Annotated in this window: 53 protein-coding genes and 1 pseudogene (1 of these 54 only partly in view); 35 read left to right on the forward strand and 19 right to left on the reverse strand. The window is 71.0% G+C overall.

What is annotated here, in order from left to right; all coding sequences use genetic code 11:
- From ABZS54_RS11765 to ABZS54_RS11780, 4 genes are all read right to left on the reverse strand, one after another.
- Positions 1-967 (reverse strand): FUSC family membrane protein (locus ABZS54_RS11765; protein ID WP_355533722.1); only part of this gene is annotated, 967 nt, incomplete at its 3' end.
- 162 nt (positions 968-1,129) lie between these two features.
- The gene (locus ABZS54_RS11770) at positions 1,130-1,801 is read right to left on the reverse strand and encodes a class I SAM-dependent methyltransferase (protein WP_355533724.1); all 672 of its coding nucleotides are present in this window, start codon (positions 1,799-1,801) and stop codon (positions 1,130-1,132) included.
- A gap of 271 nt (positions 1,802-2,072) precedes the next feature.
- Positions 2,073-2,582 carry a DUF664 domain-containing protein gene (locus ABZS54_RS11775; RefSeq protein WP_355533726.1) on the reverse strand — a complete coding sequence of 170 codons (510 nt, stop codon included), beginning with the start codon at positions 2,580-2,582 and terminating at the stop codon, positions 2,073-2,075.
- An 85-nt stretch (positions 2,583-2,667) separates the two neighbouring features.
- A complete protein-coding gene (locus ABZS54_RS11780) occupies positions 2,668-3,003 on the reverse strand; it encodes a helix-turn-helix domain-containing protein (protein WP_355533838.1) in 336 nt (111 codons plus the stop codon).
- A 222-nt stretch (positions 3,004-3,225) separates the two neighbouring features.
- On the opposite strand from ABZS54_RS11780, the gene ABZS54_RS11785 reads away from it, so the two are divergent.
- On the forward strand, positions 3,226-3,762 hold the full coding sequence (locus tag ABZS54_RS11785) for a TIGR03618 family F420-dependent PPOX class oxidoreductase (RefSeq protein ID WP_355533728.1): 537 nt from the start codon (positions 3,226-3,228) through the stop codon (positions 3,760-3,762).
- A 28-nt stretch (positions 3,763-3,790) separates the two neighbouring features.
- On the opposite strand, the gene ABZS54_RS11790 is transcribed toward ABZS54_RS11785, so the two are convergent.
- Both ABZS54_RS11790 and ABZS54_RS11795 read right to left on the reverse strand, forming a co-directional pair.
- The gene (locus tag ABZS54_RS11790; RefSeq protein ID WP_355533730.1) at positions 3,791-4,735 is read right to left on the reverse strand and encodes a helix-turn-helix domain-containing protein; all 945 of its coding nucleotides are present in this window, start codon (positions 4,733-4,735) and stop codon (positions 3,791-3,793) included.
- A gap of 191 nt (positions 4,736-4,926) precedes the next feature.
- Positions 4,927-5,760, reverse strand: a complete 834-nt coding sequence (locus ABZS54_RS11795) for a serine protease (protein ID WP_355533732.1) — start codon at positions 5,758-5,760, stop codon at positions 4,927-4,929.
- Between the two features lie 139 nt (positions 5,761-5,899).
- On the opposite strand from ABZS54_RS11795, the gene ABZS54_RS11800 reads away from it, so the two are divergent.
- Entirely contained in the window at positions 5,900-6,898 is a 999-nt protein-coding gene (locus ABZS54_RS11800; RefSeq protein ID WP_355533734.1) for a helix-turn-helix domain-containing protein, read from the forward strand.
- A gap of 233 nt (positions 6,899-7,131) precedes the next feature.
- Here ABZS54_RS11800 and ABZS54_RS11805 read toward each other — a convergent pair whose 3' ends face one another.
- From ABZS54_RS11805 to ABZS54_RS11815, 3 genes are all read right to left on the reverse strand, one after another.
- Complete coding sequence (locus tag ABZS54_RS11805) at positions 7,132-8,829, reverse strand: bifunctional 3'-5' exonuclease/DNA polymerase (RefSeq protein ID WP_355533736.1); 1,698 nt, start codon at positions 8,827-8,829, stop codon at positions 7,132-7,134.
- 567 nt (positions 8,830-9,396) lie between these two features.
- A complete protein-coding gene (locus ABZS54_RS11810) occupies positions 9,397-9,990 on the reverse strand; it encodes a sigma-70 family RNA polymerase sigma factor (protein WP_355533738.1) in 594 nt (197 codons plus the stop codon).
- 843 nt (positions 9,991-10,833) lie between these two features.
- Complete coding sequence (locus tag ABZS54_RS11815; RefSeq protein WP_355533740.1) at positions 10,834-11,613, reverse strand: hypothetical protein; 780 nt, start codon at positions 11,611-11,613, stop codon at positions 10,834-10,836.
- Between the two features lie 326 nt (positions 11,614-11,939).
- Between ABZS54_RS11815 and ABZS54_RS11820 the strand changes: the two genes are divergently transcribed.
- From ABZS54_RS11820 to ABZS54_RS11835, 4 genes are all read left to right on the forward strand, one after another.
- Entirely contained in the window at positions 11,940-12,320 is a 381-nt protein-coding gene (locus tag ABZS54_RS11820) for a hypothetical protein (protein ID WP_355533742.1), read from the forward strand.
- A complete protein-coding gene (locus tag ABZS54_RS11825) occupies positions 12,317-14,656 on the forward strand; it encodes a heavy metal translocating P-type ATPase (RefSeq protein ID WP_355533744.1) in 2,340 nt (779 codons plus the stop codon). The genes ABZS54_RS11820 and ABZS54_RS11825 overlap by 4 nt, the downstream gene beginning before the upstream one ends.
- Positions 14,653-15,144 (forward strand): copper chaperone PCu(A)C, encoded by a 492-nt coding sequence (locus tag ABZS54_RS11830; RefSeq protein WP_355533746.1) that lies wholly within the window; start codon positions 14,653-14,655, stop codon positions 15,142-15,144. Before ABZS54_RS11825 ends, ABZS54_RS11830 begins: the two co-directional genes overlap by 4 nt.
- Before the next feature lie 200 nt (positions 15,145-15,344).
- A complete protein-coding gene (locus tag ABZS54_RS11835) occupies positions 15,345-16,205 on the forward strand; it encodes a pentapeptide repeat-containing protein (protein ID WP_355533748.1) in 861 nt (286 codons plus the stop codon).
- Here ABZS54_RS11835 and ABZS54_RS11840 read toward each other — a convergent pair.
- Positions 16,115-16,777 (reverse strand): hypothetical protein, encoded by a 663-nt coding sequence (locus ABZS54_RS11840; RefSeq protein WP_355533750.1) that lies wholly within the window; start codon positions 16,775-16,777, stop codon positions 16,115-16,117. The two genes, ABZS54_RS11835 and ABZS54_RS11840, sit on opposite strands and share 91 nt — an antisense overlap.
- A gap of 271 nt (positions 16,778-17,048) precedes the next feature.
- Positions 17,049-18,461, reverse strand: coding sequence for an oxygenase MpaB family protein (locus tag ABZS54_RS11845; protein ID WP_355533752.1), 1,413 nt, complete (start codon positions 18,459-18,461; stop codon positions 17,049-17,051).
- 213 nt (positions 18,462-18,674) lie between these two features.
- Between ABZS54_RS11845 and ABZS54_RS11850 the strand changes: the two genes are divergently transcribed.
- Entirely contained in the window at positions 18,675-19,277 is a 603-nt protein-coding gene (locus ABZS54_RS11850; protein ID WP_355533754.1) for a dihydrofolate reductase family protein, read from the forward strand.
- 33 nt (positions 19,278-19,310) lie between these two features.
- Here ABZS54_RS11850 and ABZS54_RS11855 read toward each other — a convergent pair whose 3' ends face one another.
- Positions 19,311-20,729: a PLP-dependent aminotransferase family protein gene (locus ABZS54_RS11855; protein WP_355533756.1), complete on the reverse strand. Its 1,419-nt coding sequence runs from the start codon at positions 20,727-20,729 to the stop codon at positions 19,311-19,313.
- 102 nt (positions 20,730-20,831) lie between these two features.
- On the opposite strand from ABZS54_RS11855, the gene ABZS54_RS11860 reads away from it, so the two are divergent.
- A complete protein-coding gene (locus ABZS54_RS11860) occupies positions 20,832-21,587 on the forward strand; it encodes a metallophosphoesterase (RefSeq protein ID WP_355533758.1) in 756 nt (251 codons plus the stop codon).
- A gap of 50 nt (positions 21,588-21,637) precedes the next feature.
- On the forward strand, positions 21,638-21,883 hold the full coding sequence (locus tag ABZS54_RS11865; RefSeq protein WP_355533760.1) for a hypothetical protein: 246 nt from the start codon (positions 21,638-21,640) through the stop codon (positions 21,881-21,883).
- Here ABZS54_RS11865 and ABZS54_RS11870 read toward each other — a convergent pair.
- Complete coding sequence (locus ABZS54_RS11870) at positions 21,856-22,662, reverse strand: alpha/beta hydrolase (protein ID WP_355533761.1); 807 nt, start codon at positions 22,660-22,662, stop codon at positions 21,856-21,858. The two genes, ABZS54_RS11865 and ABZS54_RS11870, sit on opposite strands and share 28 nt — an antisense overlap.
- 160 nt (positions 22,663-22,822) lie before the next feature.
- Here ABZS54_RS11870 and ABZS54_RS11875 point away from each other — a divergent pair, with 160 nt between their 5' ends.
- From ABZS54_RS11875 to ABZS54_RS11900, 6 genes and pseudogenes are all read left to right on the forward strand, one after another.
- Positions 22,823-23,443, forward strand: coding sequence for a cyclodeaminase/cyclohydrolase family protein (locus ABZS54_RS11875; protein ID WP_355533763.1), 621 nt, complete (start codon positions 22,823-22,825; stop codon positions 23,441-23,443).
- A complete protein-coding gene (locus ABZS54_RS11880; protein ID WP_355533765.1) occupies positions 23,440-24,285 on the forward strand; it encodes a bifunctional 5,10-methylenetetrahydrofolate dehydrogenase/5,10-methenyltetrahydrofolate cyclohydrolase in 846 nt (281 codons plus the stop codon). Before ABZS54_RS11875 ends, ABZS54_RS11880 begins: the two co-directional genes overlap by 4 nt.
- A 273-nt stretch (positions 24,286-24,558) precedes the next feature.
- A pseudogene (locus ABZS54_RS11885) lies at positions 24,559-24,744 on the forward strand (DUF3099 domain-containing protein); the annotation flags it as partial.
- 157 nt (positions 24,745-24,901) lie between these two features.
- Positions 24,902-25,171 carry a hypothetical protein gene (locus ABZS54_RS11890; protein ID WP_355533767.1) on the forward strand — a complete coding sequence of 90 codons (270 nt, stop codon included), beginning with the start codon at positions 24,902-24,904 and terminating at the stop codon, positions 25,169-25,171.
- Between the two features lie 168 nt (positions 25,172-25,339).
- On the forward strand, positions 25,340-26,209 hold the full coding sequence (locus tag ABZS54_RS11895) for an NAD(P)H-binding protein (RefSeq protein WP_355533769.1): 870 nt from the start codon (positions 25,340-25,342) through the stop codon (positions 26,207-26,209).
- A gap of 93 nt (positions 26,210-26,302) precedes the next feature.
- The gene (locus ABZS54_RS11900; protein WP_355533771.1) at positions 26,303-26,500 is read left to right on the forward strand and encodes a hypothetical protein; all 198 of its coding nucleotides are present in this window, start codon (positions 26,303-26,305) and stop codon (positions 26,498-26,500) included.
- Positions 26,501-26,600: 100 nt separating this feature from the next.
- Here ABZS54_RS11900 and ABZS54_RS11905 read toward each other — a convergent pair whose 3' ends face one another.
- Entirely contained in the window at positions 26,601-26,789 is a 189-nt protein-coding gene (locus tag ABZS54_RS11905) for a hypothetical protein (protein WP_355533773.1), read from the reverse strand.
- Between the two features lie 172 nt (positions 26,790-26,961).
- Between ABZS54_RS11905 and ABZS54_RS11910 the strand changes: the two genes are divergently transcribed.
- Entirely contained in the window at positions 26,962-27,768 is an 807-nt protein-coding gene (locus ABZS54_RS11910) for a hypothetical protein (protein ID WP_355533775.1), read from the forward strand.
- Between the two features lie 369 nt (positions 27,769-28,137).
- Here the strand turns inward: ABZS54_RS11910 and ABZS54_RS11915 are convergent, their stop codons facing one another.
- The 3 genes from ABZS54_RS11915 to ABZS54_RS11925 all read right to left on the reverse strand — a co-directional run bounded on the left by ABZS54_RS11915 (position 28,138) and on the right by ABZS54_RS11925 (position 32,077).
- Entirely contained in the window at positions 28,138-29,940 is a 1,803-nt protein-coding gene (locus tag ABZS54_RS11915; protein WP_355533777.1) for a SpoIIE family protein phosphatase, read from the reverse strand.
- Between the two features lie 112 nt (positions 29,941-30,052).
- Positions 30,053-31,408: a pyridoxal-dependent decarboxylase gene (locus ABZS54_RS11920; protein WP_355533779.1), complete on the reverse strand. Its 1,356-nt coding sequence runs from the start codon at positions 31,406-31,408 to the stop codon at positions 30,053-30,055.
- A gap of 201 nt (positions 31,409-31,609) precedes the next feature.
- The gene (locus ABZS54_RS11925) at positions 31,610-32,077 is read right to left on the reverse strand and encodes an Lrp/AsnC family transcriptional regulator (RefSeq protein WP_355533781.1); all 468 of its coding nucleotides are present in this window, start codon (positions 32,075-32,077) and stop codon (positions 31,610-31,612) included.
- A gap of 329 nt (positions 32,078-32,406) precedes the next feature.
- Between ABZS54_RS11925 and ABZS54_RS11930 the strand changes: the two genes are divergently transcribed.
- The 3 genes from ABZS54_RS11930 (at position 32,407) to ABZS54_RS11940 (ending at position 35,067) form a co-directional block, all read left to right on the forward strand.
- Complete coding sequence (locus tag ABZS54_RS11930; protein ID WP_355533783.1) at positions 32,407-32,550, forward strand: hypothetical protein; 144 nt, start codon at positions 32,407-32,409, stop codon at positions 32,548-32,550.
- A 477-nt stretch (positions 32,551-33,027) separates the two neighbouring features.
- Positions 33,028-33,630, forward strand: coding sequence for a hypothetical protein (locus tag ABZS54_RS11935; protein ID WP_355533785.1), 603 nt, complete (start codon positions 33,028-33,030; stop codon positions 33,628-33,630).
- A gap of 654 nt (positions 33,631-34,284) precedes the next feature.
- Positions 34,285-35,067, forward strand: a complete 783-nt coding sequence (locus tag ABZS54_RS11940; RefSeq protein WP_355533787.1) for a hypothetical protein — start codon at positions 34,285-34,287, stop codon at positions 35,065-35,067.
- 251 nt (positions 35,068-35,318) lie between these two features.
- Here the strand turns inward: ABZS54_RS11940 and ABZS54_RS11945 are convergent, their stop codons facing one another.
- Positions 35,319-37,151, reverse strand: a complete 1,833-nt coding sequence (locus tag ABZS54_RS11945; protein ID WP_355533789.1) for a glutamate--cysteine ligase — start codon at positions 37,149-37,151, stop codon at positions 35,319-35,321.
- 71 nt (positions 37,152-37,222) lie between these two features.
- Between ABZS54_RS11945 and ABZS54_RS11950 the strand changes: the two genes are divergently transcribed.
- The 4 genes from ABZS54_RS11950 to ABZS54_RS11965 all read left to right on the forward strand — a co-directional run bounded on the left by ABZS54_RS11950 (position 37,223) and on the right by ABZS54_RS11965 (position 42,306).
- Positions 37,223-38,620, forward strand: a complete 1,398-nt coding sequence (locus ABZS54_RS11950) for a VWA domain-containing protein (protein ID WP_355533790.1) — start codon at positions 37,223-37,225, stop codon at positions 38,618-38,620.
- The gene (locus tag ABZS54_RS11955) at positions 38,617-39,750 is read left to right on the forward strand and encodes a hypothetical protein (RefSeq protein WP_355533792.1); all 1,134 of its coding nucleotides are present in this window, start codon (positions 38,617-38,619) and stop codon (positions 39,748-39,750) included. The genes ABZS54_RS11950 and ABZS54_RS11955 overlap by 4 nt, the downstream gene beginning before the upstream one ends.
- Before the next feature lie 369 nt (positions 39,751-40,119).
- Complete coding sequence (locus tag ABZS54_RS11960; protein ID WP_355533840.1) at positions 40,120-41,052, forward strand: SAM-dependent methyltransferase; 933 nt, start codon at positions 40,120-40,122, stop codon at positions 41,050-41,052.
- 624 nt (positions 41,053-41,676) lie between these two features.
- Positions 41,677-42,306: a hypothetical protein gene (locus tag ABZS54_RS11965; protein ID WP_355533794.1), complete on the forward strand. Its 630-nt coding sequence runs from the start codon at positions 41,677-41,679 to the stop codon at positions 42,304-42,306.
- Positions 42,307-42,614: 308 nt separating this feature from the next.
- Here ABZS54_RS11965 and ABZS54_RS11970 read toward each other — a convergent pair whose 3' ends face one another.
- Complete coding sequence (locus ABZS54_RS11970) at positions 42,615-43,973, reverse strand: hypothetical protein (protein ID WP_355533796.1); 1,359 nt, start codon at positions 43,971-43,973, stop codon at positions 42,615-42,617.
- A 546-nt stretch (positions 43,974-44,519) separates the two neighbouring features.
- Between ABZS54_RS11970 and ABZS54_RS11975 the strand changes: the two genes are divergently transcribed.
- The 12 genes from ABZS54_RS11975 to ABZS54_RS12030 all read left to right on the forward strand — a co-directional run.
- Positions 44,520-45,140 carry a DUF6668 family protein gene (locus tag ABZS54_RS11975; protein ID WP_355533798.1) on the forward strand — a complete coding sequence of 207 codons (621 nt, stop codon included), beginning with the start codon at positions 44,520-44,522 and terminating at the stop codon, positions 45,138-45,140.
- Complete coding sequence (locus tag ABZS54_RS11980; protein ID WP_355533800.1) at positions 45,137-45,472, forward strand: hypothetical protein; 336 nt, start codon at positions 45,137-45,139, stop codon at positions 45,470-45,472. The genes ABZS54_RS11975 and ABZS54_RS11980 overlap by 4 nt, the downstream gene beginning before the upstream one ends.
- A 58-nt stretch (positions 45,473-45,530) precedes the next feature.
- The gene (locus ABZS54_RS11985) at positions 45,531-46,325 is read left to right on the forward strand and encodes a hypothetical protein (RefSeq protein ID WP_355533802.1); all 795 of its coding nucleotides are present in this window, start codon (positions 45,531-45,533) and stop codon (positions 46,323-46,325) included.
- A 75-nt stretch (positions 46,326-46,400) separates the two neighbouring features.
- Positions 46,401-48,029 carry a hypothetical protein gene (locus ABZS54_RS11990; RefSeq protein ID WP_355533804.1) on the forward strand — a complete coding sequence of 543 codons (1,629 nt, stop codon included), beginning with the start codon at positions 46,401-46,403 and terminating at the stop codon, positions 48,027-48,029.
- Complete coding sequence (locus ABZS54_RS11995; protein WP_355533806.1) at positions 48,029-49,528, forward strand: SCO6880 family protein; 1,500 nt, start codon at positions 48,029-48,031, stop codon at positions 49,526-49,528. Before ABZS54_RS11990 ends, ABZS54_RS11995 begins: the two co-directional genes overlap by 1 nt.
- 289 nt (positions 49,529-49,817) lie before the next feature.
- On the forward strand, positions 49,818-51,155 hold the full coding sequence (locus tag ABZS54_RS12000) for an ATP/GTP-binding protein (RefSeq protein ID WP_355533808.1): 1,338 nt from the start codon (positions 49,818-49,820) through the stop codon (positions 51,153-51,155).
- A gap of 1 nt (position 51,156) precedes the next feature.
- Positions 51,157-52,005, forward strand: a complete 849-nt coding sequence (locus ABZS54_RS12005) for a hypothetical protein (protein WP_355533810.1) — start codon at positions 51,157-51,159, stop codon at positions 52,003-52,005.
- 52 nt (positions 52,006-52,057) lie between these two features.
- A complete protein-coding gene (locus ABZS54_RS12010) occupies positions 52,058-53,809 on the forward strand; it encodes a TraM recognition domain-containing protein (RefSeq protein WP_355533811.1) in 1,752 nt (583 codons plus the stop codon).
- The gene (locus tag ABZS54_RS12015; RefSeq protein ID WP_355533813.1) at positions 53,806-54,363 is read left to right on the forward strand and encodes a DUF4913 domain-containing protein; all 558 of its coding nucleotides are present in this window, start codon (positions 53,806-53,808) and stop codon (positions 54,361-54,363) included. The genes ABZS54_RS12010 and ABZS54_RS12015 overlap by 4 nt, the downstream gene beginning before the upstream one ends.
- Before the next feature lie 22 nt (positions 54,364-54,385).
- The gene (locus ABZS54_RS12020) at positions 54,386-54,565 is read left to right on the forward strand and encodes a hypothetical protein (RefSeq protein ID WP_355533815.1); all 180 of its coding nucleotides are present in this window, start codon (positions 54,386-54,388) and stop codon (positions 54,563-54,565) included.
- A 36-nt stretch (positions 54,566-54,601) separates the two neighbouring features.
- Entirely contained in the window at positions 54,602-55,768 is a 1,167-nt protein-coding gene (locus tag ABZS54_RS12025) for an NlpC/P60 family protein (protein WP_355533817.1), read from the forward strand.
- 1 nt (position 55,769) lies between these two features.
- A protein-coding gene (locus ABZS54_RS12030) for a hypothetical protein (protein WP_355533819.1) crosses the window boundary here: on the forward strand, positions 55,770-56,397 show its 5' portion. It continues 32 nt past the right edge of the window; the window shows 628 of its 660 coding nt (coding positions 1-628); it begins with the start codon at positions 55,770-55,772; its stop codon lies beyond the right edge, outside the window.

Raw genomic sequence — 56,397 nt, forward strand, 5'->3', positions numbered from 1 at the left:
CCGATCTGTCGGCGGGGTCGGCGGGGTCGGTCGCGGCGGCCGTCGGCAGGGCCCCGGACGGCACCGTGCCACCGCGGACTGCCGCCGCGATCTCGCGCATCGCGGCCACATCGGACTCGCCCACCGACCGGTCCTCGGCGTGTACCGCGGTGGCCGCCTCGACCAACAGACCGACCGAGTTCAACAGCGCCACCAGGCGCGACATGCCGCGACTACGTCCGGGCGCCACTGCTCGCCGGCCGAGCAGCAGGTCGTACGCGTGGTTGAGGGTCAGCGTCACCTCGGCCCGAGCCGTCTCCCACTCCGCCGTGCCGGCCGAGGCCAGCAGGTCCGCAGCCGCGTCGTACACATCGGCCACCGCGACCCGTTCGGGAATGCGCGAGCGCGCGGGCCACGCGAGCAACGCCATCACCAGCACCAACCCGGCTCCCAGCAGGGTCAGCATCGGCGCCCGCCACCACGGCGACGGCATCGGCAGGCCCGCGCCGATCACTGCCATCAACAACAGGTTCAGGCCGGACGCGGAGGCCACCGCACCGATCGTGCTGATCATCCCGGCGACCAGGGCAACCGCCGTCAACAGCGCGACAGCCGACCAGCCGTGTCCGAACTGCCAACTGCCGAGCGCGAGTCCGATGGCGCCGACGATCTGCGGTACGGCGATGTTCAGCACCCGCAGCCGGTAGGCATCGGCGGTGTCCCCGAACACCGCACCGAGCGCACCGATGGCCACCAACGCTCCGGACGCACTGTCCCCGACGGCCACGCCGACCGCGAGCGGCACCGCTATACCGATCGCGGCGCGCACGGCAGCCGCCTTCGGCATCGGGCCCGGGTTGGCTCGTAGCGTCAGGATGAGCCATTCGGGCGGCGCGAGCCTGCCCGATCGCGCATCACCGTCTTCGGCGTCCCGCGCACCGTCGGCGCGGCCACGGCCACTCGGATCGTCGCGTTCGGTCATGGTCATCACAGGATCCCGAGCAAGACGAGGTGAGCGGACAAGGCGCGCGGGGCCGAACAAGTACGGCATTCCGCTTCGCGGACCACGTTACCGAGCCCGTTCCAGGCACGATCGACCGCCCCGCCCTGCCCGGCGCCCGGCCGCGGATGGCTTCGGCGGGCCGCGTACTCAGGCCGGCGCGGACTTGCGTGCGTGCACGAAGAGTTGCTCCTCGGGGCCTGCGGCGGGGTGATTCGGCCGAAACACGCTGACCCCGTGGTGGACGATCTCCAGGCCCGCCGCGCGCAGCCGCACGAGCAGTTCCTCGGTGCTGTGGCTGGTCACCCGAGCCCGGTGGCCCAACCATTCGATCTCCACGCCGTCCGCCTCGGCCGGCACCGTCGCGAACGCGAGCAGGCCGCCGGGCACCAGGCGTGCGCCGAGCCGGTCCAATTGCGCGTCCAGGTCGGCCCTGGGCAACTGGAGGAACGCGAAGAACGCGCACACCGCGTCCCACGCGCCGTCGTCGTCGACCAGATCACGCGCGTCCAACTGTTCGAAGGTGGCCCCGGGGACCCGTTCCCGGGCCAGTTCGACCATGGTCGCCGAGACGTCGATCCCGGTGACCCGATGTCCGGCCGCGACCAGGCGTTCGGCGGTCGGCCGGCCGGTACCGGACCCGATGTCGAGCACCTTCGAGCCGGGCCCGAGCTCGGCGATCAGCCAGTCCAACGCGGCCAGTTGCTCGGGCAAATCCGCAAAGGCGGTCTCGTACCCGGCTCCGACGGCATCGAACAAAGCGGCGGCCGGGGACTCCGGACCGTGAGCCAGCGGAGAGTGCGAGGCGGATTCGGGGCTCATGGAGGGGGGCGTCCTTTCGCCGGCGGAACACGGAACGGTGAAGCGGAAGCGGAAGCGAAAGCGGGAGTGGGACGGGGCTCGAAGCGGTGCGGCGGAGCAGAGCCGGAAGGGGATACCGAGAACAGGCGCTGGGAGCGGGTACCGGGAGCATGCGCGAGAGCGGGTACCGGGAGCATGCGCGGGAGCGGATGCGCAATACGAACACGCCCGACCGGTTCGGGACGCCCCCGATCCGGGACACCTCCGGTTCGGGACGCCCCGGCTCCGCGCGCTACCGGCGCAGCAGGATGCCGCGGATGAACGCCGCCTGCCCCGCGTGCTGAAGGTCGTCGGCGATCACGCTGACCAGCCGCACGCCCAGGGTGACCGCCGGCGTCCATGCCTCGTCGACCACCCGCTCCAGGTCGGCGGCCGACAGCCCGCGTACGAAGGCGATGGTCTGCTCGTGGACCGCGTCGTAGTAGCCGGTGAGCAACGCCGCCGAGTCGACCCGTACGGAGGCCACCGCCTTGGTGTCGTGCCCGTACCCGATCGCCCGGACCGGGAAGGGCAGTTCGAATCGGCCGTGCCAGTCCTGCGCCGTCCATACCTGCTCCAGGCCCGCGACGTCCGAGACGTGGTCGTCCTGGACCCGGGCCAGGTGCCAGATCAGCCAGGCGATCGAATTCGCGTCGTCGTCGAGCCGCTCGGCCAATTGCTCGGGGGTCAGCCCCTCGACCGCCTCGTGCACCACCTCGCGCACCCGGCCGAACCCGTCGACCAATAGCTCCGCGCTGTTCATCGAACTCCTCGTTTCGTTCCGCTCGTCCGCTCGATGCCCGGTGCGCCGGCCCACCCGACTGCCCCGCCCGACCCCATCGACCCTGCTACTCCTGCCCAGCCTGCTCCCGGTCGTACACCTGCCGGGCCGCCTCGATGGTCGGGCTGTGTCGCTCGGCCCAGCGGACCAGGCCGGTGAGCGACGCGGTCAGCTCGCGCGCCACGTCGGTGAGGGTGTACTCGACTTTCGGCGGCACGGTCGGGTACACGGTGCGCGTCAGCAGCCCGTCGCGCTCCAGCCGGCGCAGGTTCAGGGTGAGTATGCGTCGGCTGATCCCCGGTACCGCGCGTTCCAGTTCGGTGAACCGGATCGGACCCTCCGCGACCGACACCAGGATGCCGATGCTCCACTTGCCCGCGACGTGGTCGAGCGTTTCGACCACCTGACACGCGTTCGCCCAGGTGACCCGATCCGGATCTGGCTCGGGCGCTCGATCCCGGTCGTCCCCCGCGGTGTTTCCGGCGGCGGGAACCCCTGTGACCTGGACGGGTACATCGGTGTTACTCCGGGACTTCAAAGTGCCTCCTTACGCGAAACCGTCATGGTCACAAACAATCGGCTCAGTGAACAACGAAGCAGCCACCGAACGTGAGGACGAGAGACCATGAACGCCGTCGAAACCCCGCAGAACGAAGCCGCCACGACGGATCCCGCGGGTCCGGTGGGTCCCGCCGAGGAAGCTCCGGCCGGCCCGCCGCCCCGACCGCTCACCGAGGACGAGGTGCTGGAGATCCTGGCTCGCGAAGGCATCGGCACGCTCGCGACGATCAAGCGGGACGGTCGGCCGCACCTGTCCAACATGCTGTTCGCCTGGGATCCGGCCGCCCGGGTGATCCGCTTCTCCACCACCGCCGACCGCGCCAAGCCACACCACGTCCGGCGCAACGCCAACGCCGCGCTGCACGTGTCCGGCGGCAACGTGTGGTCGTTCGCGGTCGCCGAGGGGGACGCCGAGGTCACCGAGCCGACCACGGTTCCGGGGGACGCCACCGGTCGCGAGTTGCTGGCCATGGTCCCGGCCGAGTTCCGCCCGGCCGACGAAAGGACCTTCTTCGCCGGCGCCGTCGCGGAGCGACGGGTGGTGATCCGACTGGCCGTCACCCGCCTGTACGGCACGGCACTGGACATCCCGGGCGCGTGAGCCGGCGCGCCCCGTTTTGCCCTGGGCCCTACTCGCGATGCGCCCGGCGGTAGGCGCGCGGGGTGGTTTCGGTGAGGGCACGGAAGTGCCGGCGCAGGGCGGCCGGTGAGGTGAATCCGGTACGGGCCGCGATGCGCTCGACGGGGACGTCCGTTTCGGTCAGCAGGCGTCGGGCCTCGCGGAGGCGGGCACGGAGCAGGTACTGAAGCGGGCTGAGACCGGTGTGGGCGTGGAAGCGGCGGGTGAGGCTGCTGACGCTGGTCCGCGCGTGGCCCGCGATGTCGGCAACGGTCAGCGGATGGTGCAGGTTGGCTTCCAGCCAGCGCAGGGTGGGTTCGAGGCCCACACTTTCGATGACTTCCCGGTCGATGGTGTCCCGGACGTCGTAGGCGTAGGTGTGCAGCGGCGTGATCAGTTCGCGGCTGGTCTCGTCGGCCACGCGCGGGCCGTGGTCGCCGCGCAGTACGTACAGGCAGACGTCCAAGCCGCCGAAGACGCCCGCCGCGGTCAGGAACGGTCCGTCCTCGACCACCGTGCCGAGCGGGTCCACCTCGATCCCGGGATACCGGCCGGCCAGTTCCTCCAGGTACCGCCATCCGGTCGTGGCGCGGCGTCCGTCGAGGAGTCCGGTCGCGGCGAGGGTGAACGTCCCGGTGCCGACGGCGGCGATCCGGCTCCCGCGCGCCGCCGCCGCACGCAACGCGGCCGCAACGCCGGTCGGCGGCTCGTCGCGATGGCCGTCGTGCCCGGGAACCAGTACGACATCCGCGTCCGCGAGGCCGTCGAGGCCGAACGGCGTGGCGATCCGGAGCGCGGCCGGGGCACCGGTGGCCCGCAGGCCGGGAGCCGCGCAGAGCCTGAGTTCGTACGCCACGCCCGGGTGGTCACGGCAGGCGGTCCCGAACACCAGGCCGGGGGTGGTGAGTTGATGCCCCGGGATCCCGTCGAGGGCCAGGACGGCGATCACTGACATAGCTGGAATCTAATGCCGCCCTGCCTCGAATCCTCCGGTGCGGCGGTCGCCGGGGCCGTGTCGGGGGCACACCGCGCCGCGCGCGGGTGGGTTGGGGCAGGGCCGAGTGCGACGTTCGCTTGGGGCAGGCCCGACCACGCCGCGCCGGTGGCCCGGAACGGGGGCCACCGGCGCGGGCTCGGCTCTTCGGGTCAGTGGTTGTGGTGGATCGTGTTGCGGATCCAGTCCGAGTAGACGGTCACGTTGGTGTAGAGGCCCGGGCCGGTCGCACAACCTTCCTTGCCGTCACCGTCGCCCGACGTGGTCCCGATCAGCTCCCAGCGGCCGTCCCGGCCACGCTGGAGCTGCGGCCCGCCCGAGTCGCCGAAGCACGCCATGGCCCCGGGCTTCCGGCTGACGGTGCACAGTCGGGTCGCCCCGGCGCGGTCGAAGCACTCGGCTTCGCTGCCTCGGCGGGTATCCAACTGCTGGAGCCGGTTGGGGAACACCGCGTGGTCGAGGTCCTTGTCCACGGTGGTGCCGAAGCCGAGAATCCGGGTGGGTGTGCCGACCGGTCCGGCCTTCTTGGCGATCTTGACGGGCTTCTGGGCGACCGGGCGATCCAGCCGGATCAGCGCGAGGTCGTTCTTGTTGGGGTCGTCCAGCTTGTAGCCCGGGTGCATCACGATCTTGTCGATCTTGCGGACCGTGCCCCCGGTGGTGCGGTTCGGGCTGCCGATTCGCACCGTCCCGTCCAGCACGATCGGCAGGTTGGCGGTGTCGACACAGTGTGCCGCGGTGAGGACCCACTGCCGATCGATCAGGGTCGCCCCGCACTGGGCGTCGACCCCTGCCGCGACCTCCGGGATGGACGCCATGAACGGGTAACTCTGCGTCGAATCCTGCCCGTTGACGATGGCCCCGGCACTGCCGGCCATGGCCGTGGCGCCCAGGACGACCGCCGCGCCCACCGCCGCCATCGATTTCGCGAGCAGCCGGCGGCGCGGGCGCTCGGGGCGGGCATCGAGGGTGTTCGAATGGGGCATGGGGCGACCTTTCGAGGATGGTGGTGCTGCCGAACACGGGCCGGACGTCCCCCCGCGTCCGTCCTCGTCCCAGTCATCCTCGGCGCCACGCCAGAACGGAAACAGCCGTTCCGATGTCATCCTCGGCTAGATTCCGGACATGCCAGTGATCGCCGTCCTCGTCCTCGACGGGGTCCCGGGGCACCAGCTCACCGCACCCGGACTCGCGTTCGGCGCCGCCGCCCGGCATCACCCTCCGGTCGCCTACGACGTGCGGATCTGCACCGCTCCGGGCTTCGAGGCGACGGGCGGCCTCGCGTCCTTCCACATCGACACCCCCTGGGGACTGGACGGATTGGCGAGCCTGGACGACACGGACACCGTGCTGCTGCCGGGGCACACCCGTTTCCGGGAAGAACCGCCGCCGGAGATCGTCGACGCGCTTCGTGCCGTCGCCGCACGCGGCTGCCGCATCGGCGCGGTCGGCACGGGCACGTTCACGCTCGCGGCCACCGGCCTTCTCGACGGCCGCCGCGCCGCGACCGGCCGCCGGGACACCGCGGAACTGGCCCGGCTCCACCCGCGGATCGAGGTCGACCCCGAGGGCTCGGTGGTCACGGACGGCCCCTTCCACAGCGCCGCCGGCGTCCTCGGAGGCGTCGATCTCTGCCTCGAACTGATCACCCTGGACCACGGTGTGGCAGTGGCCATCGAGACCGAACGGCAACTGTTCCTGCAACTCCACGACCCGGCCGCCGACCTCACGGGCCATGCCACGGCAAACGCGGCGTACAGCGCCTACACCCCGCCCGGCAGCAGCATCGCCCCCACCACCAGGTGGATGGAGACCAACCTCCGGCACCCGCTGACACTCGACGACATCGCCGCCCACGCGGGACTGGGCGTACGCAGCCTCACCCGTCGCTTCCACGCCGAAACCGGGCTCACCCCGCTCCAGTACCTGCTGCGCACCCGAATCCAACGAGCCCAATGGCTCCTCGAACGCACCGAGGATCCGGTGGAGCGCATCGCCACACTCACCGGCCTCGGCACACCCGCCAACCTCCGCCGCCACTTCCAACGCCTGACCGGCACCACCCCCAGCACCTACCGCACAGCCTTCCGCACCTTCGTCACCGACCTCACGGGCCCAACATGACCGGCGGGGCAGCGGCGCGCCGGGGCGGCCATGCGACCCCGAGCAGAAACAGCCCCGCGGCCAGTGAGGGCGGCCCGTCCCCGAGCAGCGTGGCCACCGCCGTGGGCACCGAAAGCCCCTCGCCGGCCCGAGTACCGCCCACCCCCGCCGCATCGAGCCCGGTAGCGCGCCCACCCGGCCCCAGGACCGGCCCACCTGCGGCTACATCCGCCGGGCGGGTCGCCCGAGGACGCCTACTTGGCCTCCGCGTACGTATTCACCACCGCCGGCATCAGCGGCAGCAGCACCGGTGTATCGCCGAACACCAACGTCCGGGCCTCGGCTGCGGCCTCGACGATCGCGGCGGCCACCACGTCCGTGAGGTCGGCCGGGCTGTGCACGATGATCTCGTCGTGCTGGAAGAAGACCAGGTGCGGGCGCCCCGACGGCGCCGCGTCGTACGCGGTGAGTCGGCGCCGCAGGGCGGCGAGCAGGGCCAGCGCCCAGTCCGCCGCGCTGGCCTGGATGACGAAGTTGCGGGTGAAGCGGCCTCGGGCGCGGGCAGACCGGGCGCCGGCATCGTCACCCCCGCGGTCGCCGGACGGTTCGCCCATGCCGCTTTCGGCCAGGTCCAGCCATTCCGAGGACGGCGGCGGGCAGGTCCGGCCCAGCCGGGAGCACACGATGCCGCCCTCCTCGCCGGTGCGTGCCGCCGCCTCCACGTAGCCCATCGCGTCCGGGTACTGGCGCCGCAGCGTGGCCAGCAGCGGCCCGATGTCGCCGCTGGTCTGCCCGTACATCGCGCCGAGCAGGCCGAGCTTGGCCTTGGCCCGGTCGCCCTGGAAGGCGGCCTTGGCCAGCGCCTCGTACAGGTCGCCGGCGGCGGCGGAGCGGGCCAGGCCGGAGTCCTGGGACATCGCGGCAAGGATGCGCGGTTCGAGCTGGGCCGCGTCGGCAACCACCAGCCGCCAACCCGGGTCGGCCACTACCGCGCCGCGCAGGACCCGCGGGATCTGCAACGCGCCCCCTCCGCGTCCGGCCCAGCGGCCGGTGACCACGCCGCCGACCACGTACTCGGGGCGGAACCGACCACCCCGCACCCAGGTGTCCTGCCAGGCCCACCCGTGCGCGGCGTGCAGGCGGGCGAGTTCCTTGTACTTGATCAGCAGATCCGCGGCCGGGTGGCCGATGTCGCGCAGGTACCACGTGCGGGTCGAGGTGAGCCGGACGCCCTGGTCGGCGAACGCCTTGATCACCTGGGCGTGCGAATCCGGGTTGAACGCGCGCCCGCCCAGCGCCGCACGCAACTGCTCGGCCAGGTCGGCGAGTCGCTGCGGCGGTGTCCCGGACACCCGAGGGCGGGTGCCGAGCAGTTCGGTGAGCAGCGCGTCGTGCACCTCGACCCGCCAGGGCAGACCGTCGGCGGCCATCTCGGCCGCGACCAATCCACCCGCCGACTCGGCGGCGACCAGCAGCCGAAATCGCGAACGCCGGGCGGGGTCCTCGATCGCCTCGATGCGGCGCAACTGGTCGGCGTGTACCGCGACCACGGCATCGAGCGCGTCGGCGCCGGCGGGCAGCCGTTGACGGTCGGGGACGAACAGGCTGTCCTGCGCGTCGGCGGCGCCGATCGGCAGGTCGTCCGGTACGGGCAGGCCCTTCAGCCGGGCCCAGGCCGCGCCGAGCGAGCGCGGCTCGCCGAATCGGCCCTCGTGCGCGAGCAGCAGCGACTCGACCAGCGCCAGGTCGTGGCAGCGCGCGACCCGGCTGGGCAGCAGCGGTGCGTACGCGCTTTCCGCCGAAGCCCACACCCACCTCGGCGGAACCGGTGCGGCCTCGAGATCGGCGATCGCCGCGACCAGGTCGCCGACCTGCGCGGCGGGCCCCGACGGCACGCCGTCATCGCGCAGCGGCTGCAGCCGACCTCCGTGCCCGTACGCGTCGGGCGCCATCGCGACCCGAGGCGCGACCGGCCTCAACACGCGCCGCCGGCCGACACGCCGCACCCGACCCGATCCACGACCGACCTCCTCCCGACGCATCCGATACGGACGAATCACCCACAACCAACAACCCCACCAACCGCCGCACCTTACCCGCCCGAACCGACACCACCGGTCGACCTCACCGCCACGAGCCACCCGAGAACACCGCACGGCGGGCTTGTACACGGGGCCGGGGCGGCCCGAGGTGCGAGTGCCGGTTCGGCGGGCAGTCACGGCGTGGGTGCCGGCACGGGTGGACCGGCGCGGGTGGGCCGGTCCACCCGCGCCGGTCCGGGTGGGCCGGTGGGCACCGGCAGGCCCGCAAGGCGTAACCCCACACGGCTGACCAAGCCACCGGCGCCGGCCCATACCGGAGCGCGTCCACCCGCGCGGCACACGCACGCACGAATGCGCCGGGCCGATGCCCACCCCCGGCCCATGCGGCCTACGCGGCGTGCCGCTCCCCCGCGACCAGGGGGCTCGGGGGTCCGGCTCGGGCGAGGAGTCGGTGGTCCTCGCCCGAGTCGGGTGGGGTCAGCCGGCTCGGCGGGCGATGGCCGGGGGGTGTTCAGGTGCCTCGTAGGTGGCGGCCTCGGCGTCGCGCAGCAGGGTGATCAGGTCGCTTCGGGCCCTGGCCACGCGGGACCGCACCGTACCGATCGGGCAGCCCGCGATCGTGGCGGCCTCGGCGTAGCCGAAATCCAGCACCTGGGTCAGCACGAACGCCTCCCGGCGGGCCGGGTGCAGCGCCTCGAACAGGTCGTCCAGGGCGAGCCCCTCCTCGAAGCCGGGACGGGAGATGTCCTGGCGGCGCTCGGCGACTTCGACCCAGTCCTCGACCGAGGCGGTCCGCGGCCGGGCAGCCGCGGCGCGATAGCGGTCGACGACCGTGCGCCGGGCGATGGACAGCAGCCAGGTGCGGACCGAGGACGCCCCGGTGAAACGAGGAAGGGCCGTCCAGGCGCGCAGATACGTCTCCTGGGTGAGGTCGTCCGCGCTCTGTACATCGGTCAGATACGCCACGAAGCGCCACACGTCGCGGTGCGTACCCCGGACGAAGTCGTCCACGGCGTCCGGGTCGCCGGCCGCGCCCGCCAGGGCCCGTGCGGTCAGGTCGAGGTCATGCACCGGATACCCCCACACCCTGGACGGAGTACGTCGAGCGGTTCGTGGTCGACGATCGCCGGGCCCGGTGCACGGCCACGGGCCGGCGGTCGGTCGGCGGGTGGACTCTCAAGGCCCGGTCCGTGGGCGGCGTGCGGTCGTCGGGCGCCGCCGACGCCACCCCGGCCGAGTGCGCGCGATGCGGACGGAGCGCACGATGCGCGCGCTGTCGATCGCTTGTCGGCGGATGGTCGGCCCGGCATGCCGGGTGGTCGAAAGGGTGCAGGGAAGTCACGTTTCACGTCCTCGTCATGCGAGCGGCGATCGATCGGGCCCGAGGCGGATCGATGCCGGGTTGGTGGGCGGGACGCCCGCCGGAGCCGAGTACGGCGCGGAAGCCGCGGGCTCGGTCTCGACGGCGGTGCGCGGATCACCCAACGGCGCCTCGGCACGCGACCGGCCCGCTCGGCGCGCGATGTCGGATTCGGACACGGCGACGGGCGGGGCGGCGCGGTGGGCGCTCCTCGGGTGGCGGGTACGCCCGGGTCCACCGGCGGCGACGCGGATGCGTTCCGGGTCGGCGTCGCGCACGCGATGTGCTCGGTCGCGGGTGCTCACCGCGAACGTGGGCCGATGCACGGGCTCACGCTCACGGGCGCGGTACTCACACTCCTGGGCGCGGCGCCGACGCGGACCGGGCGCCCCTTCCGGGCGCGGCCCCGCGCCGTGCGGCGGCCACGAACGAGTACGCGCGAACGGACACTCGCGAACACGCACTCGTCGACACGGCGCCGGACTCGCTCACCGCGCCGAGGGCGAGGCGAACGCGACCGGGTCGTGCCAGCGCACGCGGGTCGGGTGGACGGCTCAGGCGAAGAGCGCGGCGGGCGGCCCGCGGCCCGGCAGCGGGCGGCAGACCCACTTCGGGATGGCCCGTTGGCCGCGATCGCGCGCGCGGGGCATCCCCGGCAGTCGGGTGGCGACCGGCGCCGTCCAGGCGCCGGCCAGGGCGAGCACCACGGTGCCCGCCATCGTTGCGAGCAGGCGCAGCAGCCGGAAGACGGCCTTCTCACCGTGCCGCAGCCACACGCCGCAGCCGAGTGCGGCGAGCACGTGCGCGGCGAACATGCCGCCGGCGCCGTTGCCCATGACCGCCGTCAACGCGCCTTCGTGGTTCATCCCACCGGCGCCGGCGGTGTGGTGTCCGCCGGACGGCGCTCGACCGAAACCGGCCGCCTCCGGTGACTGCCCGGCCAGGTTCGGGTCCAGGCGCATCCGAATCAGGAGTTCGGCGACCGACCGGGTCGGCGCGTCGCCGGGTCGGTCGTCGTTGCACAAAAGGACCTGAAGCCACTGGTCGCGGAAGCGGGCCGCGCCGGTCGGTTCGGGAACCGGTTGGCGGGCCAGCGTGAACAACGTGTGCAGGCCGGCCTGGGCGGCCAGTACCGCGCCGGTGATCACTCCCAGACCGCGCTCGCGATCGGCCACGGCCCAGGCGAGGATGCCGATGCCGACGCCGGCACCGACGGGTGCGGCCCAGTGGATCGACGCGTCGGACATCAACGTGTGCCCGAACAACGCGAGCAGCACGCAGATCACCGCGAAGATCGCGGCGCGAACGGCTCGGAGCACGGACCGGGCAGGCATGGTGACGTCATGTTCCCATCCGCCGGGCGCACCGGAACCCTCGGGTGCCCGGCCGGTTCCCGAATTTCTCCCGAATCCTTCCCGAACCACGCCCGAACGCGCCTTCGAGGCAGGCCCGTTCCGGTCTTGATTTCGGGCAATTCGTGATAAAGCTTGCCCGTCATGGGTATTTCCGGTCGATTCCACATCCCCGTAGGGGAATCCCGGCGGACGGGGAACCGGAGATCATCGCCGGCCGACTACCGGGGTGCCCGCGCCCGACAACCCATGCACATGCCCGCGCAGCCCTCGTGCCGTCCCGCCGTTCGATCCCTGGAGCCCGATTCATGCCCGTGTTCGCCGGCGGACCCGACGCCCGGAACCGCCCCTGGCCCCTGTCGTTGCGTACCGCTACCGCGCGTCCCGCCGCGAACGCGGTCTCGGGGTCGGCCGGGTCGACCTCGGCTGCCCGTACGGTGCTCGCCTTCCTCGGCCTGCTCGTGCTGCTGTTCGTCGTCGCGTTCGCGGTCGGGCGCCAGGCCGGGCCGGTGGCGCCCGACCTGCGCAAGCCCGGTCCGCCCCGAGCCCCGGTGCCGATGGGCGAGGAGGGCGGCGGCGGACACGGCCGGATGGGGCTCGGCGGACCCGCCGGCGCAACGCCCGCTCTCGCGCTCGGCGCACCCGCCGACGCGGCGCGCACTCTCCCGCTCGGCGGAGGTGCGGTGTGACCACCTCGGCGGCCCTGCTCACCACCGACGTCACCGTGTCCGGGATGACCTGCGGGGCCTGCGTGAACCGGGTCGAACGACGGCTGTCCCGGCTGGAGGGGGTCAGCGCGACGGTCAATCTGGCCACCGGTCGGGCGCGGGTGGTGCATCCCGCGTCGGTGCCCGTGGTCGAACTGCTGGCTGCGGTCACCGAAGCCGGCTACTCGGCCACCCTGACGACGGCGACCCCCGCCGCGGCCCGACCGGCCGGCGCCGGGGAGCCGGACCACGGCCGACGGGACCTGTTGCTGACCGCCGCGCTCGCGGTCCCGGTCCTGGTGCTGTCCATGGTGCCCGCGTGGCAGTTCACCAACTGGCAGTGGTTGTGCCTGATGCTGACCGCGCCGGTGGCGACCTGGGGTGCGTGGCCCTTCCACCGGCGAGCCCTGCACGGGCTGCGCTATGCGGGCGCGACCATGGACACCCTGGTCAGCCTGGGTGTACTCGCCGCGTTCGGGTGGTCCCTGTGGGCGCTGTTCGTGGGCGGCGCGGGCGAAGCCGGGATGCGGATGACGTTCGGCCTGCTCCCGTCCGCGACCGGCACAGAGGCCCACTCATATCTCGAAGTCGCGGTGGCCGTACCCCTGTTCGTCCTGTTCGGCCGCCGGTTGGAGGAGCGGGCGCGCCGGCGTACCGGATCGGCGGTGCGGGAGTTGGCCGCGCTGGTCCCGGACGAGGCCGCCGTGCTGCACCCGGGACGGGGCGGCCAGGAGGTCGAGGTGACCGTGCCGACCGCGTCCTTGACGGTCGGTCAGGTGTTCGTGGTGCGTCCGGGCGAGCGGGTGCCGGCGGACGGGGTCGTGGTCGAGGGCCGCTCCGCGTTGGACGTGTCCCATCTGACCGGGGAGAGCCGGCCGCTGGAGGTGGGCCCGGCGGATCCGGTTCCCGGCGGGAGCGTCAACGAGGGCGGCCGGTTCACCGCACGCGCCACGGCGGTCGGCGCGGACACCCGACTCGCCCGGATCACCGCCGCGGTCGAGGAGGCCCAGGCCGGCAAGACCGGCGCGCAGCGCCTGGCCGATCGCATCGCGGGCGTGTTCGTGCCGTCCGTGCTGGCGACGGCGGTGACCGTGCTGGGCTTCTGGCTCGGCGCGGGCGGCGATCCGCAGGCCGCGGCCGGCGCGGCGATGGCCGTGCTGGTGGTCGCCTGCCCGTGCGCGCTGGGCCTGGCCACGCCCACCGCGATCCTGGCCGCGACCGGTCGCGGTGCCCGGATGGGCGTGCTGATCCGCGAACCCGCCGCTTTGGAACGGCTGCGCCGGGTGGGCACCGTCGTGGTGGACAAGACCGGCACACTGACCACGGGCAGCATGAGCCTGCTGCGCCACGAGCCGGCCCCGGGGGTGGATCCGGGCGAACTGCTGTCCCTGGTCGGCGCGGTCGAGGCCGCGTCCGGGCATCCCATCGGTCGGGCCGTGGCCCGGGCCGCGACCGAGCGGTTCGGCCCGTTGCCGCCGGTGGCCGACTTCGCGGCCGAACCGGGCACCGGCGTACGCGGCCTGGTGGAGGGGTCGCGGGTGGCGGTGCTGCGGCCGGGCGCCGAGGACGTGACATCGTTGCCGGTGAACCTGCGGGCGGTGCTGTGCGAAGCGGACGCGGCCGGGGACACAGCCGTGCTCGCCACGGTGAACGGCACGCCGGCCGGGGTGTTGGTGCTGGGCGACTCGGTGCGTCCGGAGGCCGCCGGCGCGATCCGGGCCCTGGATCGGCTCGGCATCACGGTGATCCTGGCCACCGGCGACCGTCCGGGGCCGGCGCGCGCGATCGCCGACGCGGTGGGCATCGACGAGGTGCTGAGCGAGTTGGACCCGCACGACAAGGCCGACCTGGTCCGGGGCCTGCGCCGGGACCAGTCCGGCCGGGCGATCGCGGTGGTCGGGGACGGGATCAACGACACCATCGCGCTGGGCGCGGCGGACCTGGGTATCGGGATGGGTGGCGGTACGGCCGCGGCGATCGGCGCCGCGGACGTCACGCTGGTCGGCGACGACCTGAGCGCGCTCGCCGACGCGATCCGGCTCTCCCGGCGCACGACCGGCACCATCCGAGCCAATCTCGGCTGGGCGTTCGGCTACAACGTGCTGCTGATCCCGGTCGCGGTGACCGGCCTGCTCAATCCGATGCCGGCCGCCGCGGCGATGTCGGTCAGCTCGCTGGCGGTGGTGGGCAACAGCCTGCGGCTGACCCGATTCCGCACCGACCGCCGTCCCGAGCACCGTGCCGATCGCGGCACGGACCCGCGCTCCGACCGCCGCCGCGACCGCCGTTCCGACGACGCGAGCCAGGACCGGACGTGAAGCCCCTCGCCCTGCTCAAGACGGTCGCGGGCCCCCTCGTGGCGGCAGCCCTCGCACTGGCCCTGCTCACCGCCTGGACGGCCGGTGGGCAAGCCGGCAGCGCCCCGAAGCTCTCGATCAGCGACGGTCGCGTGCACCTGGCCACCAACGCCGACGCGACCTCCGCCTACTTCACCATCCGCAACTCCGGTGCCGCCGACGACGAACTCGTCTCGGTCAGCACACCGATCACCGACGACGTGGGATTCAGCTTCCACACCTACACCGGCTACGCCGGTCGGATGTGGATGACCGAGTCCCTGCCGATTCCGGCCAACGGCCTCCTGGGCATGACCGCGAGCGGCGCCAACATCATGCTCGGCACACCCCCGAAACTCACGCCGGGCCAGGTCGTCCCCTTCACCCTCCGCTTCCGGCACAGCCCACCGATCCACACCACGGCCGTCGTCATCCGCCCCGGCACCTGGACTCCGGCCAAAACGACCTGACCGCCCGAACCCCTACGGCCCGCTGCGCCCGGACACCGCGCGGTGGCGTCACGCGGCCTGTGGTCACCGCGGAGGCGGCCCGCGCGGACGACCCGCCCCGACGAAGGGTCGGGAGCCGACCGGGGACAATAAGGGATCATCCCGGGTGCGCGGCGCAGCGGCGGCTCGCGGCATCCCGATCCGGCAGGAGTCCCCACACCGTGTCCGACCAGCGCGAACCCGCCGTACCCGGCCGGGATCCGGGCCTCCTCGACGAACGAGCCGACAGCCTGCGCGCCGACTGCGCGAACTGCTTCGCGCTGTGCTGCGTCGCGCCCGCCTTCGCCGCCTCGGCGGACTTCGCCCTCGACAAGCCCGCCGGGCGCGCCTGTCCCAACCTGCGCTCGGACGACTTCGGCTGCGGCGTACACACGCGCCTGCGCGACATCGGCTTCTCGGGCTGCACCGTCTACGACTGCTTCGGCGCGGGACAGAAGGTCGCCCGGGTCACCTACGCGGGGCAGGACTGGCGCCGGGCGCCGCACACGGCGAAGCAGATGTTCCGGGTGTTCCCGATCATGCGCGACCTGCACGAACTGCTCCGGTATCTGTACGAGGCGCAGTCCCTGGCACCGGCGCGCCCGATCCACGGCCGGCTGCGTGCCGCCTACGAGGACACCGAGCGGCTCACCCGTGGCGAGCCCGCCGAGCTGCTCCGGATCGACATCGGGGCGCTGCGGCAACAGCTCAACCCGCTGCTGCTGCGGGCGAGCGAGCTGGTCCGGGCCGGTGTCGGGGGCAAGAAGAAGGACCGCCGAGGCGCGGATCTGATCGGCGCCCGGCTCAAGGGGGCCGACCTGCGCGGCGCGAACCTGCGCGGGGCGTACCTGATCGGCGCCGACCTGCGCGGTGCGGACCTGCGGCTCGCCGACGTGATCGGCGCCGACTTCCGCGACGCGGACCTGCGCGGCGCGGACCTCACCGACGCCCTCTACCTCATCCAGTCCCAACTCGACGCCGCCAAGGGCGACTCCCACACCACCCTCCCCCCGATCCTCACCCGCCCCACCCACTGGAGGTGACCGGCGCGTGCCCCCCCGGCGGAGATCGCGCCACGCGGCGCCGACCCGGCGGGATCGGCCGTCTCGCGCAGGAGAGCCTGGGCCGTGTCCAGCGCACGCGCGCTGTCCGCGAGCGCCGTCCCCAGCGCCGCGGCGAGCGCGGTCGGCCGCGGGAACGTGGGACTCGGCATCCGGGTCAGTCGGTCGCCCAGGCAGCGCGCCTGACCGGCGGCCAGCGACAGCGCGATCAACGCCTCCCTCCGCCGCTGCCACGGCCCGACCGGAAGCAGCGAGTCGAGCACGCAAAATGCGCGCCGCACCGCTTCCCCGTGCCCGAGCACCCCGGTGTGGATCTCCCGGGTCCGGGCGCGCAGTTCGATCGCGGACTCGACCGGCCCCCGGCCGGCCGGCGCGCACGGTTCCGGGCTCGTCGAGCGCCCGCGTTCGAACGTGTACAGCGGCCGGCCCATCGCGTCCGCGAGCCGAGTCCACGCGTGGCCCTCGACCGGCGGATCGGCGACATCGCCCACGGCCAACAGTGTGCGTGCGTCGCACTCGGTGAACGTGCGTCGATCCTCATCGGAATTGTTCATCGAGCCGCCTCCCGCTGTCGCATGTCTCGAACCGCACGTCGAACCGCACGTCGAGCCAGAGGGCCGATCAGAAAGGCGCCGCATGACGCCTACCGGTCGAACGCGCGACCGCCCGGGCGCCGTTGGACCGGGCCGGCGGCGCGCCGATCCCTCCGCGCCCGAGCCGGACCGGTACCCGAGGCACCGACCCGGGCCGCGTCGCTCGGATCCAGGCGCCGTCTCGTGGCCCGGCGCGGCCGCAGACGCCACCGACCGGCGCCCGCCGGGACGCTCAGGCCCGGCCGAGCACGTATTCGAGCGTGTCCGAACGGGCCCGGCCCAGCACGCTCTCGCGCAGTGCCTCGGCGAACTCCTCGACGGTGACCACCCCGTCGCCGTCCGCGTCCATCGCGTGCAGCCAACCGATCCGGTGCGGGGCCGTGCCGTCCGCACCGAGCAGACGCGCGTAGTCGGCCTGATCGATCCGGCCGTCCCCGTCCCGGTCCACCGCGGCGGCCACCCGGACCATCAACGCGGCCATCGCGGCCCCCGGCGCGGCCTCGGCGAGCACCCGGTACTCGTCGGCGTCGACCACGCCGTCCCCGTTCGCATCCGCCGTCGCACGCAACTCGTCCCACCACGCGTGAAAGGCCGCGTACATGACCTCCTCGTCCACTGCGGCCAGGTCCAGTCGATCGCTGAACACCCGGGCGAGGGCGGCCAGATCGGGCCAGGACAGCACCCCGTCGCCGGTCTGGTCCAGGATCCGCACGAACATGTCGGCGAGTTGCGTCGCCGGGTCGGCCGGGCGATCGCGCGGGCCGAACCGGCGCAGCCCGCGCCCGGCCTCCCGTCTGGCCGCGATGTAGGTCGCCGCGAGCGGCATGTACACCCACTTCGTCGGCAGCAGATCGCCGGCCACCGCCACGGTCCGACACGCGAGCGACACCACCGTCCGGGCGCCGAACGGCACCCGGCCGCGCTCGCCCAGCCGCTCCCGAAAGGCCGGCGGCAGAGTGGTCGCGACGGCGGTGCGGATCGCGCCGCCGAGCACCGCGCACGCAACCGACCACACCGCCTCGGGGACGAAGGACAGCTGCGCCGGCGCCGGCAACCGCCCGAGTGCGTCCAGGAGTTGCTCGACCCCTTGGCCGGCCGTCAGCTTCTCGCGCACGATCTCGTCGAACCAGACCCGGTATTCCTCCACCGTCTCCGGCATCGCGCTCGCCGGCACCCCCAATTGCAGACCCACCACCAGCCATTCCGCGTACAACTCGGCCTGCCGCTCGTCGTCGAGCGGATCGCCGCCGAGCTCGCACATCAGCACCATCGCGTCGAACACGGTCAGGTGCACCCACGCCTGGGCTTCCGGGTCGAGCGCCGAGTACGTCCGGCCGTCCGGATCCACGCCGTTGATGTGCCCGTGCAGCCGGCGCAGCCGGGCGGCCTCGTGCTCGCGGTCCGCCTGGTCCTGGTAGAGCAGCCGCTGCAGGCTGAGCAGGGTCTGCTCGGCCCGGCGCCACGGATGTCGCCGGTAGGTGGAGAACTCCACCACGCCGGCACCGACCACCGGATGCGCGGTCTCCAGCACGATCGCCCGACCGATGGTGGTCAGCAGGCGCCATTGGCCCAGGTAGCGCCAGCTGAGGGAGCCGGCGCCGGGGAAACGTTCGGGGCGGCCCGGCATCCGGGGGGTATCCGACATGTGCGGCCTCTCTCGCCGATCGGCATGTAGTCGTGACGATACAATTAGTCACCATTCGTCGTGGCCGATCCGAAAAACCGCCGACCTCCGCCCGCGAGTCGGCCCCACCGACGAGTTTCGGAAGCGGTCACGGTCGACCTCACCGAGACTGGAAGGGCCGACCCGGCCACCGCTGCCGGCGTCGGCCGGGCCACCGCCGAGGAGGGCAGCCGGATGGCAATCGTGATGGCCGAGAAGACGATGTCGCTGGACGGGTTCATCGCAGACTCGTCGGACGACGTGGCGGAATTGTTCGAGTGGTACTCGAACGGGAATGTGGAGACGCCCGCGCCGGGCGGGGGGATGACGTTCCGCACCTCGGAGCCGAGTGCCCGGCACCTGCGCGAGCTGGTGGTCAACACGGGGGCGGTCGTGACCGGACGCCGGCTGTTCGACCTCACCGACGGGTGGGGCGGCAGCCACCCGATCGGCGTGCCGGTGTTCGTGGTCACCCATCACGTACCCCAGGACTGGGTCGCCGAGCATCCACAGGCGCCGTTCACGTTCGTCACCACCGGCCTGGAGAGGGCCGTCGCGCAGGCCCGAGCGGTGGCGGGCGACCTGTCGGTGGGGGTGGGCGGCGCGGACATCGTGCGCCAGTGCCTGAACGCGGGCCTGGTCGACGAGATCGTGGTCAACCTGGTGCCGGTGTTGTTGGGCGCGGGCATCCGCTTCTTCGACCACCTCGCCGACACCCCGATCAAGTTGGCGGCGACCCGGGTGATCGAGGGCCGGCACGTCACGCACCTGTACTTCCGGGTGGTCCGCCCGAGTTGAGGCCCCGCTTCGGATCCGGGACCCGCCCGCGACTCACGCCTCGCGCAGCACCGTCGCCAACTCTTCGACGGTGCCCGTCCAGGCGTGCGCCGGCGGCGCCGCGAAGCCCACCAGGACACCCTGTTCCGCGGCCGCCCCGTGCCACAGCTCGCCCAGTCCCCGCAGGGCGATCCCGCGCTCCGAACTGAGCGCCAGCACCCGCTCCTCGGCCGGCCCGCCCGCCGGGAACGTCATCAACACGTGCAACCCGGCCGGCACGCCCCACAACCGCAGCGCGCCCGCCCGTTGTTCCGCCTCGAACCGGCGTACCAGATACGCCCGCCGCCGGCGATAGCTCAGCCGCGAGGCGCGTACGTGCCGGTCGTAGTCGTGCCGGGCGAGCAGGTCGGCGAGAACGAGTTGGCCCAGCCCCTGGGTGTGCCAGTCGGCCCGGAACTTGGCCCGCACCACCGGTTCGACCAGATGTCCGGGCAGCGCCATCCAGGCCAACCGCAGGCCGGGCCCGAGCGTCTTGGACACCGATCCGCAATAGGCGACGTGCTCCGGCGCCATGCCCTGAAGCGCGCCGATCGGCTGCCGGTCGTAGCGGAACTCGCCGTCGTAGTCGTCCTCCACGATCAGCCCGCCGCTCGCGCGTGCCCACGCGCACATCTCGTGTCGTCGCGCGGGCCGCAGCGGCACGCCCGTCGGGTACTGATGCGCCGGCGTGAGCACCACCGCGCCCATCGCCGGATCGGCCGGCCGCTTCAGCCGCGCACCGTCGGCGTCCACCGGCAGCGGCAGCACCGCCGGCCCGGCGCGGCGGATCACGTCGCGGTAGACGTTGTGCCCGGGGTCCTCCATGCCCACCGCCCGCACCCCGGCCTCGGTCAGCACGCGCGCGAGCAGGCCGATCGACTGGTAGAAGCCGGACGTGATCACGATGCGATCGGGCGTGGTCAGCACGCCGCGGGTGCGCCCGAGGTGTTCGGCCAGCGCGGTGCGCAGTTCGAGTCGACCCTGCGGATCACCCACGCCGTGTACGTCGGCCGGCGCCGCAGTGGTCAGCACCCGGCGGGTGGATCGCAGCCAGGCCGAGGTCGGGAAGGCGGACACGTCCGGCATCCCGGGCCGCAGATCGAATCGCGGCACGGCCGGCACCGACGGACCGCCCGCCGCGTCCCGGGCGGCCGGCTCGGTCGGACCCGCGACTCGGGTCGCGGCGCCCTGACGCGCAATCAGATACCCCTCGGCGACCAGTTGGTCGTACGCGGCGGTCACCGTCCCGCGCGCGAAGCCCAACTCGGCGGCCAGCCCGCGCGTGGACGGCAGCGGCGCGCCCGGCGCCAGCCGCCCGGCCCGTACCGCCGCCCGCAGTGCACGCTCCAAGCCGATACGGCGACCCTCGGCGGTGTCCACCTCGACGTGCAGGTCGATCGCGTCGACCGGGAAACTGGACCAGTCCTCGAACATTTCACTGGATCTTAACGATGGTCCGGTGGCCCGCGTAGCGTCGCCTTCATCGCGGCCGACTACACCGGAACCACCGCATCCGCCTCCCCCAAGGACACCCGCATGATCGTGTTCGCGCACCTCAGTGACACCCACCTCGACGGCGGCCCGCGCGCGGCCGAGCGCACTCGGGCGGTCATGGCCCACCTGAACGGGCTCCCCCACGACCTGGCCGCGGTGCTGGTCACCGGCGACATCGTGGACAACGGCCTGCCCGCCGAATACGAGGAGGCGCGGGCGCTGCTCGCGTCCCGGCACCCGGTGCTGATCCTGCCCGGCAACCACGACGTACGCGGGCCCTTTCGCGCGGGACTGTTCGACGAGCCCGAAGGCGACGAGCCGATCAACCGGGTGCACCACACGGCCGACGGCGCGGTGTTCGCGCTGTGCGACTCGTCCATCCCGGGCCGCGCGGACGGCCTGCTGGCCGACGAGACACTGTCCTGGTTGACCGACGTCCTGGACGAAACCCCGTCCACCACGCCGGTATTCGTGGCCTTCCACCACCCGCCGGTGGAGTTGGGCAGTCCGGGGATCGACCGGATCCGCCAGTTCGGCGCCGAGCGGCTGGCCGACGTCATCGCCCACCGGTCCAACGTGGCGGGCCTGCTGTGCGGGCACGCGCACACCCCGGCGGCCACCACGTTCGCCGGCAAGCCGCTGATCGTGGCGCCCGGTGTGGTGTCCACGATCAATCTGCCGTGGGAACGGGCCGACGACGACGCCCCGTTCATCGACTCGAAGCTGCCGCCCGCGCTGGCGTTCCACCGGCTCGACGACGAGGGTCGGCTGACCACACACTTCCGCACGGTGGTCTGATCGCCCGATAGCGTGCCGCGGGTACGCCAACGGAGCGAAGGGGGCTGCCGATGTTCGGACGACGCCGGCTGAGCCTGCGGCCCGGCGACGTGTACCTGCTGTGCACCGACGGCGTCGCCGAACAGATCGACTACCACCCGCTCGGCGCCCTGTTGGCCGCTCCCGACGCGCCCACCGAGATCGTCGCCCGGCTACTCGCCGCGACCCTGGAGGCGGGCGGGCACGACAACGCGACCGCGATCGTATTGTGCGTGGATCGCCGCGAGGATCAGCCTGCCGACGGCTCGTCGACCTGAGCGTCGACCGGCACGTGCTCGCGTTGCTCCGCCAGGTGGGCGAGCAGGAGCGCAGCGGCTTCGCGTGGTCGCTCGACCGAGGGCAGGTGGCCGGCCCAGGGCAGTTCGAGGTGCCGCGCGTTCGGCAGCGACCCTGCCGACTCGGCGGCGATCGCGCGGAAGTCCGCGAGGTCGTGCGCGCCGGAGACGACCAGGCACGGCGCGGTGATCGCGGACAGGTCGACGTCGACGTTCGGCACGCCCGGGGCCGGTATCGGGCCGGCGGCGAGCCGTTGGTCGAAGACGTCGCGCTGCATCACACCCACCTGATAGCGGGTCAGCGCGTCCGCCGCGGGGCCCAGCCGGGTGTCCAGCACGAGTTCCACCGCCCCGGCCACGTCGCCGGCCGCCAGGAGCGCCCGCTCGCGCGCCTCGATCGCGCGCAGCGCCGGGGACGGGATGTGGCCCGGGCGGCCGGCGCACAGCAGCGCGAGCGAGTCGACCCGATCCGGTCGGCGGGCGGCGACCTCCAGGGCCACCGTGCCGCCGTGGCACGCGCCGACCAGGGCCGCGCGCCCGATCCCGAGCGCGTCGAGCAGGTCGAGCACGTCGTCCGCGTCGCGCCGCGGGTCGGTCGCGGGCGGCGTGCGTCCGAAGCCGGACAGGTCCGGCCGCACGACCCGGTATCCGGCGTCGATCAGCACGGACCACTGGGGATCCCACATCCGCCGGTCGCAGACCGACGAGTGCAGCAACACCACGACCGGCCCGGTGCCATCCTTGTCATGCGCAAGCGTCATGCCGCCGACTCTAGGGCGTGTCGCCGATGTGCCCGACCGGGACAAGCGGTTCCCGGCCGGCGCGCGGATGCCTTCCACCTCCGGATTTCCCGGCTTCGCGGTGCTTCGTGCGAGGATTTCCGGACGTGCGGTAGCCCCCACCGAGCGAAGGATGAGCGCGATGCGCGACGACAAGATCAGCGAATACCTGGACCGCCTCGCCGACCGGGTACCGGCGCCGGGGGGCGGTGCGGCCGCCGCGCTGCACGCGGCACAGGCGGCCGCGCTGCTGGGTATGGTCGCGCGGTACACCACCGGCGACAAGTACGCCGAGCATGCCTCCTCGATCGCCCAGGTGGTCGCGCTCACCGACGAACTGCGGGGTGTGGCACTGCGGTTGGCCGAGGAGGACGCGGCCGCCTTCACCGCGGTGACCGAGGCGTACACACTGGCCCGGGACACCGACGAGGCCAAGGCCGTGCGCTCGGCCACGATCGCCGCCGCGCTGGTCGGTGCGGCCAAGCCGCCCGCCGAGGTGGTCGCGCTGGCCGCCGCGTGCGTCGAACTGGCCGAAAAGCTGCTGCCGATCGGCAATCCCAACGTGATCACCGACGTGGCCGCGGCGGCCGAGGCGGCGCGGGCTGCGGCGACCACGGCGCGGGTGAACATCGAGATCAATCTCGGCGGGATCCGGGACGAGCAGGCCCGCACCGAGTTCACCGCGCAGGCCGCGCGGGTGGACGGCATCGCCGCGCGCGCCGATCAGGTCACCGCGGCCGTGCGCAAGGAGATCGTCCGATGACCGCGACCGTGCTCTCCGGCAGGGACCTTGCCGCCGCGATCCGCACGGAGACCGCGACCCGGGCGGCGCTGCTCGCCGAGGCGGGCTCCCCGGTCACCCTCGCGGTCGTGGTGGCCACCGCCGACGAGTCCACCGCGTGGTACGTGCGCTCGATCGCCGGGGCCGCCGCGAAGGTCGGCATCACCTGCGACGTGGTCGACCTGGGTGCGGACGCGACCGCGGAGGCGATCCGGGGCACGCTGGAGGCGCTCGGCGCGGACGACGGTGTGCACGGAATCATCCTGCAGACCCCGCTGCCGGACGGCGCGGCCCTGGAGGACCTGGCCGGCGCGATCGCCTTCGGCAAGGACGTGGACGGCGCCAACCCGCTCTCGCTCGGCCGACTGGCCGCCGGGCTGCCCGCGTTCGCACCGGCCACGGCCGAGGCGGTGGTGGCGATCCTGGATCACCACGGCGTCGAACTCGCCGGCCGGCACGTCGCGATGGTCGGCCGCTCGATGGTGGTCGGCAAGCCCGCCGCGCACCTGCTCCTGGACCGCAACGCCACAGTCACCATCTGCCACTCGCGGACCAAGGACCTGGCCGGGCTGACCTCGACTGCGGACGTGGTGGTCGCCGCGGTCGGCCGGCCCGGGCTGATCACCGCCGAACACGTCGCACCCGGCGCGGTCGTGGTCGACGTGGGCACCAACCCCACCGCCGACGACGGCCTGGTCGGCGATGTGGACGCGGCCTCCGTGGCACCGGTGGCCGGCGCGCTCACCCCCGTGCCGGGCGGGGTGGGACCGGTGACGACGGCGCTGCTGCTGAGCCACACGGTGCGCGCGGCGGCATCGCCCTGAGCCTGGGGCCCTGGGCCCTGGGTTCGCGCCCGACCTGCGGCCGGGGGTCCTCAGGCTCCGGACGGGTCGATCACGCAAGTCGACACCGTCCCGATCAAAAGGTCTATGCCAATAGTGTCATCTCGGAGTAACTCCGGGAGACCGGCCGGCCGCGCCCTCCGCACCGGGCCGCCCGGCGGCCCGAGGACGTACCGTGAAGAGGTGAGCACCAACGATCCGGGCGGCCCCGGTGGAGGGGGCGCCACTCCGTCCGGGCCGGTTCCGTCCCAGCGCCGTCGACGCAAGCGCTACTTCGTGATGATGGGCATCTGCCTGCTGCTGTTCCTGCTGGCCGGCACGGTGGTCTACCGCTGGTCGTTCCCGGCCGCCGTGGCCATGACGGTCGTCGCGATGGCGATCCCGCCGTTCGCGGCGATCGTGGCCAATCGGCGCGAGCCCGGCGACCGCTGGTGGGACGAGTAGCGCCTGCGAGCACGGGATCTTCCGGTCGGCGGTCGTGCGGTCACGGATTCGTCCCGACGCGGTGACGGTCGCCGGGATCGCGAACCACGGCAACCGCCCGACCCGTCCCAGCCGTTGACCCGCGATCACGCGGGCAGGGGGGAAGGGGGCCGAGATGCCCATCGATCCGGGTATGCGGGCGGCACGGCAGGCTCAGGCGTTCCGGAACGACGTCAACCGGCGGGTCTTGCGCGAGCAGGTGTCCGCCTACGACCGGTGGCGCCGGCGCGGCGGGCGTTCGGGCGCCGGCGGCGTGTTCATGCTGCTGCTGGTGATCGGCGCGGTGGTCCTCGCCGCGAAGTACCCCGACCAGGCACACGACTTGGTCGACCGGGCCCGACCGGTCCTGGACCTGGCGCTCGGCTCGATCGACGACCTACGCTGACCCGACCGAGCGCGACGCCGGCGACGGCGCAAGGGCGCGCCGTGCGGGCCCGGTTCGAGGGAAGTCGGACAACCGGGCAGTAGGGTCGGTGCCCGAGCGACGGGTGCCGTGCGGCCGTCGAGTGTGGCGTCGGGCCATGGGGCCGTCGGGCCAGGAGAGGACGTCGTCATGGGACCAGTCATCGCGGTCACCGGAGCGAGCGGGCAGATCGGCGGCCGGGTCGCCCGCCGGCTCGCGGAAGCCGGCATGGCACAGCGCCTGGTGGGCCGGGACACGTCCCGGCTGCCCGAGTTCGACGGTGCGGTCAAGGCTCCGCCGGCGTCGTACGGCGACGGGGCGGCGGTACGGCGGGCCCTGGAGGGGGCGGACACGCTGTTCCTGGTCTCGGCCCACGAGAGCGCCGATCGGGTCCGTGAGCACATCACCGCCGTGGACGCGGCGGTCGCGGTCGGCGTCCGGCGGATCGTCTACGTGTCCTTCCAGAGTGCGGCGCCGGACGCGACCTTCACGTTCGCGCGCGACCACTGGCACACCGAGCAGCACATCCGGGACACCGGGCTGCGCCACACGTTCCTGCGCGACAGCCTGTACCTGGCCGTGCTGCCCGCCATGGTCGGCGCCGACGGGGCCATTCGCGGTCCGGGCGGGCAGGGGCGGGTCGCGGCGGTGGCGCACGACGACATCGCGGACGCGGCGGCGGCCGTACTGCTCGGCGGCGACGCGCACGACCACCTCACCTACGACCTCACCGGCCCCGAGGCGATCACCCTCGCGGAGGCGGCGGCCGTGCTGACCCGCTTCACCGGGCGACTGATCGAGTACGTCGCGGAGTCCCGGGACGAGGCGTACGCCTCCCGCGCGCAGTACAACGCGCCGGCCTGGGAGATGGCGGGCTGGGTGACCTCGTACGAGGCGATCGCCACGGGCGAGATGGCCAAGGTCTCCACCGCGATCCCGATGCTCACCGGCCGGCCCGCGCAGAACCTGCCCGGCTACCTGACCACCCACCCGCAGGCGTGGGAGCACCTCAAGGCGTAGCGCCCGACGGCACCCGACGCGGACCGGCCCGGTGGCTCCCCCGACCGGCCGTGCCCGGGTGCGGCCGGCACCGGGGCCGGGTCTGCTGGGGCTATGCACCCCAAACACCCGATCATCGAGCTGACCGAGCTGCTGATGCGCGAGACGGACCTGCCGCAGGATCGCGCGGGTGCCCTCGTGCAACGAATCTGGGACGCGGGCGTGGCCGAGGGCACCCGCCGGATGACGGAGGATCTCGCCGCCGCCAACCGGGAGAGCGCGGAACTGCGCCGCGCGCTCGACGACGAGTGACCGTGACCCGGGACGCCCTGCCGCGCGATGCCGAAGGCGTGGTGTCCCGGCTCGGGGGCCGGACCGGGACACCACGCCCGCCGGTGACGCGGGCGTCGCGCTACAGCGGCAGCGTGTTCGGGAGCGGGTTGACGGTGTTCAGGGTGTTCAGGCCGTCCGGGTAGACGACGCTCGGGACGCCGGCGACCCGGCCCCTGTTCGGGGTCGGCTCGTGCGCGTGGGCGGCGGATGCGCCGAAGGTCACGGCGAGGGCGGTGCCGGCCGCGGCGGCGGCGATGCGCTTGATCATGTCCCGCCCAACGAGATCACGGGCACTTGGTCACCGCGTCGTGCTCACCAGGACGGCCCGGTTCACCTGTTCGGCATTCGTAGCCCGCCGCGCACCGGGAACAGGAGCACCGACCCGGAGGAGGAATTCGGATGGCGGAGCACCGGAACCGGCCGGCCGGCGGCGTGGCCCGATGATCCACGACGGTCGGCTGCCGATGAGCCTGGCGTTCGCGTCGCTGCTGCTCACCTTCCTGGTGACGCGGACGATCACCCGACTGATCCGGGCCGGTCGGGGTCCTTTTCGCAACGTCAGCAGCGGCGGTGTGCACATCCATCATGTGGTGCCCGGCATCGTGCTCGCGCTGATCGGCGGCTTCCTCGCGGTCGGCACCGGCGAATACCTGGTCGCCCGGTCGGTCGCGGGTGTGGTGCTCGGGGTCGGCGCCGGGCTGGTGCTGGACGAGTTCGGGATGATCGTGCACTTGGCCGACGTGTACTGGACCGAGCAGGGGCGGATCTCGATCGAGGCCACCGTGTTGACCGTCGCCGCGGTCGGCTTGGCGGCGAGCGGGTTCGTGCCCTTCGACGCGACGCCGGAGGGCGACGCCATCGGCGATCGGGTGGCGTGGGTGGTCGTGTTGTTGCTCGACGTGGCGATGGCCGCGATCACCTTCGCCAAGGGCAAGGTCGGCACCGGCGTGATCGGCGTGTTCGTCCCGATCGTCAACATCGTCGCGGGGATCCGGCTGGCCCGACCCGGTTCGCCGTGGGCCCGGCGGTACTACCACGACAAGCCCCACAAGCTGCGTCGCGCCACCGCGCGGGCGGACCGCCGCGATGCCCGCTGGAAGCCGATCCGCCGCCGCTTCGAGGACACCATCGCGGGCCCACTGGTGGCCGCGCCCATGCCCGTGACACCGAGGCCCGAACCACGGGGGCGACGCGAGGTCGACGGCGCGCGACACACCTGGCGCCGAGTGGGGGCCGGCGCCGGGTGACCGCGAGTCTGCGGCAGCCGGCCTTGGGCAGGGCGGGCGGCGTCGGCGATGACGAGGGCGTCGCGCCGGCGTCGAGCACCGCGTCCCTCCCGGGATGCTCGTTTCTCCCGGCGTCACGCCCGCGCACCGCCGGCGCGCATTCACGTTACGCGGACCAACCACCCTTGGACGGTCGGGCGTTGCGCTCGGCCCGGTGGCGGTCGGGCCTCTCGTCAGCGGTCAACCGGTGCTCCGGGCCCGGTGACAGCACCCCCGGGCCATGCGTTCGGCAAGGAGTGCAGGTCATGCCGGGCTCGGAGGTCGGGAGCCTCGTTTCAGGGCCACGGAAAGCGTATGGGGCGGTGTCGTCCAGCCGGGCGGCCTCGCCGCTTACCGGCCCGGGGGCGGCTCCGTGGCTGCGGACGTGGCGGCTGGGTGTTGTCGCGCGGCCAGGACCGCGATGTCGTCCTCCGGCTTGTCGGTGATCATGCGCGCGATCAGCGTGTCCACCAGGCGCACCAGCGGCGTCGCGGCGGACAGCCCCACCCGGGTCAGCCGCTGGAGCGATTCGCCGATGTCCTCGCCCCGGCGCTCGATCAGGCCGTCGGTGTACATCACCAGGACCCGCTCGGGTTCGCTGCGCCGGCGCACCGAGGTGTAGCCGCCGAACCCGGTGCCCAGCGGTGGTCCCACGGGGACGTCGACGAGTTCGGCCGCGTCGCCCGGGCCGACGAGCAGCGGCGGCAGGTGGCCGGCGCTGGCGAAGGTGACCGTGCCCGCGGCCGGGTCGACCTGGACCAGCAGGCAGCTGGCCACCCGTTCGATGCCCGCCTTGGTACTGGTGCGGTCCACCGCCGCCAGGATCTCGTGCGGCTCCAGGTCGGAGCGCGCCTGCACCCGCAGCAGCGCCCGGAACTGGCTCATCTCCACCGCGGCCTGCACGCCGTGTCCCATCACGTCGCCCACCGCGAGCAGCGTGCGACCGCCGCTGAGCGCGACCGCGTCGTACCAGTCGCCGCCCACCTCGACGCTGCTGCCTGCGGGTCGGTAGCGCGAGGCCAGCTCGATGTCCGGGTGCGGTGCGTCCGGGGCCGCCAGCAGCGCGTGCTGGAGGGCGAGCGCGATGTCGTGCTCGTGCGCGTAGCGGCGGGCGTTGTCCACGCTGAGCGCCCCGCGCCGGGCCAGGTCCCGGGCCAGCACCACGTCCTCGGTGGAGAACGACTGCGCCGTGCCGTGGCGGGCCAGGGTGACCATGCCGATCGCGCTGCCCCGGGCGACCAGCGGCAGGGCCACGATCGAATGCAGGCCGACCGAGCGGAAGATGTCGACCCGGTCGGGGCTGGACACCTCGCGGGCCAGTTCCTCGTCGCTCACCCGGTTGACCACCACCGGGCTGCGCTCGCTCAGGGCGCGCGGCACCATCGAGCCCTGTTGGTAGTCCACGTTCTCGCCGGGCCGGCGCAGGATCGCGGCCTGCTCGGCCATCCCCGGCCGGTGCGAGAGCGCGGCGCGCCACATCCGGACCATGTCCTGCGGCGCGTGCGGGGTGCCGTTGGCGCCCTCGACCGCGAACACGTCGACCGCCGCCACGTCGCCGAGCTCGGCGACGAAGAGTTCGGCCAGTTCCTCGCAGGTCTCCACCAGGTCGAGGGTGGTGCCGACCCGGGTCGCGGCCGCGTCCAGGAAGGACAGCCGACGGCGGGCCGTGTCCAGTTCCATCTGGGTGCGGTGGGACTCGGAGACCTCCAGGATGACGCCGGCCAGGCCGACCACCGCGCCGTCGTGCTCCAGGCGGTGGTAGGCGCCGTGCCACCAGCGGCGGTCCGGTGGGCCCGCGTGGGTGATCCCGGTGGAGGTGGCCTCGCGGGCCACGCCGTCGCGGAGCACCGCCCGCAGGGTCTCCTCCTGGGCGTCCACGTCCGGGAGCACCTGGCCGATGGTCCGGCCCAGGTGCTCCTCGGCGGGGAGGCCGTTCATCCGGGCCAGCGCCGGGTTGACGTAGAGGTAGCGCAGCCCGGGGCTCATCACCGCGACCGCGGCGCGCGTGCCGTCCAAAAGGCCCTGCAACACCGCGTACGCGCCGGCCTCGCGCGGGTCGGTGCCGTTCGCCCCGACCAGGCGTGCCACCGCACCGGTCACGGCGTCGACCTCCGGCACCGTCATCGGCGGGTCCGCATACTCGTCCAGCGCCACGCCTGTCCTCTCCAGCCCCGGGTCCCGCGAGGCGCCCGGCCCCCGAAAGCCGTCCTTCGGGTCCAGTCTGGGCCACGGCAACCCGAACGCGCGAGCGGCAGGCCGCAGGGCGTTACACCATCGTGGCCAGGATCTCCTCGACCATGGCCATCGTCGTACCCGGATGCAGGAACGCGAAGCGGGCCACCGTCTCACCCTCCCAACCGGTGGGTGTGACGAAACCGACCTGGCCGGCGAGCAGTCGGTGCGACCACTCCCGGTAGTCGTCGGCGCTCCACCCGGTGCGGCGGAACAGTACGGCGGACAGCTCCGGGTCGCGGATCAGTTCCAGGTGCGGGGTGGCGCGGATCAACTCCGCGCTGTCCCGGGCCAGGGTGAGCGCGGTCTCGATGGCCTCGGTGTACGCGTCGGTGCCGTGTACCGCGAGCGAGAACCACAGCGGCAGGCCGCGGGCCCGACGGGTGAGGTGGTAGGCGTAGTCGGTCGGGTTCCACTCCTCGGGCGCGTCGGTGTGCAGGACGTCGAGGTAGGAGGCGTCCTGGGTGTGCACGCCGCGGGCCAAGCCCGGGTTGCGGTACACCAGCGCGGCGCAGTCGAACGGCGCGAACAGCCACTTGTGCGGGTCGACCACGAAGGAGTCGGCCAGTTCGATCCCGTCGTAGCGGGCCCGCACGCTGGGCGCGAGCAGCCCCGCGCCGCCGTAGGCACCGTCCACGTGGAACCACAGGTCGCGCTCGCGGGCGACCGCGCCGATGCCGGCCAGGTCGTCGATGATGCCCGCGTTGGTCGTGCCGGCGGTGGCGACCACGCCCACCACGTCGCCCGCGTCCGGATCGGCGGCCAGCGCGGCGCGCAGCGCCTCGCCGGTGAGGCGGTGGTCGGTGGTCTTCACCACGAGCGGTTCCATGCCGATGATGTGCAGCGTGTTGCCGATCGAGGAGTGCGCCTGGTCGCTGACCGCGATCCGCAGGCGGTCCCGGGCGGTGGCGCCGGTACGTCGCCGACCCATGTCCCGGGCGACCACGAGCGCGGACAGGTTGCCCGCCGAGCCGCCGCTGACGAAGCAGCCGCCGGCGCCCGCGGGCAGTCCGGCCAGGTCCGCGATCAGCCGCAGCACCTGGTTTTCGGCGGCCACCGCGCCGGCCGCCTCCAGCCAGGAGATGCCCTGGAGGGACGCGCATGAGACGACCATGTCGAACAGCAGCGCGGCCTTGGTCGGCGCGGCCGGGATGAAGGAGAGGAAGCGCGGGCTGTCGCAGGAGATGACCGCCGTCGCGAGTTGGTCGGCGTAGATCGACAGCACTTCGCCGGGGTCGTTGCCGTGCGCGCCGATCAGGCCGTCGAGCGCGCGGTCGAGCTTGTCCTTGCGCCCGGGGTGGTCCAGCGGCACCGGGTCCAGGGCGAGCCGCTCGCGCATGTAGTCGAAGACCAGGTCGGCGAGGGCGGGATCGTACCGGTGCATGCGCATGTGGGGACTCGGCAATCTCTCGGCGCGTTCGGGCGAGGCACTCGCGCAGCGTTTGGTGCCCGCGGGGGGGGCGTTTCCCGCGCGGGTGGCGTTCTCACGAAAGCCGGATGAGGGTGCCGGGTCGGTCTGCACCGGCAGCTCAAAGCCTACGTACGGGTGTGCGATCGGGCCAAGAGGTTGATCTTGCGCGCCGACGCCGATCTATTGCGTCTCCACTCCCTGCCAAGCCGTTCCGTTGCGCCTGACCAGCCGGGAAAGCACGACACAGCTCTTCGAGCGCACCACGAACGGCTCTGCGGCGATCCGCTCCAGGACCTCTTCGAAGTGTTGTACGTCGGCCGCGAGCAGGTGGATCACCGCGTCGGCGTCGCCCGTGACGGTGCTGGCGGAAACCACCTCGGGGAACTTCGCGAGCGCCTTGCCGATCTCGCTCGGCGAGGTGCGCCCGACGCAGTACAGCTCGACGAACGCCTCGGTGGTCCAGCCGAGCGCGGCGGGTTCGACGGACGCGGAGAAGCCGGTGATCACGCCGGCGGCCAGCAGCCGGTCCACCCGCCGCTTGACCGCGGACGCGGACAGCCCGACCCGGGTGCCGATCTCGGCGTAGGTCGAGCGCGCGTCGTCGATGAGCGCAGTGATGATCCGGCTGTCCAACGGGTCCAGCGCCATCGATCGGGTCTCCTGGGTACGGGTCCGGCGGGGCCGGGCGGAGGGGGCACAGTGACGGTAGCCCACCAGGGCTTCGGTACCCGATTCGCGCGCCCTCGCGCCGCGCGCCGCGCGGGCACCGGGCGATGCGGCGCGGCTTTCACGGCCGCCGACGGGCCCGGCGCCCGGTACTCGCCCGCGTGGTTGTCCCACGGTAAGTACCTTCCGTTGTCCGGGAGTTCACTTCACGGACGCACCGGTGCGCATTAATCGAGGTCGGACTCGCGGCTCGGCGACCCGTGCGCGCGGAAATCGGCCGGGCCGGCGGCGCGGTGCGGGGGTGCGCTGCGGTGCGATGTGGTGCACGCGAGAGCGACGACCCGGTCACCGACCCGGGCGTCCTGGTCGAGGTGATCCGCGCGGCCGGCGACAACCTCGGCGTCCCGGCGCGGCACAGCCCGTGGGCGCCCGCCCTGACCGACGTCTCGACCTGACCGAACCGGGACACGAGGCGGGCGAGTTGCCGATCTCGTCGAAGGGTCCGCGGGCCGCGCCGTACGCGATCGAGGAGGTGTGCGGGCTTCTGCGGCCGGCAGGTCGTGGCGAAGAAGGCCGAGCGCGGATTGTTGTCGTCCGCGCGGAATCCGGTCGACGGCGCACTGATCGGGACGAGGCTGCCGCGCGCTGGTGGGTCGGCCGGTGCCGGCCGGGCGGGGGTGGCCGGGCGGGGGTGGCCGCACCCGGGCCGGATGAGTTGACGGCGATTCAGGTGCCGATGGGTCGGCAACGGACAGCCGGTTCGATCGGCCCGGAACGGGTGGTGGTGTGGCGGCGGGGGACCGTCTGGCGTGAGGGGTCCGCTTCGTGGCGTGTACGGGCAGCTCCGCACGGGCCGCCCGCGCATAGCGTGAGGTGATCCTGGGCCCGCCGAACGCGGGCCGGGTCGGAGTACCAACAGAGGAGACGAGACGATGAGCATCAAGGTCGCAGTGATCTACCACGACACCACGGAGTGTGTTCGGGCGCTGGCCGACGCGGTGGCGGCGGTCGCCTGGAACACCGGCGCCGAGGTGCGGTTGCGCAGGCTGCCCGAGACGACTTCGGACCGGTCACCAACCGACGCCAAGGCGGATCCACCAGCGACGGCGCGGGATCTGACCTGGGCCGACGTCGTGGTGCTCGGTGCCCCGGCCCGGGACGGCGACGTCGTCGCACTGCTGCGCCGACTCGCCGACTCGGCCATCGGTGCGGCGACCGCGTCAGCCGCGCGCGAGATGCGGGACGAGTGGGAACGCCGCACCGAACAACAGGTGTTCGGTGTCTTTGTCACCACCCCCGTGCCCGGCACGCGGCACGGAGGGCTGATGCGCAGCTTCGGCATCGTCTACCGGCCCGCGTTCGGCGATGCGACGAACGAGCCGGAGCGCTCGGTCGCCACGCCCGCTCCCTCGCCCGAGCCTTCCGGCGGCGCCGACGACCCGGCGCTGCTTTCCTTCGACCTGGCCCGGACCCAGACCCGGCGCTGCGTCGAGATCGCGGCGGCATTGCGCGCGAAGCGGGCGTTGACGGTCTGAGCGCGCGGAGCGGCAGGGCGGGGGTTGCCGCGCGTTGAGTCGGATCGGGGGTCGGGGGTAGGCAGCTGCGCGGTCCCCGGAGCGGGAGGCGAAAGCCTCCCGCTCCGGGGACCGCAGGCCGGAGCGGGCACTCATGCGAGCCAGGGCGACCCGGCGGAACGTCGCACCGTGCGGCGCGGGTCCGGGGCCGGCACGCACACGGGTTCCGGGTGATCGCGGCAGTCACGGCGTGATCGGGACAACGCCAGTGGGTTGCCCATCCGGGTGGCCCTGCCGGTGTTCGGGGCTGCCACCAGCGACATCACCGGCTCCGAGCGGGTGCGGCGGATGGCCGTGGACATGGCCAATTCACGCGGAGTTCGCGATATCGGCGGGTGAAGTGGATCTTGCCGCGTGACCGGATGGTAGGTTTCCCCCGATTGTCAGCCGGTTCGACCGGATCCGGCCGCCTCATCGGGCCTGCCGGACGGCGGCCGTGATGCGAAACGAGTCCCGATGTCCGAGCACGGTACGCAGCATACGCGCGACGCCCGCCGCACGACGGTCCCCACGCCCCCTCCCCGCTCGAAGCGGCCCTGGCACCACCGGCGCCCCGAGGCCGCGTCCATGCCCTCGGCCGCCGCGATCCCACGGGGGCAGGTCAGGGGTATCGCGGTGATCGCCTGCGCCTTGGCCGTGCTGGCCACGTCCAGCGCGTGTGCGGGCGGCGACGACAAGAAGGCGCTTTCCCCGACCGCGGGCGCACGGGCGCCCGAGCAGTCGACACCTCCTGTCGCGCCCGGCACACCCGCGGCGTCGGCCTCCGCCCTCGCCTCGCCCGGCGCCACCCCGACGGGCTCGACGCTGAGGTCGTGCGCGCCCATCACCGCGACCGCGAAGCCGACCCGGGGCACGCTCACCAGGGACGACCTGCGCGCGGCCTCGACCAACCCTCTGCCGCTGACCGTTGACGAGGTCTTCGGCCTCCCCGAACTCTCGTACAAATACCCGGGCGGCACGCTGACTCGGACCTGCGTGAAGATCCTCGACAACTGCGCCCCGGTAGCCTCGGGCAAAGCGGCCGAGCTGATCGAGAAGTTGGGTTGCACCCGCGCGCTCGCGGCGCTGTACGTGGACAAGGCCAACAACGTCCAGACGACCGTCGGCGTGCTGGAGATGCCCACCGCGATCGCTGCGGCAATGCTCGCCGACAACGATGAGGGCTCGTACAAACAGGTCGTACAACCGACCAACCCGATCACCAAGACGTTCGAGGGCCCCGAGTACGGCTGGGTCAGCGAATCGCTGTACCGCTACTTCATCTACGAGATGACCGGTCGTATCGACGGCACGAACCGCACGCCGGCCGAGGTCGACAAGCACATCGCGGCGCAGAACGCCATCTATCACCTCGTGGGTGACTCCCTGGACCGCCGCTCGGCCGCGGTGGGGTCGTAGGCCCACGGCCGTCTCCGGCCGACGGCAGGCCCGGGCAAAGGCGCTGGAAACGGTGCGGGGGGCGGTGGGCACCGGTTCCAGCGCTTGTCGTGGTCGTGATGGTCGCCGAGGGATCGCGCGAGGCGAGTCGGCGGCGCCTGTGGTGGACCCGACAGAGCACCGAGCCGTTTCGGCCGGAACGCGGCGGCGAGCGGTTTCTCGATGGGCTCGCGCGGTTCCGCCGACCGGGTCGGATGTCGGGAGGGTCGAACCTAGGCGACCAGCGTCGGCGAGTCGGCGGGCCGGGCCGAGGTCGTGGGGTTCGCCGTCGCGCTTTGGGATTTCAGGGAGGCGCCCGGCAAGTCGCGGAAGGTGAGGGTCTGGGCGCGGAGCAGGTCCACGGCGGCGCGCGGCGACGAATCCTTGAGGCGCAGTTGTCGGGCGGCGCTGCTGCCTTCTTCCAACAACCGTCGCGCAACGCTCCGGACGAAGGCGAGGTCACCGGAGGCGACCAGGTCCGGCATCAGTTCCTCGATCAGTTGCCACACGACCACGCGCGCCGAATCGGTGGCCATCGTCGTGGGGTCGATCAACAGGCCTTCGAGGCCCGAGCGGGCGGCTCGCCAGGTCGCGGCACGCAACCATGCCTGGGAGTACCGTCGGGGTTGCTCGCCGTTCTCGGCCGCCCGAACGCCGCGTTGTACGAGGGCACGGAAGAGGAGGGCGATCAGGACGGAGGTGTCCACGTCGGGACAGGCGTCGCAGATGCGCATCTCGATCGTTGGTACGTGTGAGGACAGGCGCAGGTCCTGGTAATGCATGCCGAGGTCGAGGATCACTCCCGAGCGGACCATGCCCTCCAGCATGTCGTCGTACTCTCGGGCCGATTCGAAGCTGTCGGCCGGTCCCGCCGAGGGCCACCGCTGCCAGAGCATGTTGCGCCAACTCGCGTAACCGGTGTCGACACCGAGCCAGTAGGGGGAACTCGCCGACAGTGCCAGGAGCGTGGGCAGGTGCGGGGAGATCCAGGACATCGCCCGTGCGGCCACGTCGCGATCCTCCACGCCGACGTGCACGTGCAGTCCGCACACCACCTGCTCGTCCGCCACCAACGCGTAGTCGCGCTTGATCGCGGCGTAGCGATCACCTGCGGCCTGTGGCGAGTCCGTCAGTTCCATCAACGGCGCGGTCCCGGAGGCGATCACGGCGACCCCGATCTTCTCCGCGGCTTGCGCCAGGAGCGTGCGAGAGCGGATCAAGTCGGCGCGTAGGTCCGCGAGTTCGAGATGGGGTTCGCTGTTGGTCTCGATGGACGCTTCCTTGGCTTCGCCGGTGAAACCAACCGCGGGAAGTTCGGTGAGCAGTTCCGTACCGGCCGGGCTCAACCGCCCTGTCCGTCGGTCGACGATGTGAAACTCTTCTTCGACACCCACAGTCCGAATCGACATATGTCCCCTTGAGATGTGTATCGCGTCCGTTGTTGTGCGCGGCGCGTCCGATGGCGGCGCCGGATCGCATGCCCGTGGAACGGGACTGCTCGAATTCGGTGCGGCAACCGCCGAAGTGCGCACAAGCCTGTGCCGACGGTCCAAGGCGCCCGAAACCCATTGGCCTACAGGGCCGTTGGACAAGACTGCGACCCCGTGACCGTGCTGCCAAGTCCCATTGGCTCCAGGAACTCTTGCGCTCAGCGCGCCTGGTTCTGGGCCTCGATCGCACATGGTCGCGGAAACGGGCGACGAATCCCATTCGTCACCCCGCGCATGGGCCCGTTCACGCCGTGGGGCCGGCTGGTGCGCGATATGGCTATCGATCGCGGGCGCCGACGTCGAGGATGAGGCGACCGCGGGCAGGCCCGGGGCTCGGATCACCCTGCCGTGACCGAGACCGACCGTCGAGCCTGGTTCGTCGTGTCTCACGTCGTCCGGCGCGGGTCCGCAGGCGGCACGGGCGTCGCGAGGACCCCGCAGGACGCACGGGAGGCGCGAGCGGAAGAGTACGCGCCCGCCCGGCACTTCTCTCCCGTCAGTCGCCGCCGGGCCGTGGCGGTCAACCGCCGACAGCGAACCATGGAACGACGACCCCCGTCCAGAGCTCGGCGCCATCCGGCTCCCTCATGGGGTCGTGAGGGAACGGTAATGGGCCCTCCCCCTTGGCATTCGAGGCATCGGATCCCATGATCGACTTCGTGATCCGATACCTACGCACACACTCGGCCGTCGCTTTGGGCGCGGTGTCCCTGGCGCTGTACGGGCCTGTGTCCGCCGCGGCGGCCGACCCCGCTCCTCCGGCCGAGGCGCCACCGGCCAAGGTGGAGTTGGTACTCGACCTGTCCGGTTCGATGAAACAGAACGACGCCGGCGGACTGACCCGCCTGGAGGCCGCCAAACAGGCGGTGAACCGCATCATCGACGCGGCTCCGGCCAACGCCCGGGTGGGCATCCGCGTCTACGGCGCCACGTATCCCGGTGCGGACAAGCCCGCCGGCTGCGCCGACACCCAACTCCTGGTACCGGTCGCGGTGATGGGCGAGAGCGCCAAGACCGCGGCCAGGCAGCGGGTCGCCTCCCTGAACGCCGTGGGATTCACTCCCATCGGCAACGCCCTGCGCGCGGCCTCCGACGATCTCGGCACCCAGGGCGAGCGACACGTCATCCTCGTCTCCGACGGCGAGGACACCTGCGCGCCTCCGCAACCATGCGAGGTGGCCCGGGAGTTGAATGCGCGCGGCACGAAGTTGACAGTCGACACGGTCGGCTTCAACGTCTCCGGGGCGGCCCGGGAGCAACTCAAGTGCATCTCCACCGTCGGCAGTGGGGTCTACGCCGACGCGAACGACACCGACTCGCTGGTATCCAACATGTCCAGCCTCTTTCGGCGGGCCTGGACCCCCTACGACGCGTCCGGCCGACCCATCCGGGGCGCGACTACCAGCTGCGCGAACGCGCCGATGGTCGAGGACGGTCAATACCTCGACGCCTTCGTCACCAGTCGAGACCTGTGGTATCGCATTCGCAAGAACCCGGACCAGGATCTCGCCATCGGCGCCACCGCGATCTTCTCCGAACGCATGCGCGCGGGCGACGACCGGGAGAACTCGGCCTTTCTGACCCACCTGTTCATCCGCTCGGGTCCGGCGGACCAACCCCAGAGCTGGCTCCTGCAGGAGGGCGTCGCCTTGGAGGCGAACAACATCGTCACCACCGGCGCGGCCGGCGGGACGAACAGTTCCGCCCAAGCCCCGGACGGAATCGGCTGCCTGCGCATCTCGCACAACGCCGAAGTCGATCCGCAGCGCCGGATCCTGCTCGAACTCCTGATCAGCCACCCCAAGCGCCCCGGTGCGGCGAACGCCGCGAGCGATCCCGTGCCCGAGCGCTCGGAACCCGTTGCGAGCGGCGAGCCCTCCACAGCACCGGGCGCCGACACCCGCGCCCCGGTCCGCGCGTCCTCCGACGACGGCGGACCCGGGACCGCGACCACCATCACCCTGATCGCCGGCGCCGTGTTGCTGGGCGGCGCGCTCGGGTCGTTCCTGGCCGGTTCCCGGCGTGGGCAGAGGAGGCAGGCGTGAACAGCGTCATGCGCGTACGTGCGGCAGCGGCTGCGGTCGGCGCGGTCCTGGCCGTACCGGCCGTCGGCCTGGTGACCGCCACTCCCGCGGCGGCTGCCGACAACCCGAGCGGTTTCTCCTTCAACAGCGCCGGCGAGATCGGACCGGGAGTCCACCGCGAGAGCATGGTCGTGGGCGATTTTCTGTTCTGGCGCGTGTTCGTGCAGCCCGGTCAGAAGCTCTCGATCAAGGGGTCCGTCGACATTCCGGCCGACTTCCCGGACAAGCAGGGTCCCCGGTTCATCCTCAACCTCTACAACCCGCTGCGCGAGGCCATTCCGCTCTCGGACAACCCGACGAACCAGCTCGTGCCCGGCACCACACACTTCGAGGCCACCTCGGGTGCGTGGACCGTGGGAGACGGCAAGAAGTACGAGAACTTCGACGGCACCAGAGGCTCGTTCAAGGAGTTCAAGGACGACAAGTACGCGCTGCGCGGCTCCTATTACATCCAGATGTCCATCACGGGCGCCGAGGGACCCCAGCGCGGCATCGTGGTGCCGATCAAGCTGGAGGTGTCGGTCGAGGGCACCGTGGTGCAACGTCCGGATCAGCCGGCGGGACCCGAGGACGACCCTCGCCCGACGGACGGCGCGGTCCCCGAGGCACCGCCCTCGGGTGGGACGCGGACTCTCGCGAGCGGTACCGCGCCGCCGGTGGCCGGTGCGGGCGGCAACTCGTCCTCTGTGGCCTCCGATTGGAGTGTGCCGGCCGGCAGCGCGGTATTCGCCCTCCTGCTCGCGGCGGGCCTCGGCTACATGCTGCGTCGTCGGTTCGCCGGCACGGCGCCCATACCGGCCTCGCCATGGAGCGCGCACGTGTCGGCGGCCGCTCCGACGCCCCCGCCCACCGCGGCATCCCCGGCGCCGCTCGCCGGCCCCACGCGGTTCGAGCCCGTGTCGCCACCCGCCCGTCCGGTCGCGCAACCTCGGCCCGAACACCCCGACACAGCGCCGCCCTCGACGACATGGCGACCCGACGAAGCCACCTACGCCCCGGGCACGGCACCCGAATCGCACGAGGTGACCCAGGCGTTCGAAACGCCCCGACGCCCCGAGAACCCGCCTGGGGCCGCGCCGCGATCGCACTGAACCAAGAGCCAGGAGCTACGAGATACGAGCTACGACGACGCGTTTCGGGCCGCCGCGCCCGCGTGATGCCCCGGTGGTCGAAACCACCGGGGCATCGCGCGTTCGGTGGCGGCCGATCCACGGGACGGGCGAGGCGCCGGTATGCATCCGTGGTTTTGCAACGTTGCTGCAACCCCCCTCCGGCGTCTGGTGGAAGGTCGTCCGCTCGCGCAGACTGCCAAAACGCAGGTCGGCAACCTGGTGGCCGATGCCGCAGGAGACACGTGCCGTGCCCTGTGTACGGCCGCTCGGCGGCGAGGGGCCGTGCGGCGCGGGCTGCGCCGATCGGGCGGGACCGTGACCCGAGAATCGGGAAGGTCGATGATGGTGATGTCTCAGCGGATCACGGACCGCCGCTCCCTTGTCGGTTGCCTGCCCGAGGAGCACCCGTCGGCGCCGGTGCCCGCGGCGCGACCGTCTCGAATACGCGCCGTTTTCCCGCATCCCGCCCGCATGTACGACTACTACCTCGGAGGCAAGAACAACTTCGCGACCGATCGCGGCGCCGCCGAGGCCGTACTCGCCTTGGCGCCGGAAGTCCGCGCGATGGCCTTCGCCAATCGCGCCTTCCTGCGCCGCGCGGTGTCGTTCGCGACCGGGTTGGGGATCCGGCAATTCCTGGACATCGGGGTGGGTCTGCCGGCGGCCGGTGATACCTACGAGTGCGCGCTGCTCGGGACGAAGCAGGCGCGGGCGGTGTACGTCGACAAGGATCCGATGGTTCTCGCGCACGCCCGGGCGCTGTCCGACCGCCCCGGTCGGGTGTGCGTGGTCGACGGTGATCTGCGCAATCCCGGTGCCCTGTTGGAGCGGGCTGCCGGGCGAGGCGGGTTGGACTTCGACCGACCGGTGGCGGTGGTCCTGACCGCGGTCCTGCACTACCTGTCGGACGCCGACGACCCCTGGTCCGCGGTGGGTCGGGTGATGGCGGCGACCAAGCCGGGCAGCGTGCTGCTGCTCTCGCACGCCGCCGCCGATCTGCGCCCGGAGGCGGCCCGCACGACCGCCGCGATGTACCGGCAGGCGGCGGCCCCGCTGTTCCCGCGCACCGCTCGGGAGGTGGGCGCGCTGTTCACCGGACTGAATCCGGTCGAACCCGGTGTGACTCCGGTCGCGTCCTGGCGCGCGGACCGACTGCCGCGAGTCCATGCCGAGCGGCAGTGGATGTACGCAGGGGTCGGCGTCAAGCCGCCATCGGCGGGTCGGTGGCAGTGTTCGAGCAAGGCGCGTGGCATACCCGCCCCCCGGCGTTCGTGTCTGTAGCGGGGCCTCGGGCCGGCTCGGGATCGGTGCGCGGTCGGCGTTCGGGACGGACGCGGTAGAGCGCCGGTGGCGTACTACCGGCGCATTTACCGGACCGTGGTACCCGCGCCGTCCTTTCCCCGACGGGCGGCGGTCCGCGACGATGGGCACCGTTGCCCGGACGCGGTCGGATGGTCCGGAGCGACAAGGTGGTGCGGCGGGAACCCACGGGTACCCGGCCCAGTCGGGCTCCCGCCGGCCCGGTGAAGGAGACGCCGTCCAAGCCCCGGATGCATCGGGGATCTCCTGCCGTGGGCCCGACCACCCGGCGCGTGGTGCGATGTGGTGGGCGGCCCGCGACCTGATCGACCCCGTGGCCGCGGTGACTCGTCCCGCGGTCACGGTGGTCTGCGGATCGATGCCGGACAGGGCCTGCCTCCAAGGGGTCGCCTGAGGCGCGAACTCCCTTTATTACTCGGGTGTTTACCAGTTCCCGGTGCTCGTCGCGGCCTTTGTCGCACCGTCGCGGTTCGCGAGGATACGGGTATGCCGCAGAACGCTCAAGAGGCAAGACACAAACGCGAATCCACGACGCCGGCGGGTCCTCGAACCCGCCGCCCCGGCCTGCTTTTGGGAGTGGAGGGGTTGGAAGCGCACGACATCGGGTCCGCGCTGTTGCGCTCGATCTCCTCTCCTCCGCGGATCTTCGTCGGGTCGGCTCGCGAGCCGAACGCCCGACCGGATTTCGCCACCTTGATGGCGCTGGCCGAGGCGGTCGGGGGCGAGCCCTACATCCGCGGGGGACGATCCGCCTCCGAGACCCTGACGCTGGTCGCCATGCAGACGCATCGCTACGAGTCGACCCGGCTGTTCCTGGCCGCCGGCCGCACCGTCGTCGAGCAGCGCGGCGTATACACCGCGGCGGTCGAGGACGCCGTCACCCGTCATCCCGGCGACTCGGATCGGGCCCACTGGGCGGCGCGACGGTTCTTGTCCACAGTCGCCGAGTGGCGTCCGCTGCCCGACGTGGTGGCGCTCTCCGTGGACGAACCGGAGGCGGTCGTCGAGCGGTTGCGCCAACAGGACCGCGAGCAGACCCTCGATCCGGAGCAACTCCTGCAGAAGGCCGCCTTGTTCCAGTTGCTCGCGGCGGATGACCCGGACCGGTTCCGGATCTTCGACCGGCGCGGGATCGACGAGACGGGGCTGGGCAAGGCGGTACGCGAGTGGTTGATCCGGATGCTGCCGGAGGAGATGGTCTCGCGGTCGGCCTGAGCGGGAGAAAACGAAAGGCGCCGACCCCCGTTGGGGGTCGGCGCCCGGCTTCGCGTCTCAGTTGCCTCGGGCCGGCTGTGCGAAGGACATCGGGTCGTCGCGGGAAGCCGGGGCGAGGTCGCGGCGGAGACCGTGTGAGCCACGTGGCGCCCGGGGGCCGGCGGCCCGAAAGCCGTCTCGTCGGGTACCGCCGCCTCGGCCTCGGCTGTGCGGCGTGGGGGAGGAAGACATCTGTTCGTCCTTTGCGTTCGTGGTGGGGTTCAGGGGTTCAGGGGTTCAGGGGTTCAGGGGTTCAGGGGTTCAGGGGTTCAGGGTTTTCGGGAGGGCCGTCGGCGCAGCACGAGTACCGCGAGACCGGCGCCGAGCACGATCGCCGCGGACAGCCCCGCCCAGACCAGCGAGCCGTCGAAGGCCGAGGATTTCTCCTCTTCCCCGGACGAGTCGATGAGCTTGTGTTCGGTCCGGATCAGGTTGCGCGTGGCCGGTGACTCGTTCGCCGGCGGGGTCGAGGGTCGATCAAGGCCGAGAGTGTTCGCGTCCTGCACGTACACCGGGCCGGGTTCCTTGTTGCCGGCCACCGACACGTCGACGGCCAGTGGGCGCGACTCGCCTTCCCCCTGGGCCGCTACGGCGATGTAGTACCAGCCGGGCAGCATGTCGGCGACCTCTTGTTGCCGGTCGCTGCGATTGAGGAAGCGCACCGGTCGGGTGGCGAAGGGATTCTGTCCCTTGGCGAAGATGTGCTCGGTGTCGTGCACGCCCCACGAGTCCTGAGCCAGCTGCTCGCGGATGGGATTGTAGAAGTGGGTCTGTACTCCGATGATCTGCTTCCCACCGCCGACCCGGGTCTGGAAGGCGAGGCTCTGGCCCCAATCGAGGTGAACCCGGTAGAAGGCCCACTCCCCCGGGGCGAGGGTGTCGGTGTAGTGGCCGGAATCGGGCAGGGTGGTCGCCGAGGCGAACGAGCCGCCGCCGACCACCGGTCGCGCCACGCCGCCCGGCTCGGTGTATCGCGCGATGTCGGCTTCGGCGGGACCTTGGTCCAGGGCCTGCGGTTCGAGCAGCACCTGGAGTTCAAGCGGCGCCGGGGGTCCCGTGCCGCGGCGGGTCACCGAGAACACCTGCCGTCCCGGTCGAACACATCCGTTGGCATCGGTACCGGAGGCCGTCCAACGCACGGAGGCCGTGACGACCTTGGACAGGTTCTGGTCGAGGCCGGTATCCGAGGTGCAGACGCCGGAACCACGCTCGCCGATCTGCTTGACGTCGAGCGCTTCGAGGCCCTTGATCCTGCTGACGGTGGTGCCCGAGACGTAGGCGGTATGGCCTGCGGGCACGTCCACGGCGTAGTACTTCACTTCCTTGTCGGCCAACTCGTCCAGGTAGCTCCCGGGAGCCAGCGCCGCGGCGCGAGCCGGATCCGAGCCACCGTCGACCGCGACCCCCGTCGGTTCGTAGCCGCGCGGCGCGGTCTTGGCGACATTGATCCCAGTCTCCGGCTCGGCCCGCTCGTTCATCGAACCGGAGGCGTCCGGCACAAGCATCACCGGGGCCGGTCCTTCGAGTTCGGCCGCTTGGGCGGACAGCCCGCCGGTGAGTGCCGACGCGGCACCGAGCGCGACCGTGAGGGCGGCGGCCGCGCAAGCCGGAAGTGCTCTGGATCTCATGTCCGGGAATGTAGATCGAATTGCAGTCGCAAACAAGAGATTCGCTAGTAGAAATTTTGGTGCGCCTACAAGCGCCCCGTTTGCCTTGATTGAGCAGCTTATGGAGCGTATGACCAGCTCGTTTTCGACTCCATGCAGCCCCCGCCTGCCCTGTGCGGGCCGACCATCGCACGACCGGACCGGCGTTGCAGTTGCAAACATCCGGTCGGTGATCACGAAGGTGCCTGCCGCTCGCGGCAACGCGCACATTCACTGTGCACATCGAAACTCATATTCGCCCGATCGGCGCTTTGCCAGTGCAATGTATAACCGGAAAACCGAATCGGTGGCCGCTCGCGCTCTTGTACTCTTGCCGCAGGAATCCGATGCGACCCGACCGGTCTCCGGAGCCGAACAAGGGCGAATAATCGGCGCAATCGAGATATCACCCTCCCAAGGTGCAGTGGCGTACACCTGCGTGCGGCCGCCCGGAGGGCGGGCACGTTCGCATCGCATGAAATCCACATGCGAGAAAGAGCCGATCCAAGAGTTGAGGCTGGAGGTGCGATGAGCAAACCGACGGTAACCAATCCGTGGATCACCGCCACCGTCACCGAAACGCCCGAGGTCTTGGACCCGCAGCCGGCCCCGTCGCCCACGATGATGCCGACTCGGCCTCGGCCCGGAGCGGTACTACCTCCGCACGACGGTGGTCTACCGATTCGACACCTCGACCCGAACGAGCAGGCGCCGTGGTGGTGGCTGGGCTGCCACGGTGGTGCCGGTGTCGGCATGTTGAGCGCCACGTTCCCCGACGGTCGGGACGCGGATCGGCACTGGCCGGTCCCCGGTGACGGCACGTCGACGAGCGTCCTGCTCGTCGCCCGCACCAACGTCCCGGGTCTGCGGGCGGCGCAGACGGCCGCCCGGCAGTGGGCCTCGGGAGGCGTGCCGCAGGTCCGGTTGCTCGGCCTGGTGGCGGTAGCCGACGCGCCCGGCACCCTGCCCAAACCGTTGCGCGATCTGCTGAAGCTGGTGGCCGGGGCCTTTCCCCGTACCTGGGCCGTCCCATGGATGGAACCGTGGAGATTCGGCGAAACACCTCCGGTCGCCGAACTTCCGAAACCGCTGGCCCGGCTGGCCGGGGATCTAAGCCACGTTGTTGCGAGAAACCGAGGCTCCTGGTGATATCTACTGTTTTCGCTGCGATCAATGGAATTCAGGCATGGGCAACCGACGATGATAAGCCTCCGTCGCCGCCACCCCCCGGCAAGCCGAACATGCCGAATCCGAAGACTTTCACGCCGAATAAAGATCTCACCGACGGCATCGCAAATATTGCCGGCGTGGTGTCCTACGGAATCCTCGTCTTCTCGTTCCTGGTCGCCCTTGTATGCACAGGCATGATTTGGAAGGCGCACAAGGACGGCGGGCAGGCGTCCTTCGTCGGACTCGGCATGGCAATGCTCACGGTGATTGTTTCCGGCAGCCTGGCCACCATCTTCAACCAGGTGACCTGACCCGCGAACCCGTCCCCTTTTTTCACCGTGATTCGCGGCCCCATTCGGAGTAGAGCGCATGGCCTGGTTGAGAAAGGAACAGTCGGCATCGAGCGGATATGACGACGAAGGCAGCCGTTTCGCACAGCCCGGCTTCATCGCATCCGCACTTGTCATCCTGTTCGTCGTCCTCAGTGCCGTCTATCTCGCCGTGGCGGGCGGGGACGGAAAATCTCGAGCCGCCCCGCCTACCACATCGCCCAACGTCGCCCCGGTGACGCTCGCACCCATCCCGGACTCGGTGTCCGTCGATGCGAACGCGTGTCCCGTCACGCAGGTAGCGGATGTGACCCGCCCGACCCAACCCCCCCGGGATGTCGCGTGGCAGTCGTTCCGCACGGTACTGGTCCCGGCCTCTTCGACAGCCGGGCCCCTGGTCACCCAAGGCGACGTGGCTCGCTGCTATCAACAGACGCCCACCGGCGCTCTGTTGGCGACCGCGCAGATCACGATCCGGTACGCCTTCGCGGAGAACTGGCGCAGAGTGGTCGCCGAGCAGGTCGTACCCGGGCCGAACGCGGACGCCTATTCGCTGCCGCGCATCGAACAGGAGTTGACCCGTGGCGCCCCGCGCCCACCAGAGCCGGGGAGCCTGTCACAGATCGCCGGTTTCAAGTTCGTCGCCTTCAGCTTCCAATCCGCTTCCCTGGAAATCGCACGCCGTACACCGGCCGGAAATTTGCAGGCGTTCGTGCACACGGTCGTCTGGACGAACGGCGACTGGAAATTGGAACTCCAGCCGGACGGTGCCGATGCGCCGATAGGTAGAAATCTGATCTCGCTGGAAGGGTTCATTCCCTGGGGGGGCTCTTAAAACGTGGAGCGGAAAATATGGCGGGTCGCGCGGCCTCGGGCCGCACGCCGCCCGACCCGTCGCAGAGCCTTCTTGATGCCGGCGCGTGTCGCTGTGGTCTTCGGCTTCGTTCTGTCCTTCCTCGTCCTGCAAAGCGGTCAGCCCAGCAGTGCCGTGGATAAATATGACAAATCTTGCGTCTGGTTTCCGGACAATGCCGCAGGATCGAAATGGACCTTCTATTGTCCGGCCGAGGATTCCTCCAAGAAGGATGAAACCGGCGTATGGGCCGGTTTTCAGCTCATCGGCGGCGACACGGCCAAGGCCAAGAAAGACCTGGACAAGTGGCGCAAGGACGAACTCAACCTCACCGGTAAGGCACTGGAAGCGGCCGGAGGTCTCGGAAACGAGCCCAATACGCTGGACGCGCCGCAGAACAGATCCTTCATGCTGGACGGCGCTGAGAACGCCCAGAGCCCGTGCGTCCTGATGGACGGAAAGCATGGGGGCGCCAAGGAGAAGCGCGAGGTCAAGTGCGTCGAGGTGCGGGAAATGCTGATGAAGGGGGAGCATCCCTGCAATCTCGCACCGGCGCCGTCGCGCGGGCTGTGCGGGCAGGATCACCGGTCCTGGGACGAATGGGGAAAACATCAAGGCGACACGCTGACGTGCGACAACACCTCGAAGATCTCGGCCTGCCCCGAAAATAATGCGACCGCGCAGAATGCGGCGAAGGGTGAAGACACCAAATTCTTGAACGAACCCATAACGTACATTCGGGACCAGAGCAAGAGCGCAGTGCGCACGACGTTGTTGTGGTGGATCAAGGCGCCGGATCCCTTGATCAGCGAAAGCGACAAAACGGACTGCGACGAGATGACCGGCAAGTACACGGACCGCACGAAACCATATCCGTGCAGCAGGAACACCACCGACTTCCTCACCCGGCACACGAACCCGTTCACCTACTTCCTGGCACTGGCCTGCGTCATATTCGCCGGCTTCAAGCTCGCGTACACGCGCGACGCGAGCTCGGTGAAGGATGTCGTCAAGGGAACCATCACTCTCGTGCTGGTCACCGGCAGCGCGCTCTTCCTGGTCAATGTCGCCGTCAGAGCCTGTCAGGCATTCACCGATTGGATCGTCGTGCGAGGTCTCAGTCCGGAGACCAACGGCGCAGCCAACCCGGACCTCGCACTCCAAGACGCCGCGGACAGATTCGCGCAGAGTCTGGAGGGGTTCAATGCCATCGTGCTCTTCCTCCTGGCCGCGTTGGTCATCATTTCGTCCAACATGGTCCAGTACTTCTACATGACGGCCCGCTTGTTTTTCGTGATCGTGCTGACCGGGACACTTCCGCTGACCGCCGCAGCCACCTCGACGGCGGCCGGCAGAAACCTGTTCCAGCGGCACATCTCGTATCTGGTCGCCTTCATCTTCGTGAAGCCCGCATCAATGATCATCTTCGTCGCGGGCGCCCGGCTCTGGGCACCACCGGGATATCAGGGTCTGGACCCCAGCGATCAGTTCCGCGGCTTGTTCGTGCTCGCACTGGTCACCCTGGTCGGTCCCGCGACCGTCCGGGTCGTCTTCGCCATGACCGGCCCGGCGGCCGGCTCCAACGCGGCGAACCTCGGTGCGGCGAGCGCCATCCTGACAGTCGGCGCGAGGAGCGTCGGAGCCGCATCGAACCTGGTGCGACACCGGAACCAAGGGGGCAACTGATGAGTAACGTCACCAGCCACGACGTTCGCACATATGGAAACTGGCAGAAGCCGATCTCGCCGGGTCTGGGCCGCTTGGGCTTCATCGGCACCGTGGCCGGCATCGGTGGCCTGCTGCTCGTCATCCTGGTGATGATGATCTCGTTCGTCGGCGCCCTCGTCGTGGGCGTGCTCATCGCCCTCGCCCTGCTGCCGATGGTCATGCGCGACAAACACGGTCGCAACGGCTTCCAATGGGCTGCCGCCCGTGTCTCGTGGAGCGCGGGCAAGGCCCAGGGAGCCCACCTGTACCGATCGGGCCCGCTCGGTCGGCTCTTTCTCGGCACCTGCAAGCTCCCCGGCCTCGCCGCCGCCTCCAAACTCCACGAGGCGCACGACGCGTACGGCCGACCGTTCGCCCTCGTCACCATTCCCGCGACCAATCACCACACCGTCGTCCTCACCTGCAGCGCCGACGGTGCCTCCCTGGTCGATCCCGACCAGGTGGACACGTGGGTCGCCTACTGGGGCCTGTGGCTGTCCCAGATCGGCCACGAGCCCGGTCTCGTGGCGGCTTCGGTCACCATCGAGGCCGCACCCGACACCGGCGAGCGTCTGCGCGGCGAGATCGACGGCAATGTGGTCGCCGGGGCGCCTTCGCTCGCCAAGCAGGTGCTGGAGGAAGTGAGCGAGGCGTACGGACAGGGATCGGCACAGATGTCGACGCGGGTGGCGCTCACGTACTCGGGGGCCGCGCGAGGAGCACGGGCACGTCGCAACGCCGAGGAGATGGCGGTCGATCTGGGCATGCGGCTCCCCGGACTGTGCAGCAGCCTGCAGATGACCGGGGCCGGCCCGGCCCGGCCGATGACGGGTCGGGAGTTGACCGAACTGGTCCGGGTCGCCTACGACCCGAGCGTGGCCACCTTCATCGATCAGGCCCGTTCCAAGCGCACGAGTGATCTGCGTTGGGACGACGCGGGCCCAACGGCCACCGAGGAATCGTGGGGCCACTACCGGCACGACAGTGCCTTCTCGGTCACGTGGGCGATGTCGGAGGCTCCTCGCGGCGAGGTGTACTCGAGTGTCCTCACCCGACTGGTGTCTCCGCACCCGGACATCATGCGCAAGCGAGTGACCCTGTTGTACCGGCCGCACGATCCCGCGACGTCGGCTCGACTGGTGGAACGCGACCGCAAGGACGCCATGTTCAAGGCGAAGCAGTCCAAGGTCGCCAATGCCCGCGACTCGATCGCGGTCCAAGCCGCCGAGCAGGCCGCCCGCGAAGAGGCGACCGGCGCCGGACTCGTTCGATTCGCGATGCTGATAACCGCCACTGTCAACGACGCCGCCGACATCAAACTCGCGGCGTCCGCGGTGGACAACCTCACCGCATCGTCCCGAATTCTCGTGCGGCGCGTCTACGGCTCGCAGGCCTCCGCGTTCGCGGCGGCACTCCCGTTGGGACTGGTTCTCCCCAACCATCTCAAGCTCCCGCAAGCCCTGCGTGAAGCGGCGTGACGCGTCGAGTCCCCGGAACACTCGTTTCGGAACAAGGGAGTTGAGTCCGTTGACGAACAACACTTCGGTCGATCACACCACCGCCTTCGGCGAATCGGCGCCCACCGCGGCATTGCCGGCGCCGGACATAGCGCGCAAGCGTTGGGGCCGAAAGTCAAGTCGGCCCGCCGATGCCGCCGGCAAGCAACCTCGGCCGCAGATTCGACGGCCGGGACCGAGGGGCTTTCGCGGCTGGGGTCAGGGGGCACCCGCGTACGTCGAGACCCCCCCGGAATGGCGGGGTACCACGGTGCAGGTCTGCGGACTGTGGCCCTTCGGCGCGGGCTCGGGCACACCCGGCGTCGGCGTACCGCTGGGCCGGTCCCTGGCCGGCGGCGCCACGGTGTGCTGCGACCCGATCAGTTGGTTCACGCGTGCCAACCTGTTGCTGAACCCCAGTGAGTTCGTGCTCGGCAAGCCTGGACTCGGCAAGTCCACGATCGTGCGAAGGCAGGCTCTGGGGCTCGCCGGATACGGCGTCAATCCCGTCGTCTTCGGCGACCTCAAGCCCGACTATGTGGATCTGATCCAAGCCCTCGACGGTCAGGTCATCACGCTGGGGCGCGGGCGCGGCTATCTCAATGTGCTCGACCCCGGAGAAGTGACCGAGGCAGCCGCACGGCTCCCGCTCAAAGCGCGGCAGGCACTCCTGGCGGAGGCGCACGGCAGGCGATTGAACGCGGTGGCCTCGCTGATCACCGTCTTGCGCGGGCAGCCGCCGACGGACCGCGAGGAAAGCATCCTCAACGCCGCGCTGACGGTCCTGCACGACCGACACGACGGCGTTCCGGTGATGGCGGATCTGGTGCGGTTGTTGCGGGAGGCCCCCGACCCGGTCCGTGCGGTGGCGTTGGATCGCGGTGATCTCGCCCGCTACCGGGACATCACCGAGGGCCTGGAAGCGTCGCTGGTCGGTCTGCTCGGCGGCGGGCGACTGGGTGAACTCTTCGCGCACCCCACCACCGAGGCCATGCACCACGACCGCCCGGTGTGCTTCGACGTCAGCAGCATCGACGACTCCGAGGGCCAACTTCAGGCCGCGGCCCTGCTGGCCTGTTGGAGCTATGGGTTCGGCGCCATCTCGGTCGCCCAGGCCCTGGCGGACGCCGGACTGGAGCCGCAGCGGCACTACTTCGTGATCCTGGACGAACTGTGGCGTGTCCTGCGCGCCGGGCGTGGTCTGGTGGACCGGGTCGACGCGCTGACCCGGCTCAACCGCCAACGCGGCGTCGGCATGGCGATGATCACGCACACCATGTCGGACCTGCTGGCGCTGCCCACCGAAGAGGACCGGATGAAGGCCAAGGGCTTCGTCGAGCGCGCCGGCATGGTCATCTGCGGCGGTCTGCCGGCCGCGGAGATGCCGCAGCTGACCGAAGTCGTGAGCATGACGGAGTCGGAGCAGCAGATCATCACCGACTGGTCCACTCCCCCGTCCTGGGACAGCGAGACGGGCACCGACTCGGCTCCTCCCGGGCGTGGGAAGTTCATGGTCAAGGTGGGCGGGCGTCCCGGCATCCCCGTTCAGGTCGAACTCACGCCGTCCGAGCTGCGCATCAACGACACGAACCGCAAATGGACGACGTGACATGACGGGGCGAGAAACGGGCGTCGGTCGAACGCAAGCGGGCACAATCTCCGGTCGTGTTCTGCTGATCGCGGCAACCGTGGTCCTGGTCCTCCTGACGAGCGGCACCCCGGCAAGGGCGGACAAATCGAAATATCCACCGGCCGATTGCCTCCAGGTGCCCCGTGACCTGCACGGCGTCGTCTTCATGGTCTATTGTCCGGGCAAGGAGGCGTATGTATATTCCAACAACGTAAATGGCTGCAAAGGAGGACCGACCGAGCCCACGTTCGTCAACTTGGACGGCCTTTCGGACCTGACGCAGTGGGGGTGTCGTTACGATGTCGCCAAAGAACTGAAGGACTGGTTGCTCGACGACAAGAACAAGACCGCCGGGCACGTGGATCCCCATAATATTCGGGAAAACCCTTGTGATGCCCTTCCCAAGAAACACAAAACCGGATGCCCGGACATCCGCCAGTCCAAATTCCAGGACCTCTCCACGCATCCGTGCATGTTGAAGAACGCGTCGGGTGAATATTTCATCGCGCTCGAGCAGCAGAGCAGGTGCCTGAAGGACAACGAGTGGTTCAACAACGGAATCAAATCACCACCCCGTGGCGACAAGAACTCGTACAACACCCAGGACTACTCGGGCCCTCCCGAGGTCATGGACCCCCTCATGGAGGGCGCCGGCTGGGTCGCCTGGGCCTGCCTGGTGGGCTGCTTCTTCAGCGCGTTCTGGTGTCTCTTCCAATTTGTCGGCGCACGCCGTAGCGGCGGGGAGATGGCGCACGGAGTGGTCTACGTGTTCATCGGCACCCTGATCGTCGGCGGCGCATCCAGCATCACCCAGTTCGTACTCGCCTAGCGACACTCCCGACCCGGCAGGCTCGGCGAATGCAAGAGAGGAGGTTCTCGACGTGAGTGCCACCAACAACAAGCGTGGCCCCAGCCCGTACGGCGACATGTACATGATCCTCGCCGTCGCGTGCGTGCTCATGGCCGTCACCGGAGCGATGTGGGTCGGCGCCACGGCCACCAGCGCCGAGACGGATCTCAAGCCGCCGCCACCACCCGCCATCCTGCTCGGCCTGGTGCTGGACAAGTACACCTGGCCGGGGACCGGGGCCACCGTCGTCACCGTCGCGCTGTGCGTGGTCATGGCCGCGGTGGCCGGCGGCGCGACCTACCTGGTGATCGTCTACCGACGCGGCCTGCTCGATATCGATCGGGCGATTCCCTACCTGGCCAAGCCCCGTGATCTCCGTGCGTCCACCACGAAGGGCGTGCGCGGCAAGGCGGACGGGTTCGGGCTGGATCCGACCGAAGTGCCCGGGCTGTACATCGGCAAGACCGTGCGCCACGGCGTCGACGTGTGGGGCTCCTGGGAGGACATGCACGTGGACATCTGGGGGCCGCGTACCGGGAAGACGACATCGAGGGCGATTCCCAACATCGTCGCGGCGCCCGGCGCGGTGGTCGTCACCTCCAACAAGCGTGACATCGTCGACGCGACACGCGGCTCGCGAGCCCGGCGCGGCAAGGTGTGGGTGTTCGACCCGCAGAACCAGGCCGGCGCCAAGCCCACGTGGTACTGGGATCCACTGTCCTACGTGGGCAGCAGCATCACGCTGGCGGTCAAGCTGGCGGGCCGGTTCTCGTCCATCAACCGACCCGCCCACTCGCGCAGCGACGCGTACTTCGAGCCGGCGGCGGAAGACCTGATCGCGCATCTGTTGCTGGCCGCGTCGATCAGCGGGAAGTCCATCTCGCAGATCTTCACCTGGCTCACTCGCCCCACCGACGACACCCCCGAGCGCATTCTGCGCGACGGCGGACACATCGCCTCGGCGGACGCGGTGGACTCGGTGATCACCGCGCCGGATCGGCAACGGGCCGGTGTCTACGGCACGGCGGCCCAGATCGTCTCCTTCCTCGTCGCGCCGACGGTGACCGCGTGGATCGAACCGGGGGACAACCCGAACCGCCCGGCCTTCGACTACAAGGCGTTCGTCCGCGGCGGTGACACGCTCTACATGTTGTCCGAAGAGACGAACAAGATGGCCGCGCCCCTGGTCACGGCCTTCACCGCGGCGATCGCCGAGGAGGCCGAGAACACCGGACGAGACTATCCGGGCGGCCGGTTGCCGATTCCGATGCTCTTCGTGCTGGACGAGGCGGCGAACGTCTGCCCGTGGAAGGCACTCCCGGACAAGTACTCGCACTTCGGTTCACGCGGCATCGTGATGATGACCATGCTCCAGTCCTGGGCCCAGGGGGCCGCGGCGTGGGGTGACGGCGGAATGGCGAAACTGTGGGGCGCCGCCAACGTGCGTGTCTACGGAGGCGGCGTCCTGGACACCAAATTCCTCGGCGACCTCTCGGCTGCCTCCGGCATCTTCGAGCCGGGCACCACCAGTTACTCCCGCAAGTCGACCGACTTCTTCGAGAGCAACGTGAACAAGGGGTCGCGTCCCGAGCCCGTGCTCGACGTGGCGGACTTGACCTCGATGCCACGCGGTCGTGCCTTCGTGCAATTCAGCGGGACGAAACCGGCGCTGATCCGCACGATTCCCTGGTGGGAAACCGAGTACGCCGAGGAGATTCGGGAGTCGATCGCCACGTTCGATCCGAGCGCCCAGGCGCCGATGGCACTCAAGAAGGTCTCATGAGCGATCCTCGCGAATACGAACCGCTCGTCCACCGGGACGTTGTGAACGAGCCGGCACCCGAGACCGAGCCGAAGCCCGAGCCCGAGAAGCTGTTCTTTCCGTCGGTGGAAGTGTTCGTCACCGCGTATCTGGCGCCGTTGTTGCGGCGCCGGCTCAACCGGTCGTTGGCCGTGTGGTGCCCGAGTTGGTGGGCACACCCGGAGGCCGTCGCCCGGTTGACCAGCCTGTGGCGGGCCTTCGAATACCTGCGCCGGGACCCGGCCCTGGGTGTTTCGACCTGGTGGACCCACCATGCCGATCCGCACCTGCGCGCCCTCATGGATCCCGATGTCGGGCCGTTCGCGGTGTGCGACCCCAGGGACGGTCATTCGAGCAGCCCGTTGGGACCCCTGCCGCTGACGCCCGTTCCGCCGGGGCTGCTGGACCACCCCGGATTCCGGGTCGAGGAATCGATCTTCGACAACATGCGGGCGAACGAAGCCGAGCACGCCGCGCGGGACCGGCCGACCGGTTATCCCAAAGACAAGGTACTGAACAAGAACATGGGTTTCTGATTCACGAGGAGAGGCGGCGATCATGGCCGATGAAACCGGTGTCGAGGACATCCTCGGGGGGTTCTACGACCTCGTCGGGGCGACGATGCAAAGGGCGGAGCAGACGCTCGACGTGATCGGTAGCCAGGTAAAGCTCGGCGATTTGCTGCCGGGCCTGAGCGTTGCTGCCAATGTGGCCAAGGGAGTGGCGACCGGGCGATAGCCCGGTCGCATCGACGCACAGGGGACGGGGAAAGGGATGCAGAAGAAGACGGCGCTCGGGGTGCTGCTGGCCCTTTCTCCCGGCGGGTTCCTGGTCTTCATCGTCCTGATGACGGCTCTCATAGCCGCCCACAATCCGCTCAACTTGCTGAGGAATCCGCAGGTCCAGGCCGCATACAATGCAAACGCCGTTCCCGCCCAGTACAGGTCGTTCGTGGCGGAGACCGGAAAAGTGTGCCCCGAGGTGACCCCCACGGTCGTCGCCGCGCAGATCGATCAGGAGAGCGGCTGGCGGCCGGCCATCGTGAGTCCGGTGGGCGCGGTCGGTCTGAGTCAGTTCATGCCCGGGACGTGGGCGACGTGGGGCGGAGGAGCCCCACAGACCGATCCGAGGGCCAACATCATGGCTCAGGAGCGCTACGACTGCCATCTCGCCGGCGAGGTCCGGCAGATGCAGGCGGGCACGTACCAGGACAGCAAGTGCTCGATGATGATGCACGGAAAGTTCTACTCCAAGCCCGCGCCGAAGGCCGGTGAGATGCGCGGCGAGGTCTTCGACCTGATGCTCGCGTCGTATAACGCGGGTCCCGGTGCGGTGTGCTATTACCGGGGTATTCCGCCGTGGGACGAGACCGAGGGATACGTCCCCGGGATCAAGAACACCATGAGCAAGTATTCGGCGCCGCCAATCATAAGCGCCGTCTACTCGGGCGACGACAAGACACTCGGTGGACGAGCCGTCAATCTCGCCAGAGCAAAGATCGGCATGTATCCGTACTCCTGGGGCGGTGGGACCTTCACCGGGCCGAGCCTGGGCATCGAGCAAGGCTCCAAAACCGTGGGATTCGATTGCTCCGGCTTCGTGCGCTACCTCTTCTACCAAGCCTCCGGCGGGGCGTTGAAACTTCCGCGCACCGCAGGCGTACAGGCCAGGGTGGGCCAACGGATCCTTTCCTCGGTCGGGCCGCCGAGCAAAGCCGAGGAGGCCAGGATGCAGCCGGGGGACGTCATCTTCTTCACCTATTCGGGCGGCACTATCGGCACCGGATTCACCCACCACACGGCCCTGTATGTCGGGAACGGAACAACCATCAATGCTTACGCGACCGGCACGGTCATCAGGGAGGATCTCTTCTCCAAATTCTCCCCAACGGACGTGTGGACGGTCCAGCGCTATTCCGTCGCCACGACCGCACAGGCCTGAGATGCGCGGACCCCTCGCGCTGCTCGCGTCGCTGACGATCGCCGCCACACTCGCCGGATGCGGCCTGGGCGACGGCGAGGGCCGGGAGAGCGCTCGACCCTCGGGGCAGCCGGCCCCCACCCGGGGCCCCGTCGCGACGGCCAAGGCGACTGCGACCTACCCGCAACCCTCCGTCACCACCTCGCCGTTGCCGGCGCTGGTCGGACGAACGGGCACCCCGGCCGCCTCGCTTCCGGCGCCAACCCAGGTCGACGGGCGCGACGCGACCGCCGTCGCCCGAGCCGTGGTGCAGACGATGTGGACGGTGGACACCACCATCGACGCGACCCGATGGGACGCCGCTCAGCGCGCCGCGCCGTTCCTGACGCCGCGGTACGCGGAAAGTCTGCGGCTGAGTCCGCAGGTCGCCGCGCCGGGAGGAACCTGGTCGACCTGGGCCGAGCACAAATCCGTCACCGCCGTGGCCGCCGCGTCCGCCGACGACCTGGGCAAGCCGGAGGACACGGAGACCTCGGCCTTTCACGCGTTCACCCTGACCGTCACACCCACGGGCCGGGACGGCTGGCGCGGACCGGCCCTGACCACCACCGTGTTCGTCTCGTTGGAGCGTGCCTCGGCCGCTCAGCCGT

It is taken from the genome of Embleya sp. NPDC005575, assembly GCF_040605455.1.
Lineage (GTDB): Bacteria > Actinomycetota > Actinomycetes > Streptomycetales > Streptomycetaceae > Embleya.

What these genes read in the sequence shown, in the direction of transcription:
- ABZS54_RS11770 (WP_355533724.1), bottom strand. Translation starts at nt 1,801, where the DNA reads ATGAGCCCCGAATCCGCCTCGCACTCTCCGCTGGCTCACGGTCCGGAG.
- ABZS54_RS11775 (WP_355533726.1), bottom strand. Translation starts at nt 2,582, where the DNA reads ATGAACAGCGCGGAGCTATTGGTCGACGGGTTCGGCCGGGTGCGCGAG.
- ABZS54_RS11785 (WP_355533728.1), top strand. Translation starts at nt 3,226, where the DNA reads ATGAACGCCGTCGAAACCCCGCAGAACGAAGCCGCCACGACGGATCCC.
- ABZS54_RS11790 (WP_355533730.1), bottom strand. Translation starts at nt 4,735, where the DNA reads ATGTCAGTGATCGCCGTCCTGGCCCTCGACGGGATCCCGGGGCATCAA.
- ABZS54_RS11795 (WP_355533732.1), bottom strand. Translation starts at nt 5,760, where the DNA reads ATGCCCCATTCGAACACCCTCGATGCCCGCCCCGAGCGCCCGCGCCGC.
- ABZS54_RS11800 (WP_355533734.1), top strand. Translation starts at nt 5,900, where the DNA reads ATGCCAGTGATCGCCGTCCTCGTCCTCGACGGGGTCCCGGGGCACCAG.
- ABZS54_RS11805 (WP_355533736.1), bottom strand. Translation starts at nt 8,829, where the DNA reads ATGGCGCCCGACGCGTACGGGCACGGAGGTCGGCTGCAGCCGCTGCGC.
- ABZS54_RS11815 (WP_355533740.1), bottom strand. Translation starts at nt 11,613, where the DNA reads ATGCCTGCCCGGTCCGTGCTCCGAGCCGTTCGCGCCGCGATCTTCGCG.
- ABZS54_RS11820 (WP_355533742.1), top strand. Translation starts at nt 11,940, where the DNA reads ATGCCCGTGTTCGCCGGCGGACCCGACGCCCGGAACCGCCCCTGGCCC.
- ABZS54_RS11840 (WP_355533750.1), bottom strand. Translation starts at nt 16,777, where the DNA reads ATGAACAATTCCGATGAGGATCGACGCACGTTCACCGAGTGCGACGCA.
- ABZS54_RS11845 (WP_355533752.1), bottom strand. Translation starts at nt 18,461, where the DNA reads ATGTCGGATACCCCCCGGATGCCGGGCCGCCCCGAACGTTTCCCCGGC.
- ABZS54_RS11850 (WP_355533754.1), top strand. Translation starts at nt 18,675, where the DNA reads ATGGCAATCGTGATGGCCGAGAAGACGATGTCGCTGGACGGGTTCATC.
- ABZS54_RS11855 (WP_355533756.1), bottom strand. Translation starts at nt 20,729, where the DNA reads ATGTTCGAGGACTGGTCCAGTTTCCCGGTCGACGCGATCGACCTGCAC.
- ABZS54_RS11860 (WP_355533758.1), top strand. Translation starts at nt 20,832, where the DNA reads ATGATCGTGTTCGCGCACCTCAGTGACACCCACCTCGACGGCGGCCCG.
- ABZS54_RS11865 (WP_355533760.1), top strand. Translation starts at nt 21,638, where the DNA reads ATGTTCGGACGACGCCGGCTGAGCCTGCGGCCCGGCGACGTGTACCTG.
- ABZS54_RS11870 (WP_355533761.1), bottom strand. Translation starts at nt 22,662, where the DNA reads ATGACGCTTGCGCATGACAAGGATGGCACCGGGCCGGTCGTGGTGTTG.
- ABZS54_RS11875 (WP_355533763.1), top strand. Translation starts at nt 22,823, where the DNA reads ATGCGCGACGACAAGATCAGCGAATACCTGGACCGCCTCGCCGACCGG.
- ABZS54_RS11880 (WP_355533765.1), top strand. Translation starts at nt 23,440, where the DNA reads ATGACCGCGACCGTGCTCTCCGGCAGGGACCTTGCCGCCGCGATCCGC.
- ABZS54_RS11890 (WP_355533767.1), top strand. Translation starts at nt 24,902, where the DNA reads ATGCCCATCGATCCGGGTATGCGGGCGGCACGGCAGGCTCAGGCGTTC.
- ABZS54_RS11895 (WP_355533769.1), top strand. Translation starts at nt 25,340, where the DNA reads ATGGGACCAGTCATCGCGGTCACCGGAGCGAGCGGGCAGATCGGCGGC.
- ABZS54_RS11900 (WP_355533771.1), top strand. Translation starts at nt 26,303, where the DNA reads ATGCACCCCAAACACCCGATCATCGAGCTGACCGAGCTGCTGATGCGC.
- ABZS54_RS11905 (WP_355533773.1), bottom strand. Translation starts at nt 26,789, where the DNA reads ATGATCAAGCGCATCGCCGCCGCCGCGGCCGGCACCGCCCTCGCCGTG.
- ABZS54_RS11910 (WP_355533775.1), top strand. Translation starts at nt 26,962, where the DNA reads ATGATCCACGACGGTCGGCTGCCGATGAGCCTGGCGTTCGCGTCGCTG.
- ABZS54_RS11920 (WP_355533779.1), bottom strand. Translation starts at nt 31,408, where the DNA reads ATGCGCATGCACCGGTACGATCCCGCCCTCGCCGACCTGGTCTTCGAC.
- ABZS54_RS11925 (WP_355533781.1), bottom strand. Translation starts at nt 32,077, where the DNA reads ATGGCGCTGGACCCGTTGGACAGCCGGATCATCACTGCGCTCATCGAC.
- ABZS54_RS11935 (WP_355533785.1), top strand. Translation starts at nt 33,028, where the DNA reads ATGAGCATCAAGGTCGCAGTGATCTACCACGACACCACGGAGTGTGTT.
- ABZS54_RS11945 (WP_355533789.1), bottom strand. Translation starts at nt 37,151, where the DNA reads ATGGCGCCGAGCTCTGGACGGGGGTCGTCGTTCCATGGTTCGCTGTCG.
- ABZS54_RS11950 (WP_355533790.1), top strand. Translation starts at nt 37,223, where the DNA reads ATGATCGACTTCGTGATCCGATACCTACGCACACACTCGGCCGTCGCT.
- ABZS54_RS11960 (WP_355533840.1), top strand. Translation starts at nt 40,120, where the DNA reads ATGTCTCAGCGGATCACGGACCGCCGCTCCCTTGTCGGTTGCCTGCCC.
- ABZS54_RS11970 (WP_355533796.1), bottom strand. Translation starts at nt 43,973, where the DNA reads ATGAGATCCAGAGCACTTCCGGCTTGCGCGGCCGCCGCCCTCACGGTC.
- ABZS54_RS11975 (WP_355533798.1), top strand. Translation starts at nt 44,520, where the DNA reads ATGAGCAAACCGACGGTAACCAATCCGTGGATCACCGCCACCGTCACC.
- ABZS54_RS11985 (WP_355533802.1), top strand. Translation starts at nt 45,531, where the DNA reads ATGGCCTGGTTGAGAAAGGAACAGTCGGCATCGAGCGGATATGACGAC.
- ABZS54_RS11990 (WP_355533804.1), top strand. Translation starts at nt 46,401, where the DNA reads ATGCCGGCGCGTGTCGCTGTGGTCTTCGGCTTCGTTCTGTCCTTCCTC.
- ABZS54_RS11995 (WP_355533806.1), top strand. Translation starts at nt 48,029, where the DNA reads ATGAGTAACGTCACCAGCCACGACGTTCGCACATATGGAAACTGGCAG.
- ABZS54_RS12005 (WP_355533810.1), top strand. Translation starts at nt 51,157, where the DNA reads ATGACGGGGCGAGAAACGGGCGTCGGTCGAACGCAAGCGGGCACAATC.
- ABZS54_RS12015 (WP_355533813.1), top strand. Translation starts at nt 53,806, where the DNA reads ATGAGCGATCCTCGCGAATACGAACCGCTCGTCCACCGGGACGTTGTG.
- ABZS54_RS12020 (WP_355533815.1), top strand. Translation starts at nt 54,386, where the DNA reads ATGGCCGATGAAACCGGTGTCGAGGACATCCTCGGGGGGTTCTACGAC.
- ABZS54_RS12025 (WP_355533817.1), top strand. Translation starts at nt 54,602, where the DNA reads ATGCAGAAGAAGACGGCGCTCGGGGTGCTGCTGGCCCTTTCTCCCGGC.